The sequence below is a fragment of the Limosilactobacillus kribbianus genome (assembly GCF_026413145.1).
Classification (GTDB): Bacteria; Bacillota; Bacilli; order Lactobacillales; family Lactobacillaceae; genus Limosilactobacillus; species Limosilactobacillus kribbianus.
The window spans coordinates 1-57671 of the sequence record NZ_JAOVYZ010000002.1 but is presented as its reverse complement, the minus strand read 5'-3'; the positions used below and the strand labels follow the sequence as shown (position 1 = coordinate 57671).

Genomic DNA, 57671 nt, shown 5'->3' with positions numbered 1-57671 from the left:
AGACACGGGAGCTAAACGAGCAGATCAAGACGATCGTCAAGCAGTACAACGAGGACCAGCAGGCGATTAAAAATAACGAAGCGGTCTACAGTCAGATTCTGGAACGGCAGAAGGAGAATCGCCAGAGCCTGATCGACATTGAAAAGGAGCAGGGCGAGATCAATGACGAGGTAGCCAAGCTCCAGACCGATGAGCAGCGGGCCAAGCAGATGCTCCAGCACTATTCCGTCCAGATTCGGACGATTCGGCGCCAGGTTGAGCAGATGAACCTACCGGGGATTTCCCAGGATTACATGGACTACTTCTTCGGTGTCAGCGATGAGATCAAAAAGCTGGCCGCCGAACTTAGTGAGTACAAGGTCAACATGGACAACGTCACCAAGCAACTGCTGATGGTGGAGACAGACCTAGAACGCCTGCAGGACAAGACCAACGACCTGCGGGACAGCGCCGAGCTGACTGAGCGACTCCAACAGTATGCCAACCGTTTTGCCGACAACGAAAAGGTCGTCAAGGCGGCCCAGAAGTCGCAGGAGTTGTACAACCAATACAACTACGCGGGCAGCCTAGAGACGATTGCCACGGCCCTGGAAGAGGTCGAACCGGGCAGCTACAAACGAATTGAAGACAGCTACTACCAGGAAATCAATGAGGAGTAGCGATGAGTGCATCACCAGCCAATTCGGGTTGGTGGTGCTTTTTATTTTCTGGATTTCAAAATAGGCTGGTTTACCAATGGCAGGAGTAAAAATTAAAAAAGTTTCGTGCAATTGGGCAATTCTTACGTCTTTATATATTAGGGGGACAAAGCGTCCGCCGAATAGATAAATGGAGGGTCTGCAATGGCACAATCAACGAGTTGGGAAGCGCAACTCCAAGCCGCTTCGACCAAATGGGAACACCTCACCCTAGCCGATGATCGGATGTTTGGGATGGTGATGGAGGACAATCAGATCTGTCTGGAAGTGTTGCGACGGATTTTCCCGCAGCTAAATATCCAACACGTCCAACAGGTTGAGACGCAAAAGCAAGTTAATACTATGCTGGGGGTGAAGGCGCCGCGCTTTGATGTTTATGTTCGCGACGATCAGAAGCGGACTTATATTTTGGAAATGCAGGTGAAGAACAATCACAACCTGGTCAGCCGGGCGCGCCATTACCTGGACCAGGCTGATTTTGAGCTCCTCAAACCGGGCGACGACTACAAGCAATTTAACGACTTGCCAGTCTACGTGGTTTTCTTCTGTGATTTTGATTACTATGGCCTCGATTTTCCAGATTATTCCTTTGACGAACGCTGTTTGCGGCAACTGTCGCTGTCGTCGGCGCCGGGGCGCTACAAGCTCTTCTTTAATGCCAAAACATCTGATTTTCGTGATAAGATAGGGCTAAAGGGATTCCTCCGGCTGATGTACAACGAGCGGACGCCGGGAGATGAATTAGCGGAACGAATTTACGAGAAAATGGAGCGGATCAAGCGTGATCCAGAAAGGCGGCGGATCTTTATGAAGTATGAAATGGATTTAATCGATGCCAAAGATGAAGGTGTGGCAATTGGAGTGAAGAAGGGCCTTAAAAATGGTGAGGCGATCGGCTTGAAGAAGGGCCGCAAACAAGGAATCAAAGAGGGACGTAAACAAGCAATCAGTTCAGCAACTAAAATGTTAATTAGTCTGAAATTAGATAATGAGACGATTGTCCACCAATTGATGGATACTTATCAGCTCTCTTATGATGAGGCTCAGCATTATGTAAACCAAGTACGATAAGGAAGTGAAGCGGTCATGAAGGATTTTTCTCCATGGCTGCTTTGCTCTTTTATGCTATGCTAATTTTAGCAGAGCGGAGAGCGGATCAAGCGTGATCCAGAAAGGCGGCGGATCTTTATGAAGTACGAGATGGATTTAATCGATGCTAAAGATGAAGGCGTGGCAATTGGAGTGAAGAAGGGACAAAACCAAGGGCTTGGGCAAGGAATTGCAGGAACAGCCAAAGCACTAGCGACCCTTAAGCTTGATGATGAAAAGATTGTCCACAAACTGATAGAGATTTACCATCTTTCCTATGAAGATGCCCAGCATTATGTAGAACAAGTCCGCTAAAGCAGTCATAAAGGCTTTTTAAGTAGTCGGAAATATGTTGCATCGTTTTAAGCCGCGCTGGCCAGTATTTTGGCGAGCGCGGCTTTTTGAACGTTATCATATGAAAGAAGTTCCATATTGCACGAAACTAATTCAACACTTCCCGTGGTTCAGTTAATTTGCGGCCGCTGCGTAAAAGACGCTCCCCAGCGCGAATTGATCGTAAATCGCAAATCTTAGCATCGATTCTATTATAAATTTAGTGATGAAAAAACTTGCTATTTTTTCTAAAATGGACTTGAAAACTATGAATTTAATTATATTAGGTTTGTGGTCAAATATTAGTGATAACTGAAATTCTCGAGGGGAGTTGAGAATATGGTTTCGAAAAATAACACATATTTGAGGGAAGTTATGCACTCGCACCGGGTGCCGCACTATGGCTTGCGGAAGCTGGGGATTGGCGTAACTTCCGTTTTATTAGGAACAACCTTGTATTTTGGCGCCAACACGCCGGTCGCTAACGCTGATCAGGTGAATACTAATAATGCGAATAGCGATCAGACCAATCAGGTGACGCCAGCAAATAGCGCTGAAGTAGGGAATACCGTGGCGTTGCGGACAACTGCTCCGACTTCAACGACACCACAGCAAGCAGCAACCAATGCTTCTTCTTCAAATTCCGGCCAAGCAAGTGCCACATCGGCTCAAAGCAGTCAGTCGCAAGCGACGAGTGCAGTTGCAATTGATCATAGTGCTTTGAGCAATGCTGTTAGTGATGCAACGCAAGCAGGCTGGCAGCCGACTCAAGAAGCTACTTCTACAAGCACTGTGGCGTATTCTGCTGCTTCAGCGGCGAAAACCCAGCTTGAGCAGAATGAACAGTCGCAGGCCCAAAACATTCAAGGTCTGACCAAAAACTACACCAGTGCGGTGGCAAGTGCTAATGTAGCAAAGTCGGCCGCTGCGGATCATACCGCAATTGACAGTGCGGTTAATGCCGCATTGAATAATCCCTTTATTGCGGTTACGAAAGATGCGGATCAAACGGTAGCAGATCCTGCTACGGATTATAAGAACCAAGTTGATCAGATTAACACAACGGCTAAGAATGCTGATCAGCAATACAACGACTGGAAGAGCAAAAACTATAATACCGATGGCTTATATGCTAGAACCGCGGATCAACACTTATTTATTGATAATAATGCTTCAAATGTTAAATGTGATGTAAAATTTGCTTTGGATTTAGAAAAATATCGAAGTAAAGATACTACAATTGTAACCTTGGAATTACCCTTTAATGATTATGTTAAAAAAACTTATAAGGGAATTATAGCAGAAGCTACATATAGCAATCTTGGCTCTAATTCTTATGTCATCGATAGTACTGGAAGAAAGCAGCATATTGGATTTATAAGACGGACGTTATCTAATGTACATTTTGCAAATACATCACCTAATGGTCTTATATGGCTAGACTTTAGAGGAACCCCAATTAATGGGATAGACATTGGGGGGATTTCGCAATTAGATGTGACAGATACATTCTATAATGATCAAGGACAATTAATATCGCTTAGTCCTAATTCGTACTATGCTTTAGGATCGCAAAATGCCGAATATGTTGATCAAAATGGTAATTATATTATGGACGGTACCAAAGGACAGCCGGCAACTGTTCAATGGGTTAAAGGAATTAATGGTACAAAAACTGTTCAGCTAGCAGGGTCAGTTGTTACGATTTATAAAGATGGACGAGCTTACAGTGACTATACAACAGACCTTGCAAATGGCGGTATTCCACAAAAAGCCTCTAAATGGGCAGAATTTGCCACAAAAAATGGTTTAACTTTAACTGATACATCGCAATGGGATAACACAAATAGCGCATATCAATATTTTGGAGCCGCTTTAATTCAAGGAGCTAATAATTCTCTTAGTGCTACTGTTGGTGTCAAAACTGGAAACTTATATAAGGGCGCTTGGGGCGATATGGCTTGGATTACCTTTAGTACTGTTATTCCAAACAATTCACCAATCAACCTCCATTACCACTATGACAATGTCAAAACACCTGAAAAACCGGTAGCAAGTTATCATTACAATGCTCTAAATGTTAACTATGCCCTAGATACGTTAACCGTTAAGTACGTTGATCCAAATGGTGAAAATTTGCTTTCACCTGTCACGACAACTGATCATGCTCAGGGCAGTCAGTTTGATAATCACGACCAAGTAAAGGTAATTCCTGGTTATGTCTTAATTAAGTCCGAGAATGTGCAAGGAACATTTAGCGATCAAAATGAGACAACCACTTTCACTTATGAACGGGTGGGTAACATTGTTCCAGTTGATCAGGATGGTAATAAGATCGGTGGTGTCACTCCTTATCAAAATGATGATAAGAATCCTGCCAAGGTGAAGGATAATGAACCGGTACCCGATGTTCCAGGCTATACCCCAACGATAACAACAGTAACTCCAGAAAACCCTAGCAAAGATACGCCGGTAGTCTACGTTCAAAATCAACAAAATGCCGAGGTCATTTTCCGGGATCTTGATGACAACAATGCCCAATTAGCTAGTTCTGGTGTGCTTAGTGGTAAGGCTGGCGATACGATTAACTATAATGCTCAAGATGAGATTACAGCGTTGACCAACCAGGGTTACGTCCTCGCCAACAATGGCTTCCCAGCTGCAGCAGTTTACGACAATAACGTAAAGACGACGCAGAAGTTTTATATTGACTTCCACCATGGCACGACGACGGTTACACCAACGAAACCAGGCAATCCTGGGACACCGATTAACCCGAATGATCCAGATGGCCCGAAGTACCCAACTGGAACGGATGCCAAGAGTTTAACCAGCACTAGCATTCAGAAGGTTCAATATACCGGTGCTGGTGACCAAACGCCAAAGGACAATGTAACAACGTTGACCTACACCCGGACCAAGACAATCGACAAGGTCACGGGGAAAGTGGTCGACAGCACGGATTGGACGCCAAGCACCCAGAACTTCCAGGTTATCGGCACGCCGCAGATTAAGGGTTACACCCCGGATTATCAATATGTCGGTGGTGACGCGGTTGGACCAAATTCAACGAAGAACTACACAGTCACCTACACTAAGGACACCACGCCGACGGTCAATGATCAGCACGCCCAGGTTCGCTACCTGGATCAGGACAACGGCAACAGCGAAATTGCCGGAACTAATTCTGGTGATTTAACGGGCAAGCCAGGGACGGCCATTAATTACAGCACGGCCGACACGCTGACTAAGTTGACGAAGCAAGGCTATGTCCTGGTTAACAACGGCTTTGACTACGGTGGCCAGGTCGAATACTTCGATAACAATGATAGCACTAATCAGGTCTTCATTGTGACCTTAAAGCACGGCACGCAGACTATTACGCCGTCGACCCCAGGCGATCCTGGTCAGCCGATTAACCCAAGCGATCCGCAGAGCCCGAAGTACCCAAGCGGGACCGATAAGCAGAGCTTAATCGCCCATGGCACCCAGACAGTTCACTACGTTGGGGCCGGCGATCAAACCCCAAAGGACAGTGTTACGACGGTCGACTTCGGGCATGAACTGGTTCTCGATAAGGTAACGGGCCAGATCGTTCAAGATAACGGTTGGAAGCCATTGACGCAGAACTATCAAGTCATTGATACCCCAGTGATTGATGGCTATACGCCTGACCACCAATACGTCGGTGGCGGCACGGTCTCCGTTGAGAATCCGAACCGGGTTTACACGGTTACCTATACAAAGAACGGTCAAGGTAGCCAGCCAAGTCAGGGCTCGCAGAGTCAGGGCAGTCAAACGAGCGAAGGCTCGCAAGGCAGTCAGCCAAGTCAGGGCTCGCAGAGTCAAGGCAGTCAAACGAGCGAAGGTTCACAAGGCAGCCAGCCAAGTCAGGGCTCGCAGAGTCAGGGCAGTCAAACAAGTGAAAGCTCACAAGGTAGTCAGCCAAGTCAAGGCTCGCAGAGCCAGGGCAGTCAAACGAGCGAAGGTTCGCAAGGTAGCCAGCCAAGTCAAGGCTCGCAGAGTCAGGGCAGCCAAACGAGTGAGGGTTCGCAAGGTAGCCAGCCAAGCCAGGGTTCGCAGAGTCAGGGTAGCCAAACGAGCGAAGGTTCGCAAGGTAGCCAGCCAAGTCAAGGCTCGCAGAGTCAGGGCAGCCAGACCAGTGAGGGCTCGCAAGGCAGTCAGCCGAGTCAGGGCTCGCAGAGTCAGGGCAGCCAAACCAGTGAAGGTTCGCAAGGTAGTCAACCAAGTCAGGGCTCGCAGAGTCAAGGCAGTCAACCAAGTCAAGGTTCCCAGAGTCAAGGCAGCCAACCAAGCCAAGGTTCCCAGAGTCAGGGCAGCCAAACGAGCGAAGGCTCGCAAAGCCAGGGCAGTCAACCGAGTGAAGGTTCGCAAGGTAGTCAGGCAAGTCAGGGCTCCCAGAGTCAAGGCAGCCAAACGAGCGAAGGTTCGCAAGGTAGTCAGCCAAGCCAAGGCTCCCAAAGTCAGGGCAGCCAAACGAGCGAAGGTTCGCAAGGCAGTCAGCCAAATCAGGGCAGTCAAACGAGCGAAGGCTCACAAGGCAGTCAGCCGAGTCAAGGTTCAGAAAATCAAGGTAGCCAAAGCTCGCAAACTCCAGCTACTGACACTGAAAAGGTAGTTATCAAGTACGTTGACCCAGACGGCAACCCAATTACGACTGACACGGTTACTGGCGAGGGTGGCCAGCCAATCAACTACGACCAAACTAAGACGATCACCGAACTGGAGAACAAGGGTTACGATGTTACGACTATTACCAACCCAACGACCGGCCAGAACTTTGATAACAACCCATCCGTTGACCAAACCTACACTGTCACGGTCAAGCACGGCACGGCCCAACTCGGCCCGAATGATCCACATGAATCTGGTACACCAATTAACTCGAACGATCCAAACGGTCCTAAGTGGCCTGCCAAGGATACCTACAGCAAGGACTACACCTACACGGTTCACTTTGTCGGGCCAAACGGCGAAACCTTAACTGGCGACAACGTTCAGACCTCAACCTGGACACGGACCGTCACGGTTGACAAGGTTACTGGAAAGGTCATCAGTAGCACGGACTGGACACCGAGTCAAAAGAAGTACAGCGATATCCAAGTGCCAGTTGTCGATGGTTACTACACCACCCAAAAGACAATCACCGGACAACCGGTCGTTCAGAAGAACATCTCGACGACCGTTTCCTACCAGAAGCTGGGTCAGATTATTCCGGTTGATCAAAACGGTAAGCAGATTGGCACTGGCCAGACCTACCAGAATGATCCAAACGATCCAACTAAGGTTGCTGAAAACCAGACTGTGCCATCAGTTGATGGCTACACTCCAACGACCAGCACGGTTACGCCAACCGATCCGGGCGAGAACACGACGGTCACCTACACGAAGAACGGTGATAATGGTTCGACGACCAACGGTGGCAATACGACGAATACTGGTCAGAACACTAATAATGGCCAGAATAGTAACGGGAACACTAATGGTGGTCAAAGCACTAACAGTACTACCAATGGTTCGTCAACCACTAATGACGATCAAATTGCTAATGGTAATACGAGTTCTAGTCAGACCACGGCCGAACAAGGTACCAATAGCGGCACTCTCAATGGTAATGGCACTTACAACGATAACGCTACTGACAATGGGCAACTGAGCACTGGTACTAGCACGACCGGTCAGACTGGCAACGGCGAAACTGTTGTTAGCGGGCTCCAAAGTCAGGCCACCAGCGCAATCAGTGGCATCAACAACGCTACTTCCGGCAATAGCAACACCATCACGTTGCCACAGACGGGCAACGATGCCGACACCAGCGCCATCCTGGCTGCTGCCGGGATTGAATTGGCCGGTGCACTCGGCCTGGCCGGGCTCGCCGCCAAGAAGAAGCGCGAAAACTAAATATGCATTGCTCGCAATAGGGTTCACCCAAAGTAAATAACCTCCCCAAATTTATTTATTTTCACTTTGTAACCAGGTGGATGGTTGCGGGCAATGAAGGGGCACCGGAGCATTCAAGCTGCCGGTGCTCCTTTTTTGGTTGCATCTACCGAAATCAGTGTCGTTCTAGGGATTTTCTGTTATAATAGGAAGTCGTTTTAAGAAGCGTCGAACCTTTCAATACGCAACTCACCAAGTTTTCGGCCCTGGCGACGGCTCATTTGTCGGTGCCCGGCCAATAATTGGAGGAAGGAATTACTAGAACATGATCTATTTTGATAATAGTGCAACGACAAAGGTGGCACCGGAAGTTCTGCAAACTTACGATACCGTCAGTCAAAAGATCTGGGGGAACCCAAGCAGTCTTCACAACTTCGGGGAAAACGCCTGGAATCTGCTTGAACAGGCCCGCCAGCAGATTGCCAAGCTCTTAGGCGTTAAGCCAAGCGAGATCATCTTCACCAGCGGCGGCTCCGAGGGTGACAACTGGGTCATCAAGGGGACCGCGATGGCCAAGCACCGGTTCGGCAAGCACATCATCACCACCAGCGTAGAGCACGCGGCGGTTCACAATCCGCTGGAGCAGCTCAAGGACCTCGGCTTTGACATCACTTATCTGCCGGTTGACGACCAGGGCCGGATCAATCCGGCGGACGTCAAGGCGGCTATTCGCCCTGACACGATCCTGGTTTCCATCATGGCGGTCAACAACGAGATTGGGACCATCCAGCCGATCAAAGAGGTTGGCGAGATCCTGAAGGACTACCCGAACATCCACTACATGGTCGACGCCGTTCAGGCCATCGGTAAGGAAATCGACGACCTGGTCTTCTCCGACCGGGTCGATTTCGCCACCTTCTCTGGCCACAAGTTCCACGCACCACGCGGGACTGGCTTCGTCTACGTCAAGAGCGGCCGCAAGATTGCTCCGCTGGTTGCTGGTGGTGGTCAGGAACGGACATTACGTTCCGGGACCGAAAATACCCCGGGTGATGTCGCCATGGCCCGGGCCATTCGCCTGGTCAAGGAAAACGAGGACGAGACGGTCAAGCGTGAGCAGGCGATCAAGGATCGGATCTACGACCACCTGAAGCAGTTCGACCACGTGAAAATTATTTCCGGCCGGGACAAGGGCTTTGCGCCGCACATCCTCTGTTTTGCCATTGTTGGCGTCCGGGGCGAGACGACCGTTCACGCCTTTGAGGACCAGGGGATCTACATTTCGACCACTAGTGCCTGCTCATCAAAGAAGCGCTCCGAGGCGGGGACCCTGGCGGCAATGAAGGTGCCAGAAGAGATCGCCACCAGTGCGGTTCGGATCAGCCTGGGGGACCAAAACACCCTGGAAGAGGCCGACCAGTTCAACAAGACCTTCGACCAGCTCTACGCCGGCTTCAAGAAGATTATCGACTAAGATTAAATTTTAATTTGAAAGGAGGAATTGCGCGTGCAATATACCGAAATTATGGTCCGTTATGGTGAATTGTCCACCAAGGGCCACAACAAGAAGTCCTTCATCGACCGTCTCGGTGCCAATGTTCGCCACGCCCTGCACAGCTTTGACCAGGTCAAGGTTCACGCCCAGCGGGACCGGCTACACGTTCAGCTCAACGGGGCCGACTACGACCAGGTCATGGACCGGTTAAAACTGGTCTTCGGGATTCAGAACTTCTCCCCGTCGATTCGGGTTGAAAAGTCCTTTGAGGCCACCAAGCAGGCAGCTGCCCAGATGGTCGAAGAGCAGGTTGACCACCCGATGACCTTTAAGATCGAGACGCGGCGGGCCGATCATCATTTTGAAATGGATACCTTTGAGATGAACAATCAGTTGGGGGGCTACCTGTTGAACAAGTTCCCCGACAAACTCAAGGTGGACGTTCACCATCCCGACCTGACCATCCGGGTGGAGATCCGGCTCAACGGGATCTTCCTCTCCAGCGAAACCATCAAGGGTGCTGGGGGCCTGCCCGTCGGCACTGCCGGCAAGGGCATGATGATGATGTCCGGCGGGATTGACTCGCCGGTGGCTGCCTACCTGGGGATGAAGCGGGGTGTTTCCATGGAAATGGTTCACTTCTTCAGTCCGCCGTACACCAGTCCTCAGGCGCTGGCTAAGGCCAAGCAGCTGACCGAAAAACTGGCCAAGTACAGCGGCAGCATTCGTTTCATTCAGGTGCCGTTTGCTGAAATTCAGGAAACGGTCAAGGAGAAGGTGCCGGAGGGCTATCTGATGACCGTTCAGCGGCGGATGATGCTCCGCCTCGCCGCCGCCCTGATGGTCAAGCGTCACGGCCTGGCGATCTTCAACGGGGAATCACTTGGCCAGGTGGCTTCCCAGACGATGGAGAGTATGCTGGCAATCAACGACGTCACCTCCTTCCCAGTCCTGCGACCGGTGCTGTCCTACGACAAGACCGAGATCATCAAGATTGCCGAAGAGATCGGTACTTACGACCTTTCGATCCTGCCTTACGAGGACTGCTGCACCGTCTTCACGCCACCGTCGCCAAAGACCCGGCCGCGACTTGACCGGGCGCGCGAATACGAGCAGCGTCTGGACATCGAGGGCCTGATGAAGCGTTCGCTGGACAACATCAAGATTACCGAGATTCATCCCGGTGAGGACTTCCTCAACCAAAATGAGGATGTTTTTGCCGAATTACTCTAATCAGCGCTTGACGCTGGCAGATTATTTAGCTATCATACAAGCATAAATAAGCATTGACCGAAAGAGTAACGAAGAGTGCGGATCCACCAGAGAGGGCCCGGTGCTGAGAGGGCCTGGATCAGCTTCGCGAAGGTAGTTCGGGAGCAGAGCGGCTGAATTCAGTAGGCCGGTCCGGTTCATTGACCGTTATTAAATGAGCGAGGGGAGCGGGAGACCGCTCAATATAGGTGGTACCGCGAGCAAATCGTCCTATCAATAGTGATAGGGCGATTTTTATTTTGCCAGTGCTTAATTAATTAGTGTTAACCATGAATTTTTGAAAGGAGCGATTATACAATGGCAACCGAAAAGGAAATGTCAACCAAGTATGATCCAACAGCTGTCGAAGCTGGTCGCTACCAATGGTGGATCGACCAGGGTCTCTTCAAGCCTAGCGGCGACAAGAAGGCCCACCCGTATTCAATTGTGATTCCGCCGCCGAACGTTACCGGGAAGTTGCACCTGGGCCACGCCTGGGACACCACCCTGCAGGATATGCTGATCCGGCAGAAGCGGATGCAGGGCTACGACGTTCTCTGGTTGCCGGGGATGGACCACGCCGGGATTGCTACCCAGGCGAAGGTCGAGGCCCGTTTGCGCAAGCAGGGGATTTCCCGCTACGACTTGGGTCGGGAAAAGTTCGTTCAACAGGTCTGGGACTGGAAGGACGAGTACGCCGACATCATCCACAAGCAGTGGGCCAAGCTCGGGATTTCCGTTGACTACGACCGCGAGCGCTTCACCCTGGATGAGGGACTGAACAGGGCCGTTCGCAAGGTCTTCGTCGACCTCTACAACAAGGGCCTGATTTATCGGGGAACCTACATCATCAACTGGGACCCGCAAGCCCGGACGGCCCTGTCCGACATCGAGGTAATCCACAAGGACGACAAGGGTGCCTTCTACCACGTTAAGTACCCATTCACCGACGGCACCACCTTCAACGGCAAGGACTACATCGAAATCGCGACGACTCGGCCGGAAACCATGTTTGGTGACGAGGCTGTTGCCGTTAACCCGAACGATGAACGCTACAAGGACCTGGTCGGCAAGCACGTTATGGTCCCGCTGGTCAATCGGGAGATCGAAATCATCGCCGACGACTATGTTACCCCTGACTTCGGGACCGGGATGGTGAAGATCACGCCAGCCCACGATCCGAACGACTTCAAGGTTGGTAAGCGCCACAACCTGCCGGAACTAAACACCATGAACGAGGATGCCTCGATGAACGAAAATGCCGGCAAGTACGAGGGAATGGACCGGTTCGAAGCCCGCAAGGCCATGGTCAAAGACTTAGAGGACCAGGGTTACATGCTCAAGGTTGTCCCAATCGTTCACTCCGTTGGTCACTCCGAGCGGACCGGTGTCCAGGTTGAAGCTCGGCTGTCGACCCAGTGGTTCGTCAAGATGAAGCCGCTGGCCGAACAAGCCCTGGCCAACCAGAAGACCGACGACAAGGTTAACTTCATTCCGGAACGGTTCGAACACACCTTCACCCAGTGGATGGAAAACGTTCACGACTGGGTCATCTCCCGACAGCTCTGGTGGGGGCACCGGATTCCGGCCTGGTACAAGAAGGGCACCGGCGAGGTTTACGTCGGCATGGAAGCACCAAAGGACGAGGAAAACTGGACCCGCGACACGGACGTCCTGGATACCTGGTTCAGTAGTGCCCTCTGGCCATTCTCCACGATGGGCTGGCCAAACACCGACTCGCCGGACTTCAAGCGCTACTTCCCAACCAGCACCCTGGTTACCGGTTACGACATCATCTTCTTCTGGGTTTCCCGGATGATCTTCCAATCCCTGGAATTCACCGGCAAGGCGCCGTTTAGAAACGTTCTGCTCCACGGGTTGATTCGTGACGAACAGGGCCGCAAGATGTCCAAGTCCCTGGGGAACGGGATTGACCCGATGGACGTGATCGCCAAGTACGGGGTCGACGCCCTGCGGTGGTTCCTGGTTACCGGCTCCACTCCTGGTCAGGATATCCGGTTCTCCTACACCAAGATGGACGCGGCCTGGAACTTCATCAACAAGATCTGGAACGCCTCCCGTTACGTAATCATGAACCTCGGCGAGATGCCGGCGCCGGTTCTGCCGGACAAGTCCAAGTGGGACCTGGCCGACCGCTGGATCCTGAGCCGGCTGAACGCCACGGTTAAGCAGGTCAACGAGCAATTCGACAAGTTTGAATTCGGTGAGGCTGGCCGGGCACTCTACAACTTCATCTGGAACGACTTCTGTGACTGGTACATCGAAATGACCAAGGAGAAGCTCAACAACGGGACTGTCGAAGAAAAGCAGGACACTAAGAATATCCTGGGCTACGTCCTCGACCAGACCTTGAAGCTGATGCACCCGATCATGCCATTCGTTACCGAAAAGCTCTGGCAGTCGATGCCACACGACGGTAAGTCCATCATGGTGGCCGACTACCCAGTTGCCCACGACGAACTGGACGATGCCGACGCTACCGACCAAATGAGCAACCTGATCGAAATGATCAAGGCAGTCCGGAACATCCGGAACGAAGCCAACGCTCCAATGTCCAAGCCGGTTGACATCCTGGTCAAGGTCGACAACCAGCACCTGGGCGACATGCTCAACGCCAACCGGGACTACATCGACCGCTTCTGCCACCCCGCAGAACTGACGATCAGCACCGACGTTAAGGCACCAAAGCTGGCCATGACTGGCATCCTGGCCGGGGCCGAAGTCTACATCCCGATGGCCGAACTGGTCAACCTGGATGAAGAACGGGCCAAGATGCAAAAGGAAATCGCCAAGCTGGAAAAGGAAGTTCAACGTTCACAAAAGAAGCTGGGCAACGAGAAGTTCGTTGCCAACGCTCCTGAAAAGGTCGTTGAAGCCGAAAAGCAAAAGGCGGTTGAATGGCAACAGAAGCTGGACTCCGCTAAGGAACGTCTGGCCTCGCTTCAAGAAGCCTAGTGAAATAGTAAAGGATTGTGGTACGATGATTTTGGTATCACAATCTTTTTTTATTTGAGGAAGGACTAATTTGATGATTAACACCTATGAAGACGCCCTAAATTTCATCCACGGGCGGTCAAAGTTTAAGAAGGTACCGACCCTAAAGCGGATGCGCCGCTTTCTGCAAGAACTCGGCAATCCCCAGGAGGGGCAGCATTACATCCACGTCACGGGGACCAACGGGAAGGGGTCGGTAGTGGCGCTGCTGCGCTCGATGCTGCTCGAAAGTGGCCTGACCGTCGGCAGCTTCACCTCCCCATTCATCACTCGCTTTAACGAGCGGATCGAATACAACGCCCAGCAGATTCCCGACGCCGACCTGGTTCGACTGACCCAGCGGCTGGAACCGGTGGTGGCCAAGCTCGACGCTGAGCTGGAAAACGGGGGACCGACCGAATTTGAGATCGACACTGCGCTGATGTTTTGCTATATGGAGGAAAAACAGCCCGACGTCGTTCTGCTTGAGGTCGGCATTGGGGGCCTCTATGACTCGACAAACGTGATCGCCCCGGACGTCAGCGTGATCACCACGGTTGGTTGGGACCACATGAAATACCTGGGCAACACCCTGGCGGCGATCGCTAGTCAGAAGGCGGGAATTATCAAGCCGGAGGTCCCGGTCGTGATCGGTAAGCTGCCTGAATCTGCCCGCCAGGTGGTCGGTGACACTGCCCATGCCAAACAGTCCCAACTCTATGAACTGGGGCGTGACTACCAGGGAATCAAGCTCAATGGTCATGGTCTCTACGCTAAGCTCTTGTACGATGGGCTCGACATTCACCACGGAACCTTTCAGCTTGGGTTAGCCGGCGATTATCAGGTTGACAACGCCGCCATCGCCCTGACCGCTGCCCAGCTTTTTCTGAAGCAGCACCAGCTTCCTCTAGATCAAAGCGCCCTGCGGAAGGGATTGGCGGCGAGTCGCTGGCCCGGACGGATGGAAGTTGTCAGTTCCGAACCGCTGGTCTTATTGGACGGTGCCCACAATCTGCCGGGGATGCAGGCCCTGGTCAAGTCGATCAAAGACGACCTGGCTGACCGGGACGTCTACATCCTGGTTGCCATCCTGGCCGACAAACAATACGACTTGATGCTGGGCGAGCTTGCTAGCCTGGGCAATGTTCACCTGACCGTCACTAACTTTGCCGGACCAGGTCCCAAGCGGCCGAGCGCTGACTTGGGAACGGTTGCTGCCCAGATTCCGAGCCGCTACCCGATCCAGGTGGCCGAAAACTGGCAGACCGGTTTTACCCAGCTGGCCCGGCAATTGGGCAGTGATGATGCTTTGATCGTCACCGGTTCGCTCTACTTCATCTCCGACGTTCGGCATTTTTTTGAAGATTAAACAATTAATTTAATATCATTGCCGTTTTTTTCCGTATTGATATAGTGAAGGACCAATACGAAAGGAAGATTGAAAATGGCAAAGAAAATCCGTGATGAATATGAACGTCTGGTCGCAAAAAGTGTCCGGGGGATGACGGTTGATGGTGAGGATGCGGCCAAATACCTCCTGTACTACCATCCGACTCCCGAAAGCTTCAAGCAAATGACCCGGGTCGAGAAGAAACGGCTGGCCTTTTCCAGTATGCGGCTGGATCGTTTCTTAGCGGCTGTTGAGCTTGGTCAGCTGGTAGCGCGCAGCTACCCGCCAGTGCTTGGTCATGCCTATTCAAGCGTTGAATTAGGGGCGGCGATGATCGAGCACTTTACCGGCAGCGAAAACGAACAAGTTGCCGTGGCCTATACCGACGTGCACAACGAAATTGTCGCCTTAAAGACACTTTTTCTCGGGGGAAGAAGCGAGTGTTCCCTTTATCCTGACCAGATCTTTAAAGAGGCCCTGCTGAATTCGGCCAGCGGGCTGGTGCTGATCCACAATCACCCCTCAGGTCAAGTGCAGCCTTCCAAGCAGGACCTGGCTTTTGCCAAACGCTTGGAGCGCGGGGGACGAATCCTCGGAATTGCGGTTCTTGACTTCTTAATTGTGGGCCGCAAGCACTATTACAGCTGGCGTGAGCAACAAGTTTCTCCTGAAAAGTAAAGAAAAACTTAATTTCTGGGTCAATCTTATTTCTTCACGGCATGATAATGTATATTAGTGTTCGTATGTAGCCGGTGGCTATGGTATAATATCCACGATATTAATTTGAAATTATTAATTAGAAAACGAAGGGAAGAAGTAGATTGCTAGGAATTGGAACCAAGAATCTAGGAATCGACCTGGGGACCGCGAACACGATCGTCTACCTTGAAGGTAAGGGAATCGTGCTTCGGGAACCATCGGTCGTTGCGCGCAACACGAAGACCAATGAAGTTATCTCCGTCGGTTCAGACGCTCGTGACATGATTGGGCGGACGCCAGAAAGCATTGTTGCCATCCGGCCAATGAAGGACGGGGTCATCGCCGATTACGACACGACCGTTGCCATGATGAAGTATTACATGGAAAAGGCCCTGGGCAATAGCAACAGCAAGCCATACGTGATGGTCTGCGTCCCAAGTGGCATTACCGAAGTTGAGAAGCGGGCAGTTATCGACGCGACCCGGGTTGCCGGGGCACGGGATGCCTATGTGATCGAAGAACCATTTGCCGCAGCGATCGGTGCTGGTCTGCCAGTGATGGATCCAACCGGGAGCATGGTTGTTGATATTGGTGGTGGGACCACCGATGTTGCTACCATCTCACTGGGTGGGATCGTGTCGAGCCGGTCGATCCGGATGGCTGGTGACAAGATGAATGACGCTATCGCCCAATACGTTCGGCAAAACAAGAACCTCTTGATCGGTGAACGGACCGCCGAAAAGTTGAAGTGGGACATAGGTTCGGCTTCCGTTGAGGCTTCCGAAGAGATGGGTACCACCGAAGTGCGGGGCCGGGATCTCGTTACCGGTCTGCCAAAGACGATTGAAGTTTCTGCTAAGGATGTTTCGACCGCTCTCCAGGATGTGGTAGAAAACATCATCGACGCAATCAAGGGGACCCTGGAAGAAACCTCCCCTGAAATTGCCGCGGACGTCATCGACCACGGGATTGTTCTGACCGGTGGTGGCGCTCTGCTGAAGCATCTGCCAGATGTGATTGCTGACGCTACCAAGGTGCCAGTGTTCATCGCCAACGATCCGCTCGACTGTGTGGCCATCGGTACTGGTGAGTCCCTCAAGAGCATTGACGTGATGAAGAAGAAATAAAGTTATTCGATTCGAATATCTAAAATGGGCGGGGCTGGTCGCAAAACGATTTGTTTTGTCTAGCCCCGCTTTTACTATTTTGTAATTTGCATTTGGAGGATTATCATGCGCAAGTTCTTTTCCAATCGACGGTTGGTTATTATTGTGGTAATTCTGGTAGTTTGCTTCGGCCTGATGGCGGGGTCGGTCTCGTTGCGCAATCGGCGGAACACGCCTCCGCTGGTCCAACAGTTTGGCAATGACATTGTTGGCTTTGCGGACAGCGCGGTGGCCCTGCCAGTCAACTGGCTCCAGACGAGTTTTAGCTCCGTCAACGATTTGATGAGCACCTACTCGGAAAACCGGGAGCTGAAGCAGCAAGTCACCGAGCTTGCCCAGACAAAGGTGCGCGACCAGACCCTGGCCCACGAAAACAAGCAGTTAAAGCAGGAATTAAAGCTGAAGAGCTCAATGACGGATTATGATACCGTTTCGGCGGCCGTACTGATGCGGACGCCATCTGCTTGGCAGCAGCAACTGGTGATCAATAAGGGTCAGTCCAGCGGCATCAAGAAGAATATGCCGGTCATGAGTGACGGGGGCCTGATTGGTCGGGTGACAGAAGTCAACAAGACCAATAGTAAGGTCGAACTACTCAGTGATACCGGCGAGTCCTCGAACCGGTTTGCGATCTCAATTAATGGAAGCAACGGGGTCGTTAACGGTATCATCACGGGTTACAATGCCTCACGCAACGAATTGATCATGGGGCAGGTTAGCTCCAAAGCCAAGATTAAGAAGGGCACCCGGGTGACTACCAGCGGAATGGGTGGCATTACCCCCAAGGGCCTGTACGTGGGGAAGGTTTCGCGGATTGGCAAGGATGACTATGGCTTGGCCCAGAAGGTCTACATCAAGCCAGCCGCTGACTTCAATGACATCAATATCGTGACGGTTGCAGAATCCGCATCTCAGGAGTGATGAAGTATGTATCGGTTATCACGATTAAAGTATGTTTTTCCCATTGGACTCTTTGTCAGCCTTTTTTTGGATGGTGCGTTGAGCCACGTCTGGGCACCATTGTTCTTTAGCTACCCGTATTCGATGGCTAGTGAGCTGGTCTTATTATGGCTAGTGTTGTCCTACTTTTTTGAAAACGGGATTGAGATTCCCCTCATCCCATGGTCGATTGCGGCCGGGGTGGTCACGGACCTGTACACGTCCGGGATTCTGGGCCTCTGCATGGTGCTTTTTCCATGCATTGTCGGCCTGACGCAGCTGCTGTCGAAGTACTTTAGCTCGTCTTTTTTATCGATGATCATGATCTTCTTCATCGATATCGTTGTCTTTGAGACGCTCAATTACTGGGCCTACTCGCTGATCAACATTACGACGACACCCTTTGGGGATTACCTGATTTACGTCCTGGCACCGACCTTGGCCCTCAACTTGGTATATTTTGTTGCCCTCTACTGGCCACTGCGGTCACTCTTCAACTGGGCGACGACCGAAAAAAATGCTTAGTGGGCCTTGACAAATGCTAGTGGCCAGTGTAGGATACTAAACAATCAATAGATCGAACGACAATGAACAGACTAGTAGAATGATTTTAGTTGCCAAGCGAGTCCCGGGAGATGGGAAGGGACCTTCTAAGTCATTTGAATCACATCTGTGAGTTGGCCCTCTGAAGACAGTAGGAGAGCCCGGGGAAGCCCGTTACAGCGCGGAGTTTAATCATTGAACTCGCTAAGGTTGATTTCCGTGAGGGATCAACAAGATGAGGTGGAACCGCGGAAACGCCCTCGTAGCCAGTTGGCTCGAGGACGTTTTTTGTTTACCGGTTTCGGATTGAACTCACTGAGGCGGCTGTCGCAAGGCAGCTGCAAACATGAGGTGGTACCACGATTGATTCGTCCTCTAGGGCAATGGCTCTAGGGGGCTTTTTGTTTACCGCCGTTCGATGCACAGATGAAGGAGGAATTGAGATGCACTACGTTACTGAAATTTTACCATCACTATTACAAGGGGCGGGCTTGACCCTGCAGATCTTTTTCTGGACCCTGATCCTCTCGCTTCCACTGGGAATTCTCGTTAGCCTGGGCCTGATGTCCAAAATTCGTCCATTAAAGTGGGTTCTGGAAATCTACGTTTGGCTGATGCGGGGGACGCCATTATTACTGCAATTAATTTTCGTTTTCTATGGTCTGCCGATCGTCGGAATTGTTTTCCAGCGTTACGACGCCGCCCTGGTAGCCTTCGTTCTCAATTACGCAGCCTATTTCGCTGAAATCTTCCGTGGTGGCTTTCAAGCCATTGATGAGGGGCAGTTCGAAGCGGCAAGGGTTTTGCGGCTGAGCTATTGGCAAACCTTACGCAAGATCGTGATTCCACAAGTGGTCAAGATCGTGATTCCATCAATTGGGAACGAAGTCATCAACCTGGTGAAGGATTCGTCCTTGGTTTACGTCATCGGACTCGGCGACCTGCTGCGGGCCGGCAACGTGGCCACCTCACGGGATGTCACCTTGGTACCGCTGCTCCTGGTTGCCCTGATCTACCTGATCTTGGTTGGGATCTGCACCCTGGTACTGCGGAAAGTTGAACAGCGTTACTCATACTTCAAATAGGAGGTCTGGCCAATGTTAGAAGTAAAGAATTTATCGAAAAGTTTTGGCGAACGGGTCATTTTAGACAAGGTCAACTTGACGGTTAAGGATGGCGAGATCCTCAGTATCGTTGGTCCATCTGGTGCCGGGAAGACGACACTGTTGCGCTGCATCACCGGTTTGGAAACGGCCGACGCTGGTCAGTTCCTGATTGACGGGCAGCCCTTCGATCCCCAGGGGACGGCCGAATCGGACCGGGTGATCGGGGTCGTCTTTCAGGACTACAACCTCTTTCCGAACCTGTCCGTGATGGAAAATATTACCCTAGCACCGATTATGGTTCTCAAAAAGAGCAAGGATCAGGCCGAGCGCGACGCCCGGGGGCTGCTGGACGAATTAGGACTGAGCACGAAGGGAGACCTTTACCCATGGCAACTTTCCGGTGGGCAAAAGCAGCGGGTCGCAATTGCCCGGGCCCTGGCGATGAACCCGAAGATCCTTTGCTATGATGAACCGACCTCCGCCCTGGACCCGGCGATGCGAAAGGAAGTGGCCCGGATCATCCTTGACCTGAAGAAGGAGGGGATGACCCAGCTGGTGGTTACCCACGACTTTGACTTTGCTGACGAGATCGCCGACGACATCCTGCGAGTCAAGGCGATCGACCAACCACAAGACGTTGCCGCAGAGGAGTAAGAGAGGGAGCATAGCCTATGAAAAGATTCAAAGCAATTTGGTTATTATTGTTGCTTTTGATCCCAACCTTCCTTTTGAGCGGTTGCGAGAGTGTTACCACCCGGGCCAACACCCAGGATACCTGGTCACGGATTGAGCGACGTAAAAAGGTGATCGTCGGCCTGGACGACAGCTTTGTGCCGATGGGCTTTCGGCAGAAGAACGGGAAGCTGGTCGGCTATGACGTCGACTTGGCCCGGGCGGTCTTCAAGCAGTACGGGATCAAGGTTGACTTCCAGCCGATCGACTGGTCAATGAAGGAAACCGAGTTAAAGAACGGGACGATCGACCTGCTGTGGAACGGTTACTCGGTCAACCCGAGCCGGCTCAAGAAGGTGGCTTTCAGCCGGGACTACCTGGCCAACCGCCAAGTCCTGGTGACCTTAAAGAAGAGCCACATCAACAACCTGAATGACATGACCGGCAAGTCGCTCGGGGTCCAGACCGGATCGACCGGGGACACGGTCTTAAATTCTAAGCCAAAGCTGCTTAAGGATAAGATCAAGAACAAGCAGGCGATCATGTACGATACCTTCCCGAACGCCTTCATCGACCTCAACGCCAACCGGATTCAGGGAATCCTAATGGACGAGGTTTACGCCAACTACTACGTTAAGCACCAAAAGAACAGCAGTGCCTACCGGGTCTACAAGACCAAGGAACTGCCGGTCGAATACTTCGGTGTCGGGATGCGGAAGGGGGACAAGACCCTTAAGCGTAAAGTCAATGCCGGATTGAACCGCCTGCAGAAGAACGGTCAACTGGAGAAGATCAACGAGAAATGGTTCGGGACCAAGAGCAGCTTCTTGGGACCTTACAATAATTAATAGGTAAGAGGTCGGCACGACACCGCGTGGCCGACCTTTTTTGCTGACAAAATTTGGCAAAATTGGGGGATTGGTTTGTAATTTAAGACCAGATAACGTATGATTATCCAGTGTGACAATTTTTCGGTAGAAAACTAAACGCTTGCCTAATTTACAAACGTTTGAACAATTCTTGAAAGGAGCACGAAGACCGTGCATTTTAATCTTGCTCGTGGTGTGGACCTGGATGTGCTGCCCACCAAACAATTTAAGATGAATCACGTCCTAATTAATTTTACGACACCGCAAACGCGGACAAATGCCACCGCGCGGAACCTCCTTGCCAACCTGCTCGAGACCAGCACCCATCGCTATCCGACACAGACTGCCTTGGCCCGTCAGCTGGCAAAACTCTACGGGGCCTATGTTGGCATGGGCGTTGGCCGGGTCGGCCAGCTGCACACGGTTCGTCTACGGGCCACCTTTGTCAATGATCAGATCGCGGATACCAATCTCTTCGACCAGGTGGTGGACCTGATCAATGAAATCCTTTTCCACCCGCTGATTGACCAAAACGAGTTTGACGGGCCGACCTTTCGAATCCAGGCCAACAACCTGAAGAGTTCGATCATGTCCCTCTACGATGACAAGCAGTTTTATGCTAATCGTCAGCTAATGAAGCTTTACTATCCCGAAGACTCCGCGATGAGAATTCCGAGCTTTGGCCAGGTCAGTGATCTTGCGGGGCTCACGGCTCAAAATCTGGTGCCGGTTTATCAGCAGATGATTGAAAACGATAAGGTCAACATTTTAGTGCTGGGGGATGTGGATCCCGAGAAGATCCGGGCCACCTTTGCCCAGCTGCCATTTGATGGCCGCTCGGTTGCCCCGCTGGTGCCGTATTATCGCCAGTCCCTTTACCAGGATGTGCAACGCGCCACGGAGCACCAGTCCGTTGTTCAAGCCAAGTTGAACCTCGGCTATCGGCTGCCGGTTTATTATCATGACCGGAACTATTACGCGGGCCTGGTCTTCAATGGTCTCTTTGGTGGGACGCCTTACTCCAAGCTCTTCACTAATGTCCGAGAAAAGGCTAGCCTAGCCTACTATGCCACCAGCCGCTTGTTGCCCTTTAGCGGTTTTCTAGGCATTCAGACAGGGATCCGCGCCCAGGATGCGGCCAAGGTGGAAGAGCTGATTGGTCAGCAGCTGGCGGATCTTGTCGCGGGGAAGTTCTCCTTTCAAGAACTTTCCGAAGTGCAGGACAGCCTGATTAACCAATACCGTGCTAGCCACGACTACGCCAATAATATCCTCGGTCGTCAGTTGCTGACGACCCTGCTGGACTTGCCGGAAGACAGGGACGTGGCAGCCAAGATTAATGCGGTGACGGCCGCCGATGTGCAACGGGTGGCCGCCGAATTAAAGCTGCAGGCGACATATTTATTGAGTGGTGAAAAATAAGCAAATGGATCAGTATACTTACCAAGAATTTAACCGGACAATCTATCGGCAACGGCTTGCCAACGGCCTGTTGGTGCAATTGCTGCCGATGCCGGGCTTTCATAAGACCTACGCGACCTTTTCAACCGATTTTGGTTCCATTGATAATCAGTTCATTCCCTACCACGAGGAGGGCGCGGTAACGGTGCCGGACGGGGTGGCTCATTTTCTCGAACACAAGATGTTTGAAAAGGCCGATCACGACGCCTTTGACCTCTTCGGCAAGCTCGGCGCGGACTCCAATGCCTACACCAGCTTCACCCAGACCAGCTATCTCTTTTCGACCACCAGCCATCTCCGGGAAAACCTGGACGTTCTGCTTGATTTTGTTCAGGATCCCTACTTCACGGACAAGACGGTGGCCAAGGAACAGGGGATCATCGGTCAGGAAATCCAGATGTACGATGACGATGCCGACTGGCGGCTCTACCTGGGCCTGATCGGCAACCTCTATCCCCACGACCCGATGCGGATCGATATCGCGGGAACGGTCGATTCAATCAGCAAGATCACTCCCCAGATCCTGATGCAAAGCTACCGGACCTTCTACCAGCCAAGCAACATGAACCTCTTCTTGGTTGGCAATCTTGATCCGGCAGAGACGATGGAGTGGGTAATTGACAATCAGAACGGGAAGGACTTCCCGACTCCGGAAACGCCACGGCGCTTGACCAAGCTTAACGACCCAACCGCCCACGACGTCATTCCGTTCCGTTCGCTGACGATGAACATCGCCCGGCCAAAGGTAATGGTGGGCCTGCGGGGCATCAAGCAGTTTGAAGATGGTCGGGAACGGCTGCGCTACAAGCTGGCTGTTGATCTGCTTTTAGATGTGCTCTTTGACGACACCTCCGACAACTACCTGCGGCTCTACAACAATGAGGTACTGGACGATTCCTTTGGCTATAACTTTGAAATGCAACGGGGCTTCCACTTTGCCTACTTCAGTTCGAATACTGACCAGATGGAACGCTTTGCCGACGAAATTGTTGCCATCCTGGAAAGTGCCGATAAGCAGATTGACGCGGCTCGGACGCGTTTTGCTGGGATCAAGAATGCGGAGCTCGGACGGCTGATTGGCTTGTTGGACTCGCCGGAAGCCATTGCCAATCGTTACGCTGACAAGCTTTTTGACGGGGCCAACCTGATGGACGAAATTCGGCTGCTCAAAGAGATTTCAATTGAGGACCTCTACCGAGTAGCCAAGGAATTCATCACCCCCCAGGGGATTTCCGTCTACCAAGTAGTTCCCCACCATCAATAAACGCTACCTTTTCTTAACTGTTGTCCGTTCAAGAACATGATATAATGTGCAAGGATAAGTGAAATCATATAAATGGAGTGTAAGCTAAATGAGCGAAAACAATAGCGAACAAAAACACCTGGAGATTGGTAAGAAGCTGCAGGAAGCGCGCCAGGAGAAGGGTTATACCTTAGACGACCTTCAGCAGATTACCAAGATCCAAAAGCGGTATTTGATTGCAATTGAAGACGAAAAGTTCGATGAATTGCCCGGTGATTTTTATATCCGGGCTTTTGTCAAGCAGTATGCCAATACGGTTGGCCTCGATGGCGACGAACTGCTGAAGGAGTATGATGACGACCTGCCAAAGGCCAAAACGGCGGAGTATTCTGAGCACATCACTCAGGCCGTGGAATCTCGGACTAGCCAGCACAAGACGTTGGGGACTCAGGTTTCCAAGAGTCGGCGCTACCTACCAACGGTGATCATTGCTTGCGTGATTATTCTGGTTCTTGGCGCAATTTGGTTTACGGCGATTGCCCGTAACCATCGTGATTCATCGACCAAGATCGATAATAGCTCAGTTTCGGTTTCCGGTGAGAGCCGGAAGAAGGCTTCTTCATCCAGCAAGAAAACTACTAAGAAGGCGGCTACTAAGGCCACCCAGCTCAAGCAGAGCAGCCGGAATTCCACTAGTGTGACCTACACTGCCGATAAACTGACTAAGGACACCACCCTGCAGATTAATCCAAGCTCACGGGCATGGATGCAGGTTCGGGCCAACAACAGCACCGATCTCTTGAACAAGACCTTAAACGCCAACCAAAAGACCAGTGTGAAGGTCGGTAAGGACACGACGACGCTGGTAATCACGGTCGGCAATGCTCAGTCAACCACCCTGAAGATCGGTGGCAAGAAGATCGACTTTACCAATAACGGAAGCTATAACAACACCCGGACCGTTACGATCAACTTTGGCAGCCAGTCGTCCTCATCTTCATCCTCGAGTTCAACTAGCAGTACGAGTTCATCCAACACCAGCACGCGGACAAGTTCGACTAGTTCAACAACCAGCCAGACGAGTCAAACGACAACGGCTAACAGCACGAGTCGGCAGACGACGGCAACGTCCAGTGCATCGACTACGCAGACAAGATAATAGGGGGACTAGACCGTGAACTTACCTAACAAATTAACCGTCGTCCGGTTAATTATTATTCCATTTTTCCTGATTTTGATGGTAGTGCCGTTTTCTTGGGGGAGCGTCACTTTCTGGGGGGCCACGATTCCGGTTGCCCAATTGATTGCGGCGATCCTGTTTATTGCGGCGACGATCACCGATAATCTGGACGGTCGGATCGCCCGGAAGAATCACCTGGTGACCAACTTCGGGAAGTTTACCGATCCGCTGGCGGACAAACTGCTGGTTATGACGGCTTTCATCGTCCTGACTGGGAATCAGGTTGTTCCTGCCTGGGTAACCTCAATTATCATCTGGCGTGAATTAGCCGTTACCGGACTGCGGCTTTTGCTGGTTGAGCAGAGCGGGATTGTGCTCGCGGCTAAGATGCCGGGGAAGATTAAGACGACGACCCAGTTCATCGCCATCATCTTCCTACTGATGAACAACGTCATCTTTGCCATTTGGAATATTCCGTTTGGTCAAATCATGCTCTACATTTGCCTGTTCTTCACCATTTACTCCGGTGTGGACTACTTCATTCAGGGCCGGGGCGTCTTTTCCGACGGCTTCAAATAAAATTAATCCAAGAGTGGCTGAATCTAAAATGGATTCGGGCCACTCTTTTTTAGTGCGATGAGCTATAATTTACGTATTATCTATATAGGGGTGAAATTTAAATGGAAGCAGAAATCATTTCAGTCGGTACTGAGATCATCTTAGGGCAGATCGTCAACACGAACGCGCCCTTCTTGTCCCAACAGCTCGGCAAACTTGACATTACGGCCGCTCGGCAACTGACGGTACCCGATCAGCTCGATCTTCTGGAGACCGCCGTTCGGACGGCCTGGCAGAATGCGGACCTGGTCTTTGTTTGCGGTGGCCTGGGTCCAACGGCGGACGACGTTACTCTGCGCGGGGTGGCCGCTGCCCTGGGTGTACGCTTGACGCGTGACGAGGATCACTGGGCTTGGATTCGTGAGAGCTTTCGACAGCGTCAGGAGCCAATGATGCCGGAAAACGTTCAGCAGGCCATGTACCTGAGCGGGGGAACGACATTGGCCAATCCGGTCGGGCTTGCGCTGGGCAGCTGGTACGAGCGTGACGGACGGCGGCTAATCGTCCTGCCGGGACCGCCGCGCGAATTTACGGCGATGGTTAACCAGGAGGTCCTGCCACGGCTGAAAAAAATTGTCGAAGGTGAACGGCAGATTGTCAGCCGGACCCTCAACTTCTTCGGCCGGCCGGAATCCCTGTTGATGGACGAAATCGCGGAGGCGACGGGCGACCTGCACCAGGTGGTCATCACTTCCTATGTCCAGCCGGATGCTATCCAGGTCCGGATGACTGTTCATGACCTGCCCGAGGCAACCGCCACGGCGTTATTGGACCGGGCCCAGGCGGCGATCGTTGCCAAGGAAGAAGCTTACTTCTTCGGCGTCGGCGATGATTGCTCGCTGGCAGCCCAAGTTGTGGAACTGCTCAAGCAGCGGCACTTGAAGGTGACGGCGGCCGAGAGCCTGACCGGGGGGATGTTCCAGAGCACCATCTGCTCGGTTCCCGGGGCCTCGAATGTCTTTGACGGTGGCTTCGTGACCTACGCCGCTAGCGCCAAGGAACGCCTGCTGGGGATTGATCCACAGCTGATTGAGCGTTACGGGGTTGTCAGCTCCCAGACGGCTGCTCAGATGGCCGAGAAGAGTCGTCAGCGCCTTGGGGTTGCGGTCGGGATCGGTTTTACCGGGGTTGCCGGTCCTGATTCGCTGGAAGGCCAGCCAGCTGGAACAGTCTGGGTTGGGCTCTCAATCCAGGGACAGGCGACAATGACCCGTCAGCTGCACCTGGGAGCCTACGTTGGTCGCCAACAGATCCGCCGGCAGAGTGTCCAGCACGGACTGCAAATGATTTATCACGCCCTGCAAAAATAATCGAACCATTGTTCGCATTTTTCTTGTTTTTTTGTGGAAAACTGTTATGATTAATTCACGGATATTTCGATACAAAGGAGGAAATCTAATTGGCTGATCAGCGAAAAGCTGCACTTGATGTTGCAATTAGAAAGATTGAAAAGAACTTTGGTAAGGGTTCAATCATGCGGATGGGTGACGCAGCCGACATGAAGATCGCCACCGTCTCCAGCGGCTCGCTGGCAATTGACAAGGCCCTCGGTGTCGGCGGCTATCCTCGTGGCCGGATCGTTGAAATCTACGGACCCGAAAGTTCTGGGAAGACAACGGTGGCCCTGCACGCAGTTGCCGAAGTACAGCGCCAGGGTGGTACGGCGGCCTATATTGACGCCGAAAACGCCCTTGATCCGCAGTATGCGGCTGCCCTGGGAGTCGACGTCGACAACCTCCTGCTTTCCCAGCCGGACACCGGTGAGGAAGGTCTGGAAATTGCTGACGCTCTGATCTCCAGTGGTGCTGTTGACCTGGTGGTTGTGGACTCAGTGGCAGCCCTGGTTCCCCGGGCCGAAATCGAAGGTGAGATGGGGGATGCCCACGTCGGCTTGCAAGCCCGGCTGATGTCTCAGGCTCTGCGGAAGCTTTCCGGTGAGATCAACAAGACCAAGACCATCGCCATCTTCATCAACCAGATTCGTGAAAAGGTCGGGGTGATGTTCGGGAACCCTGAGACGACGACTGGTGGTCGGGCCCTGAAGTTCTACGCCACGATTCGGATGGAGATTCGGCGGGCCGAACAGATCAAGAGCGGGACCGACGTCATCGGTAACCGGGCCAAGGTCAAGATCGTTAAGAACAAGGTGGCGCCACCGTTCAAGCGTTGTGAAGTTGACATCATGTACGGGGAAGGGATTTCCAAGACCGGGGAGCTTCTCGACATGGCGGTTGAAAAGGACCTGGTCAACAAGAGCGGCGCTTGGTACTCTTACGGATCGGACCGGATCGGTCAGGGACGTGAGAATGCCAAGAAGTGGTTGGCCGATCATCCTGACCAGATGGCCGAACTGATGAACAAAGTCCGGGTTGCCTACGGAATGGATCCACTGAGTCCAAGCGAGGGTGAACAAGACTCACCCGCAGCTAAGGAAGCGGATCAGGATCAGGCAAATACGGAAGAATAATTGCTTAACAAGGCATGAATCCAATCGGGGGTCAGTCCAGGAAATATCTGGACTGGGCCCTTTTCCTTTCAATTGTGAAATTCAATGGTTGACACCCCACTTGGGCAAGCTTAAAATTTACTTTGTGTGATGTTTTTTACATGACACGGTGAAATTAATTTTATTAACCAACAACAAAATAGTTGAAGCGGAGGTGAAATGATGAAATTAATAATTTTCGCCGCGCTTGCTATGGTTGTCGGGATTATTATCGGCTATGCCGTTCGCAAATCCTCCTATGAAAAACGGGTTGCAGAGGCCCACAAGGATGCTGAGGGGATCATTGCGGACGCCAAGAACCAAGCGGCAACGGCGAAAAAAGAGGCCATCCTGGAAGCCAAGGAAGACAGTCACCGCTACCGTGAGCAGGTCGAAGCCGAGCTTAAGCAGCGGCGCAGCGAAATCCAGCGCCAGGAAGACCGGCTCTTGCAGCGGGAGACGTCGCTCGACCACAAGGACAACGCCTTGGAAAAACGTGAAAACACGGTCGGGGTACGCGAACACAAGCTGGATCAGCAGACGGAACGACTTCATCAATCACAGAAAAAGGCAGCGGCCTTAGTGGAGCAGCGGCAAGCAGAACTTGAAAAGGTTGCCGAGATGACCCACGAGGATGCCAAACAACAGTTATTGAGTGAAATGAAAGACCAACTGAAGACCGAACGGGAGGTCCTGATCCGTGACAGCGAGCAGGAGGCGGAATTGACTGCTGATCGCAACGCCAAGAAGCTGATCGTCGAAGCTATTCAGCGCAGTGCCGCGGACGTTGTCTCCGAGGCGACGGTTTCAGTTGTTACTCTGCCAAATGACGATATGAAGGGCCGGATCATCGGTCGAGAGGGGCGGAACATCCGGACCCTGGAAACCTTGACCGGGATCGACCTGATTATCGACGACACGCCGGAAGCAGTCGTTTTAAGCGGCTTTGATCCGGTGCGGCGGGAAATTGCTAAGATTGCTCTGGAGAAGCTGATTCAGGACGGCCGGATCCATCCAGCTCGGATTGAAGAAGCCGTTGAAAAGGCCCGCAAGGAAATGGATAACCAGCTGCGGGAGACCGGTGAGCAGGCCCTCTTTGACCTGGGCATTCACTCCATGCACCCGGACCTGATCAAGACGGTTGGGCGGATGAAGTACCGGACCAGCTACGGGCAAAATGTGCTCGACCACTCGATCGAAGTTGCCAAACTGGCCGGAATTATGGCCAGTGAATTGGGCGAGGATGTCGCCTTAGCCAAGCGGGCCGGGCTGCTGCATGATATCGGCAAGGCGGTTGACCACGAGGTTGATGGCTCCCATGTTGAACTAGGGGTTGAACTGACCCGCAAGTACAAGGAAAACAAGGTCGTCATCAACACGATTGCCTCTCACCACGGCGACGTGGCCCCGACCTCAGTAATTGCCGTTCTGGTCCAGGCCGCCGATGCCATTTCCGGTGCCCGTCCTGGTGCACGAAGCGAGTCGCTTGAACAGTACATTCAGCGCTTAAAGAAGCTCGAAAGCATAGCAAATAATTACGATGGTGTTGACCATAGTTACGCAATTCAGGCTGGTCGTGAACTGCGGGTCATCGTCAAGCCAAAGAAGATTTCTGATCTGGAAGCCACCACACTGGCTCATGATATCAAGCAGCAAATTGAAGAGCAGCTTGAATATCCGGGCCATATCAAAGTGACCGTGATTCGTGAAGTTCGCGCCGTCGATTACGCCAAATAAGGCGCGATAGCATTTACAGCTAGATAACAGCAAAAAGGCCGGGTTAGCTCCCAGCCTTTTTTGTTCGGTGCGCGTTTCTCTTGCGCCGCTCCTGGGCAGAAAATATAATAAATGATGTGTTTAAAACGATTCAATGGCGCGAACAATGATTGATATTTAGAAAAATTTCATGAGGTGAAGTGAATTGACAAAGAAATTGACGCCGATGATGGAGCAGTACCAACAGGTCAAGGACCAATATCCAGACGCCTTCCTGTTCTACCGCCTTGGGGACTTTTACGAGCTCTTTAATGATGATGCGATCAAGGGAGCCCAGCTGCTGGAACTGACCCTGACGACCCGCAACCACAGCGCCAAAAATCCGATCCCGATGTGTGGGGTGCCACATCGGGCGGTGAATAACTACGTCGATATTTTAATTGATAAGGGCTACAAGGTGGCCATTTGCGAGCAGATGGAGGATCCCAAGAAGGCCAAGGGAATGGTCAAGCGGGCCGTCACTCGCCTGATCACGCCCGGGACGAAGATGGACCTCACCGGGGATGCGGCCCGGCAAAATAACTACCTGACGGCCATCAGCGCGGCGGGCAAGTTCAGCCTGGCCTACACCGACTTGTCGACCGGGGAGCTGAAGACGACCACCCTCGACAGTGTGGGAGCGATTGTCAACGAACTGGTCAACCTGCAGAGCAAGGAAACGGTGGTTGACGGTGAGCTGCCGACGGAACTGACCACCCAGCTCAAACAACGCAACATCCTTCAGTCGCACCAGCCACAGATCCTGAAGAACGCCGAGGTTTCCTATTTGACCCAGGACCTGGAGGATGAGCAGCAAAAGCACGTGGTAGCCCTGCTGGTTTCCTATTTACTGACGACTCAGAAGCGTTCCTTGGCCCACATGCAGCGGGCGATTGCCTACTTACCGAGCTCTTTTATGAAGATTGATCACTACTCCAAGACCAACCTGGAGCTGACGACCAACATGCGCAGTGGCAAGCGTCAGGGGACCCTCGCCTGGCTTTTGGATGAGACCAAAACCGCGATGGGGAGTCGGCTCTTGAAACGCTGGCTAGACCGGCCACTGATTGATCCCGATCAAATTAGTGCGCGTCAGGATAAGGTTCAGGAACTGCTCGACCACTACTTTGAGCGCAGCAATATTCAAGATGAGCTGATCAAGGTTTACGACCTGGAGCGTCTCGCAGGGCGGGTCGCTTACGGGAGTGTTAACGGCCGGGACCTGATCCAGCTAAAGACCTCCTTGCTTCAGGTGCCTAAGATCAAGTACGTCCTGGAAACGCTGGATTCGCCCGTCTTTGCCGACCTGGAAAAACGCCTGGATCCGCTCAGTGACATTGCCGACCTGATCGATCGGGCAATTATCGCGGACCCACCGATCTCCGTTACCGATGGTGGGGTAATCAAGGACGGCTATAACAAGCAACTCGACCAGTACCGGGACGCGATGAACAACGGCAAGCGCTGGATCGCCGACCTGCAGAGTCACGAGCGGGAGGTCACCGGGATTGGCAACCTCAAGATTGGCTACAACCATGTCTTTGGCTACTACATTGAAGTCACCAAGGTCAACCTGAGCAAGATTCCCAAAGATCGTTACGAGCGCAAGCAGACCCTGGTCAATGCCGAGCGCTTCTCCACACCAGAATTAAAGGAAAAGGAAGCCCTGATCATGGAGGCTCAGGAGCGGTCGACCGCATTGGAATACGATCTCTTCGCTGCCGTCCGGGAACAGGTAAAAAAGCAGATCAAGCGGCTACAGTCACTGGCTGCCGCCCTGTCGGAACTAGACGTTTTGCAGAGCTTTGCCGTGGTCAGCGAGGATTACCACTTCGTCCGGCCGCAGATGAACACCGGCCACAAGCTGATGATTAAAGACGGCCGCCACCCGGTCGTGGAAAAGTTCATGGGCCACCAGGAGTACGTGCCCAACGACGTCTTGATGGATGATCAGACCGATATTCTCCTGATCACGGGGCCTAACATGTCGGGGAAGAGTACCTACATGCGGCAGCTGGCTCTGACGGCGGTGATGGCGCAGATGGGCTGCTTCGTGCCCGCTAAGTCGGCTGAACTGCCGATCTTTGACCAGATTTTCACCCGGATTGGGGCCGCCGACGACCTGATTTCCGGGGAGAGTACCTTCATGGTGGAAATGATGGAGGCCAACAACGCCCTAAAGCATGCCACCGACCATAGTCTGATCCTCTTTGACGAGATCGGGCGGGGAACGGCGACCTATGACGGGATGGCCCTGGCTCAGGCGATCATTGAGTACGTTCATGAACACGTCCGCGCCAAGACCCTCTTCTCGACCCACTACCACGAACTGACCGACCTGGAAAAGACCCTGCCGCGCCTAAAGAACGTTCACGTCGGGGCCACCGAAAAGAACGGCGAGCTGGTCTTCCTGCACAAGGTCAGCGCGGGTCCTGCTGACAAGTCCTACGGGATCCACGTGGCCAAGCTGGCCGGGATGCCGGATTCACTGCTCAAGCGGGCTGACCAGATCTTAGGCGAGCTGGAGGAAAAGGCGGTTACCCTGCCATTAAACGAAAAGAAGACGGCGGTGACCTACCATCAGCCAGCCAGTGCCGACCGGGTGGAAGAAACTTCAGCGACGGAAGAATCCACGGCCCCAAGCGCTCAGCCGTCTGAGCCAGCAACATCGGCGATGGATGCCAACGGTCAGATGGAGCTCTTTGCGCCGGCCCCGCAGAAAGCCAAGTCTACCAAGGGCGAGAAGATTCTGCACCAGTTAAAAGAACTCAATCTGATGGGAATGACGCCGATGGAGGTCATGAACCAGATCTATCAATGGCAACAAAAATTAAAGTGAGGCGATACGTGTGGGAAAGATTCATGAACTAGATACGGTCTTAGCCGATCAGATTGCGGCCGGGGAGGTGATTGAACGGCCCGCCTCGATCGTCAAGGAACTGGTTGAAAACTCACTGGATGCTCATAGTCACCGGATCGACGTGATCGTTGAAAACGCCGGCCTGGACAGCATCCGGGTGATCGACGACGGGGATGGGATTGAACAAGACGACGTGGAACTGGCCTTTCAGCGCCACGCCACCAGCAAGATTGCCAACCGCCGGGATCTCTTTCGCGTGCAGACGATGGGTTTTCGTGGTGAAGCCCTGCCCAGTATCGCCTCGGTAGCGGACGTCTTGATGATTACCGCCCAACGTGATCAACTAGCTGGCACCCAGATCCATCTCCGCGGTGGGCAGGTGGTAGAAAAGAAACCGGCGGCCGCCCGCCAGGGAACGGATGTCCAGGTGCGCGACCTCTTCTTCAACACGCCAGCTCGGCTGAAATACCTGAAGTCACCCCATACCGAGCTGACCCGGATCACCGATATTATTAACCGCCTGGCCCTGGCCAACCCGGCCGTTGCTTTTAGCTTCACCCACAATGGCAAGGAGATCTTTCGCTCTGCCGGCAACGGCAATCTCCAGCAGGTGGTAGCTGCGATTTACGGAATTGCGGCCGGTCGCAAGATGCTGGAGATCCATGGCCAGGATGATGATTTTCAGGTCAGCGGCTTTGTTTCACTGCCGGAATTGACCCGGGCCTCGCGCCAGTACATCACGATCACGATTAACCATCGTTATATTCGCAATTTTGAACTAACCAAGGCCATCATCCAGGGCTATGAGTCCAAGCTGATGGTGGGGCGTTACCCGATCGCGGTCGTCAATATCGATCTCGATCCGGTCCTGGTCGACGTTAATGTTCATCCGGCCAAGCGCGAGGTTCGTTTGAGCAAGGAAGATCAGCTGACCAAGCTGATCGCTGCGACAATTCGGCGGCGGATTGCGACTGAAAATCTGATTCCAGATGTTAACCCGACCGGCTTCGGGCCCAGCGCGGCTGACGTTGCCAAACTCGACCAGCGTTTAAAAGAGGCGGCGCAAACCTACCAGGTCAGCCCCGCCGATCCCAATGAAGAGGCGCCCGCCAGTCAAGCTCCGGCTAGTGAAACTGTGGCAGGGCCAGCGAGCGCGGAGGGAAGCGACAGCGAGCTGCTTGCTCCGGTGATTATTCACCGGGCCGCTGAACTGGCAAGCCCGACAATGCAGGCCTTTGATCAGCGTTACCAAAACGAGGGTGCTGTGGGACCGTTTGGCACCCCGACGTCAGCTGAAACGATTCCGGCGCATTCAGCGACCCGCTCAAGCAAAAATTTGGAGCTCGACGTGCACGACAAGTCCGATCAGCAGCAGAAGCGCTTTCCGGACCTTCAATACATTGGCCAGCTGCAGGGAACCTTCTTGCTTGCCCAGGCTGGGGATGGCCTCTACATCGTCGACCAGCATGCTGCCCAGGAACGAATCAACTATGAGCGCTTCCGCAAGGAGATCGGTCAGGTCAGTCCGGACCAGCAGGCCTTCTTGGTACCGTTGGTGCTAAACTACTCCACGGTTGACGCGATGACGATCAATGCCCACCTGGACACCCTGGCAAGCGTCGGGCTAAACTTGGAGGCCTTCGGGCAAAACAGCTTTATTCTCCGCTCTCACCCAACCTGGTTTAAGGAGGGCCAAGAGGAGGACACGGCCAAAGAGATGATCGAGTGGCTGATCAAAGACGGTAAGATTAGCGTTCGCGACTTCCGGATGAAGACTGCCATCATGATGAGTTGCAAACGGGCCATCAAGGCCAACCACCACCTCGACTCACGAGAAGCCCGGGCCCTCTTACACCGGCTGTCTTTGTGTGAGAACCCCTTCAACTGTCCGCACGGCCGGCCGGTTACGGTCCATTTCAATGACCAAGACCTCGAAAAGATGTTTAAGCGAATCCAGGACAGCCACGTCCCGTTCGCCGATGAATTTGATGATCACGAATTTTAAGAAAAGTAGGGATGAACTGTGTATGAATACATCACGGGGCTCGTTACCATTGTGACGCCCCAGTACGTTGTCGTGGAGGCGGGCGGCGTCGGCTACCAGCTGCTGGTGGCCAACCCGTACCGCTACCAGGTGGACGAAACGCAACGGGTCCGCATCTATGTCTACCAGGCCGTGCGCGACGATTCGATCACGCTCTTTGGCTTCGTCGATCAAGCGGAAAAGCGGCTCTTCTTGCAGCTGATCAACGTTTCTGGGATTGGTCCCAAGAGCGCCCTGGCAATCCTGGCCAACCCGGACCACCAGGGCTTGATTGACGCCATTGCCAATAACAATGTTGGCTACCTGACCAAGTTCCCAGGAATCGGCAAGAAGACAGCTTCCCAGATTGTGCTGGATCTCAAGGACAAGATTGCGGACCAGGCAACGGGCAGCCTGTTGACAGCAGACCAGTCGGCAACTGCGACGGCCAACCCGGCCTTAGACGATGCCCTGGCGGCCCTGAGCGCCCTGGGTTATCGGGAACGGGAGATCAAGAAGATCAAAAAGGAGCTGCTTGAAGCTGAAGCCACGACCACCGATGAGTACCTGCGGCTAGCACTACGACTGATTAATTAGTGAGGAGGGATTAGATGGCTGACCAAGACCATGGAATCATGTCTGATCAATCGCAAAACCAGGAAGAGGAGCAATTGGAACTTACCCTGCGTCCCCAGCGCTTGGCTGACTACATTGGCCAGGCGAAGATCAAGCACGAATTAAATGTCTACATCCAGGCGGCCCAGGCCCGGGAAGAGGCGCTTGACCACGTCCTGCTCTATGGGCCACCGGGACTGGGGAAGACGACCCTGGCGATGGTGATTGCCCATGAGATGGCCGTCAACATCAAGACCACCAGCGGGCCGGCGATCGAAAAGCCGGGGGACCTGGTGGCATTGTTGAATGAACTCAAGCCCGGCGACGTGCTATTCATCGACGAGATTCACCGCCTGCCAAAGGTGGTCGAGGAAATGCTCTATTCGGCAATGGAAGACTACTATATCGATATTGTGGTCGGCGAGGGGCCGACCGCCCATCCGGTCCACTTCCCGTTGCCGCCCTTCACCTTAATTGGCGCGACGACGCGGGCGGGAATGCTCTCGGCACCGCTGCGGGACCGGTTTGGGATCGTGGAGCATATGAACTACTACAACCAGGAAGAGCTGACGCAGATTATCTTCCGCTCGGCCAAGATCTTTAACACTAAGATTGAGGACGAGGGAGCCCACGAATTGGCACTACGGTCGCGGGGAACGCCGCGGATTGCTAACCGGCTGCTGAAGCGGGTTCGCGACTTTGCCCAGGTTGCCGGCAAACCCAGCATCGATTCGGCGACCGTCAAACGCGCCCTGGACCTCCTTCAGGTGGATAACCGGGGACTCGACGAAATCGACCGCAAGATGTTGCTGACGATGATTAAGTTCTATAATGGTGGCCCGGTCGGTTTGAAGACGATCGCCGCTAACATCGGTGAAGAAACCAACACGATCGAAGAAATGTACGAACCCTACCTGCTGCAGATCGGCTTTATCAGCCGGACGCCCCGGGGCCGTTTGGTGACCCCGGCGGCCTACCAGCACCTGGGAATCGAGTACTCGACCGGGAAATGAGGTTAAAATGACAGCACAGATTAATTTTCAAGTCCAGTACCAAAAAAGCGGTGCAGCCCGGACTGGTAATTTGACGGTTAATAGCCGTCAGGCACTGACCCCGGCCATCGTACAAACGGGGAGTGCCACCACCACCCTGACATCCACGGAGCTGCACCAATGTGGGACCCAGCTTATCAAATGTGACGTCCTGGATTCCTGGCGGCAGTTTAAGGACCACCTGACCGAATTGCCGGACCTGCACACGCTAACGCACTGGGATGGCCTGATCATCACCGACTCGGGGGCCGAGCAAGCCTACGCCTGGGCCAAGCCCCGGGGCCGCAAGCCGGCTGGAGTCAATTTCCATGATCCGCAAACGGGGGCAATGCATTTCTATACCCCAGCAGATGCACTAGCTGTCCAGCAGGCACTTGGGGCAGATTTACGGCAAAGCTTTGCCCGGATGGCGGACTATTATGCTCCGGTGGACGACTTGAATGCGGCGGTGGAACAGACTGCCGCCTGGCTCCAAAGCGAACCGCTGCCAGAAAATTGTCTGGCAACAGTCGTCGGCGGGGGACTGAAGCGGGCGCGCCGGGCCAACGTAAATGCCGTGCCTGCCAGTGCAGCCGGTTACAGCATCGCCGGCGTGGATGCTGCGGTGCCGACCGAAGAACAAGTCCGACTGGTCAAGGAAGTTATTACCATGCTGCCGGCACTTAAGCTACGTTACCTGCCGACCAGTGGTGATCTCCGGCAGCTCCTGCTCCTGGCCAGCAATGGGGTTGACCTGATCGACAGTGACCTGGCCGGCCGAGAAGCCAGCATGGGGAATGCCCTGGTGGGGGCCCGGCGATTGCACCTGGATCGGGATCACATGGCGCTGGATCAACGGGTCCTGGTTCCAGGATGCAGTTGTCCGGTCTGCCAGGCGGGAATTTCCCGCGCCTGGATCCACCGGCTCCTGGTCCGCCGCCAGCCGCTGGGGGAACGTTATTTACTTTTGCACAATCTCTTTACGGTCAACCAGGCCCTAGCCAAACTACGGGCGGCCATTGCTGCCAATAGTGTGGCTGACTGCCTGGCAGAATTTAACCTGGATCCGGCGGAGATGTAGCTTTTTATAACGATTTTTGTTACAGTTATTGTTGAACATTTTTGAAGGGATGGATATTACTGTGAATAGTTTAACTTTTGGAATTTTAGGTGCCTCTAGTGCCGGGGCCAGCAGTTACTCAGGCATCATCTTAATCCTGTTGATGATTGCTCTGATGTACTTCTTCATGATCCGGCCACAACAAAAGCAACGTAAGCAGCACCAGGACATGATGAACGGTTTGCACAAGGGTGACGAAGTTGTTACGATTGGTCGCCTGCACGGGAAGATTGACTCCATCAACAAGCAGGACCGGACCGTTACGCTGGACTGCGAAGGTATTTACCTGACCTTTGACATGGTTGCAATTGCCCGGGTCGTTAAGCCACAAACTGCTGATCAAAGTGCTCAGCAATCAGCTGAAACTACTGAAGAAAAGCAGGGTGATGAAACCAAGCAAGACGACGAAGCCAAGAAGGAAGCAGCCGCTCCTGCTCCAGAAAAAGACGCTGATGATCAAAAGGCCGATTCAGCAGCCCCGGAAGATAATCAAGAAAAGTAATTGACTAATCTTTCAAAACGTGGGAAACTTTTATCGGACGTTTGATTAAAGCTTGTTTTCACAAGCTAATCAAACATGACGTTTAGGCGTCTTACTCCTCGTTTGGGTCGCATTGCCCGACGAGACGTAAATACAGGAGGGAAAAATCTAATGCAAATCGGATTGATTGGTTTAGGTAAGATGGGTATCCACCTTTGCCAAAACATGTTGCGTAACGACAACCAAGTCGTAGCCTTTGACCTTGACAAGAAGCTGGTTGATGAAGCTGCTTCTTACGGTGCTGAAGCTGCATACAGCCTGGAAGAAATGGTTAAGAAGCTTAACCCATCCCGGACTGTTTGGGTCATGGTACCAGCCGGCAAGCCAACTGATGCCACGATGGATCAACTGGCAGAACTGCTGGACTCTGACGACACTGTTATCGATGGTGGGAACACTTTCTGGAAGGACTCCATGCGTCACAACCGCATGTTCACCGAAAAGGGTATTCACTACTTCGACTGCGGTTCCTCCGGTGGTTGGAAGGGTGCCCTCAAGGACGGTAACTTCATGATCGGTGGGGACGAAGAAGACGTCTTCAACGAACGGATTGCCCCACTGTTTGACGGCATTGCTCAAAAGGATGGCTACCTTTACACTGGTAAGGCTGGTTCCGGTCACTACCTGAAGATGGTTCACAACGCCATCGAATACGGGATGATGGAAGCCATGGGTGAAGGTTTCGAAGTTCTGGAAGCTTCTGACTTTGACTATGACAACGCTGCCGTTGCCAAGATGTGGAACCACGGTTCTGTTATCCGTTCATGGCTGATGGAACTGGCTCAAGAAGCCTTTGAAAAGGACCCACACCTGGACAAGATCGCCGGCCGGATGCACAGTTCTGGTGAAGCTCACTGGACTTTGATGGATGCAATGGACAAGCAAGTTCCTACTCCGGTTATCTACGAAGCCCTGAGTCAACGGTTCCGTTCAATGCAGGATGATTCCTTCGATGGTAAGGTTGTTTCCGCACTGCGGAACGGCTTTGGTGGCCACGCAATGGACGCTGCTAAGAAGTAATCCAAAATTAATTAAAAGTCATGCGCAAACTAGCGCGTGACTTTTTTAGTTTAAACTTTGCTGGTATACTGAATTGTTAGAATATTTTTTAAGTAAGGGGCTAGTACCATGGCTGATCAATTAGCAGCAATTTTCCAACAGATTAAAAAATACAATAAGATCATCATTCACCGTCACCAGCGCCCCGATCCGGATGCCATTGGCTCCCAGGTCGGTTTGGCCGAAATCCTCAAGGCGTCCTTCCCGTACAAGCAGATCTACGTGGTCGGCAAGCACATTCCAGGCTTTGATTGGATCGGCACGATGGATGAAATTGACAACCAAACTTTTGACGATGCCCTGGTAATCGTCACCGACACGGCCAATGCGCCGCGGATTGACGACCGGCGTTTTAATAACGGAGATGAGTTGATCAAGATCGACCACCACCCGAACGACGAACCGTTCGGTGACTTGATGTGGGTTCTACCGGAAGCCTCCAGTTGTTCCGAGATGATTTACGACTTCTACCAGCGCTTCGCAAAGGAACTGACTCTGCCAAAGGAGGCGGCCAGTGCCCTCTACGCCGGGATCATCGGTGATACCGGACGCTTCCTCTATCCGGCAACCTCACCGCGGACACTGCTTGTGGCCGGTGCGTTGATGGCTGCCGGTGCTGATGCCGCGGCCATTAGTCGGCGGGAAAACGAAATTACCCTGCCGCTGGCTCGACTGTCGGCCTACGTTTATGAGCACCTGACGATCCTCGATCACGGGGCCGCTTACGTCGTTTTGACTAACGATTTGCTGAAGAAGTTTGGCCTGACCGAGGCGGGGACTTCGGCGGTGGTTTCGCTGCCGGGGCGGATCAAAGACGTCAAGGCCTGGGCAATCTTTGTGGAACAAGAGGACGGTCACTACCGGATCCGCCTGCGTTCCAAGGGCCCGGCAATCAACGAACTGGCTAAGCACCACGATGGCGGTGGCCATGAACTGGCCAGCGGCGCCAAGGCAAAGGACCAGGACGAGATCAAGCAGGTCGTTGCTGAGCTTGACCAATTAACGACGGCCGATGCCCAGGACTAAGTGAAAGGAAAATGCAATGAGTAAAAAAACGTTTCAGGACTTTAAGCTGCCACCGTACCTGATCAAGGCGGTCCAGGCGATTAACTTCCATCAACCAACGGCCATTCAGGAACGGGTGATCCCGGATATCCTAAACGGGCAGAGCGTGGTTGGCCAATCCGCCACCGGGAGCGGGAAGACCCACGCCTTCTTGTTGCCGATCTTTGCCAAGATCGACCCGGAGAACCAGAGCGTTCAGGCGGTCATCACCACCCCGAGCCGGGAGCTGGCCTACCAGATCTACGCGGCCGCTAAGCAGTTGAACAAGTTTGCCCCCACGCCCTTGACCATTCATAACTACGTCGGCGGGACGGACAAGCAGCACCAGGTCGACCAACTGGCCCGCAAGCAGCCCCAACTAGTGATCGGGACGCCGGGCCGGGTTTTGGACCTGGTCAAGAGCCAGGCACTGGACATCCATACCGCGACGATGTTTGTGGTTGATGAGGCCGACATGACCCTCGACATGGGCTTCTTGGCCCCGGTTGATCAAATTGCCAGCAACTTCCCCGACGATTTGCAGATGATGGTCTTCTCGGCCACCATTCCGCAAAAGCTGCGGCCGTTTTTGAAGAAGTACATGGCTAATCCGTTAGTCGAAGAGATCCCGACCCAGGCGGTCATCAATCCAGACGTGGAGAACTGGCTGCTGTCGACCAAGGGTCAGGACAAGAATCAACTGATCTACCGCCTGCTGACGATGGGGGAACCCTATCTAGCGCTGGTCTTTGCTAACACCAAGGAGCGGGTGGAAGAACTGACCCACTACCTGGAGAAACAGGGGTTAAAGGTCGCCATGATTCACGGGGGCTTGGAAGCCCGGCAGCGCAAGCGCACGATGCGCCAGATCCGCAACCTGGAGTACCAGTACGTCGTGGCCACCGACCTGGCCGCCCGGGGAATCGACATCGACGGCGTTTCCCTGGTCATCAACGACGATATCCCGACCGACCTGGAATACTTCGTGCACCGGGTTGGCCGGACCGGACGCAACGGGATGTCGGGAACCGCGATTACCCTGTACGCGCCAGCCGAGGACGAATTGATCGCTAAACTGGAGGAGCGGGGGATCAAGTTCATCCCGAAGGAACTAAAACACGGTCGGCTGGTGACCACTCACGACCGGAACCGGCGGCAAAATTATCGGCGCAAGCAGGAGGCCCTGGACCCAACGATGAAGGGCTTTGTTAAGAAGACCAAGAAGACGGTCAAGCCGGGCTACAAGAAGCGGATTAAACGGGCCATCAAGGAGGACGAACAGCAAAAACGTCGTCTGGAAGTGCGGCACAAGATCCGCAAGGCCAAGCGGGCCCGTCAACGCCAACACCGGCGGGAACGAAATGGGCGTTGATTTTACCGGCGGAGTCCGCTATAATATGACTCGTTTGGGATATGCCCACTGGGATTGATTTTCAGCGACGGCCGGGATGGTGAAACGGTCGATGAGATCCCCCTGGGTGCTCCCCATTCAGACAATTTGATATTCAACTCGGCAACTGTCGAGAATAAAGAGGTAAACGAAATCCATCGTTGCAAGCAGAGTGGTACCGCGTCGTCCGGCGTCTCTGATCGCAAGGATGGATTTTGTTTTTTTGAAAGGGAGATATCATGAAGAAGCTAAAGAAGCTGAACAGTGCTCAGGTTCGGCGGATGTACTTAAAGTTCTTTGAGGAACACGGCCACAAGATCATGCCGAGTGCCTCACTGGTGCCGGTCAACGACCCAACGCTGCTCTGGATCAACTCCGGGGTGGCCACGATGAAGAAGTACTTTGACGGGAAGGTCGTTCCGGAAAACCCGCGGATGACCTCATCCCAGAAGAGTATTCGGACCAACGATATTGAAAACGTCGGCAAGACCGCTCGTCACCACACCATGTTTGAAATGCTGGGGAACTTCTCCGTTGGTGACTACTTCAAGAACGAGGTCATTCCTTGGGCCTGGGAGCTGCTGACGTCCGACAAGTGGTTTGGCTTTGACCCCGAGCGGCTCTACATCACCTACTACCCAAAGGACCACGATGCCTACAACAAGTGGCGTGAAGTCGGCGTGGCCAAGGATCACCTGATTCCGGACGAAGACAACTTCTGGGATATTGGTCAGGGTCCATCCGGCCCGGACACGGAAATCTTCTACGACCGGGGACAGGAATTCAATAACCTGGCTGACGACGATCCCGAGAACTACCCGGGTGGGGAAAACGAACGCTACCTGGAAATCTGGAACATCGTCTTCTCCCAGTTCAACCACACGCCGGAAGACACCTACGAACCATTACCGCATAAGAACATCGATACCGGGATGGGCCTGGAACGGGTGGTTTCCATCTTTGAAAACGCCCCAACCAACTTCGAGACCGACCTCTTCATGCCACTGATCAAGCAGACTGAAGGCTTCAGCGACAGCAAGCAGTACGGCCAAGATAAGGACGACGACGTTCAGTTCAAGATCATCGCCGACCACATCCGGACGATCACCTTTGCCATCGGCGACGGTGCCCTGCCTTCCAACATGGGCCGGGGTTACGTCATCCGGCGTCTGCTGCGGCGGGCCGTAGTTGCCGGCAAGAAACTGGGGATTGATAAGCCATTCCTTTACCAGATGGTTCCAACCGTTGGTAAGATCATGAAGGACTACTACCCAGAGGTTCTGAAGAACGCTGACTACATTGCTTCAGTTGTCAAGTCCGAAGAAGAACGGTTCAGCGCAACCCTGAACGGCGGACTGAACCTCTTGAACAACGTGATCGAAAAGTCCAAGCAGGACGGCACCAAGCAGATCGACGGCAAGACGGCCTTCAAGCTTTATGATACCTATGGCTTCCCAATCGAACTGACCAAGGAATACGCCAGTGACGAGGGCCTGACGGTTGATCAACAAGGCTTTGAAGCGGCGATGACCGAGCAGCAGAACCGGGCCCGCAACGCCCGTGACATGGACAACGGGATGGGGGTTCAGGCCGACCTCTGGACCGACTTCAAGGATGAGAGCAAGTACGTCGGCTACACCGACCTGGTTGTCGACAATGCCAAGGTGATCGGCCTGGCCCACGACGGCAAGCAGGCTGACAGTGCCACTGCCGGCGACAAGGACATCGAGGTCATCTTTGACACGACGCCGTTCTATGCCGAGATGGGTGGTCAGGTTGCCGACACCGGTGACATCATTGACAACTATGGCAAGACGGTCGGCCGCGTGGTGGATGTCCAGCACGCACCAAACCAGCAGAACCTGCACCGGGTTGAGCTGACGGCCCCAATCAAGAAGGGTGCCCGCTACAAGTTGGTTGTTGACCGGATGCGCCACCTCAAGATCGAAAAGAACCACACCGCCACCCACCTGCTCGACCAGGCTCTGCGGAACGTCCTGGGTGGTCACACCCAACAGGCTGGTTCCCTGGTTGAGGAACACTACCTGCGGTTCGACTTCAACCACTTCGGTCAGGTGACTGCCAAGGACCTGAAGGCGGTTGAAAAGATGGTCAACGAACAGATCTGGAAGGAAATTCCGGTCAAGACCGTTGAAACCGACATCGATTCTGCTAAGGAGATGGGTGCGATCGCCCTCTTCTCCGACAAGTATGGTGACAAGGTCCGGGTCGTTAAGATCGGCGACTTCAACACCGAATTCTGTGGTGGGGACCACGTCAAGAATACCAACGAACTGGGTCTCTTCAAGATCGTTTCCGAAGGGGGCGTTGGTGCCGGGGTTCGGCGGATCGAAGCCGTTACCTCTAGCGATGCTTACGAATTCCTTCAAGGTCGTGACGACCTGCTGAACGAGACGGCGGCTGAACTGAAGACCGCCCAAGTCAAGGAGGTTCCTCACCAGGTGGCTGCACTGCAAGCTGAACTCAAGGAAGCTCAGAAGAAGAGTGCGGCACTGGAGGCTAAGATTGCGGCCCAACAGGCTAACAACGTCTTTGAAAACGTCCAGGACACCAAGGGCGGCAGCCTGATTGCCGCCGAAGTCAAGGTCGCCGGGATGGGTCAGCTGCGGCAGCTGGCTGATACTTGGCGGGCGAAGGGCCTCTCCGACGTGCTGGTTCTTGGGACAGCCAACGACGGCAAGGCCAACCTGCTCGTGGCCGTGAGCGATGACAAGGTCAAGACCGGCTTAAAGGCTGGTGACTTGATCAAGGCGATTGCCAGTGCCATCAAAGGTGGCGGTGGCGGTCGGCCAAACCTCGCCCAGGCCGGTGGGAAGAACCCAGCCGGAATTCAGGACGCACTGAAGCTGGCGGCCGAATACCTGAATAAGTAAAGTTTAAAAGTGAGTGGAAATAACCATCAAGTGGGGCGTATGGCTAGCCTAGGGCGGGAGTCGGCGCTGAAGGCGTCGGCTTTCGTCCGTAGCTAGACACTAGCCCCACGGTTATTTCCACGTTATCTTTTCAGTTTTCACAAAAGAGGTTGGAAGAAAGTGTACTCCCAACCTCTTTTGTATATAATCGACCAAGATGAGAGCAGAACATGACCGCTTTAATTGTGCTTTAATCTTACTTATAGTAAAATATATAACTAAGAGACTAATCGGAGGTGACGATTAATGACTACTAATAATGATGAGACGATGTTCTATGACTTCGGCCAGGAACGCAAAAAGAATATCAAGGAAACCCTGAAGACGGTTTACGAATCGCTGGAGGAAAAGGGCTACAACCCAATCAACCAGATCGTGGGTTACCTGCTCTCCGGTGATCCGGCCTACATTCCGCGTCTAAACAACGCCCGGAACCTGATTCGGCAGCACGAACGAGACGAGATTATTGAGGAATTAGTTGTGTCGTACCTGAAGAATAATGGTGAGACTAAATGAGGTTAATGGGCTTAGACGTCGGTTCCAAGACGGTTGGCATTGCGGTCAGTGATCCCCTGGGGTGGACGGCTCAATCGGTTGAGATCATTCCTATTAATGAGGATGAAGAAGTCTTTGGCATTGATCGGGTCGCGGAGTTGGTTGCAAAAGAACAGGTAGGTGGCTTTGTGCTGGGCCTGCCGAAGAACATGAACAACACTGAAGGCCCCCGGGTCGATGCCGCCAAACACTACGGCGAATTGCTTCAGGAACGCTTTCCCGAGATCCCGATTGATTTTCAAGACGAACGGTTAACGACCGTCGAGGCTCACCGGATGCTCGTCGAGGAGGCCGACATCTCCCGCGCCAAGCAAAAAAAGGTGATTGATTCGGTCGCCGCAACCTTTATTCTGCAGAGCTATCTGGATCGTCATGGCCGCTTAGTTTCGAAACTGAAATAAGGATGAATTGATATGAGCAAACAACAATCTAACAACGACGAAAACTTAATTACCCTGATCGATGAGGACGGGAATGAACAGCTCTTCAAGGAACTGTTTACCTTTGACTCTGATGATTACGGCAAGTCCTACATCTTCATTTATCCCGCCGAGCAGGAAAATGACGATTCCGTTGATATTCAGGCCTATATTGTGACCGATAACGCGGATGGCGACGGGCAGGACCTGGTGCCAATCGAGGATGACAAGGAATGGGACATGGTCGAACAAGTCTTAAACACTTTCCTCGATGATGATGGCAATTTTAATGCTTAATACGGGGGTAATTGGGAAGCGGTAGCCGGCTGGTTATCACTTCCCTTTTCTATCGTTTAAAGCGGGGGAACAATGATACTTACTACCTTTATAATCCTGGTTTTGATTGGCTGCTTTATTAACGGACGGCGCCGGGGCCTGTTGATGATGGCCTTGTACGCCGGCACCTACCTGGTCAGTTGGCTGGTGGCCCGCTGGGGGGCAACGGCTTTAGGAACCGGCTTGGGCCATCTCCTGCCGGACGTTAGTCAGAGTGCCACCTATTCGAACGCAATCCTCAAGACCGTTAACAACAACGATTTCTTTTACCGGGGGATTGCCTTCATGATCATTTTTACCCTGGTGGCCTGGCTTTGTCACTGGGCGATCGGGAAGCTACGCTGGATCAAGCGCTTACCGGTAATCGGAACTTTCGATGCGCTAGCGGGAGGCTTGCTTTCACTGGCGATCGGTTACATCATTTTATACGTTGCCCTGGTAATCCTTCAGCTCTGGCCGGCTGGTTGGTGGCAATTGCAGCTTGCCAACTCGGGCCTGGCCCAGTTTATGATCAATCAAACCCCGGGTCTAGCGCAGATTGTATTAGATACGTTGAAATAATAGAGGAAGAAATCAAGAATGAATCATAAAATTACACAGACATTGGAATTTGACCGCATCAAGGGGATGCTGGCCACACGCCTGGTGTCGGCTGCGGGACACCACGAGCTGGAAAAAATGGCACCGCAGAGTGATTTTGACCGGGTCCAGCGCTACCTGACGGAAACGACCGATGGCGCTGATATTTTACGTTTAGAGGGGGGAATCCCAATCCCTAAGCTGGCGGACATTCAGCCCCAGATGAAACGACTTAAGATCGGTGCCAACCTGAACGGAACCGAATTGGCCCAGGTCACTAAAGTTCTGCAGACCAGCATGAGCGTTCGCAACTTCTTTGAACAAATGCGGGAGAAGAAGATCAAGCTGCGCGTTCTCGACCAGCTGGTGGACCGACTGGTGACGATCCCGTCGATTACCCAGCGCCTGGTCCGGTCGGTAGATCCGGATGGCCGGCTCAACGACGAAGCTTCGACCAAATTACATGGAATTCGGCAGCTGATCGTGAAGACGGAAAATGACATTCACCAACAGATGGAGCACTACACCCGTGGCAAGGGTGCTAAATACCTGAGCGAGCCGGTCATCACGATCAGAAACGACCGCTACGTTGTTCCCGCCCTGGCCCGCTACCGCAACAAGCTCGGTGGGGTGGTCCACGACCAGAGTGCCAGTGGGCAGACCCTCTACATCGAGCCGGCCGGGGTGGTCGAGTTCAACAACCGTCTTCGTCAAGCCCAGATTGAAGAGCAGCAGGAGATACGGCGGATCCTGGCAGAACTGTCGGCCCTGATCGCACCCTACCGCCACGATATTCAAAACAACGAGCGGGTCCTTGGTCAGCTAGACTTCATCAATGCCAAGGCCGCCTTGGCCCACGACATGAAGGCCAGCCTGCCGCTTTTAAGCCGGGAGAACCATGTTAATCTTCGTCACGCCCGCCACCCTTTGATTGATCCCAAGAAGGTTGTCGACAATGACATTAAAATTGGGGAAGATTACCAGGCGATCGTGATCACCGGGCCGAACACCGGTGGGAAGACGATTACCTTAAAGACCCTGGGCCTGATCCAACTGATGGGCCAATCCGGGCTCTTCATTCCTGCCGAAGAGGGGAGCACGATCGGCGTCTTCGACAACATCTTCGCCGACATCGGGGATGAACAATCGCTGGAGCAGAACCTCAGCACCTTCTCTGGTCACATGGACAACGTCAAGGCCATTCTGGACCAAATTACCGCTCGCTCCCTGGTATTGCTCGATGAATTAGGAGCCGGGACCGACCCGAAGGAAGGGGCCGCGTTAGCGATGGCCATTCTGGACAACATTGGCAGCAAGGGCAGTATGGTAGTCATCACCACCCACTACCCAGAGTTAAAGGTTTACGGCTATGATCGGGCCAAGACAATTAACGCCAGCATGGAATTCGATGCCAAGACCCTGCGGCCAACTTACCGGCTTCTGCTCGGCATCCCCGGGCGGTCTAACGGGTTGGAGATTGCCCAGCGGCTCGGCATTGACACGAGCATCATCGACGAGGCCCGCTCGCTGGTCAGCGACGATAGCCAGGACCTTAACCAGATGATCGGTGACCTGGTCGAGCAGCGTAAGCAGGCCCGCGAGGAGAATGAGCGGCTGACCAAGCTGGTCGCTGCCAATGAAAAGACCCAGCACGACTTAGATGAGCGGCTGAGTCGCTTCAACGAGCAGCGGGACAAGCTCTTTGACCAGGCCCGCTCCCAGGCTAATCACCAGGTTTCGCTGGCCAAGCGCAAAGCCAACAGCATCATCCACCACCTGCGTCAGCTGGAGGTTCAGCAGGGCGCTAACGTTAAGGAGAACCAGCTGATCGATGCCCAGGGGGCGTTGAATGCCCTCCATCAGGACGATCCGCGCTTGAAGAACAACACCGTTCTTAAGCGAGCCAAGGCGCGTCACGACCTGCATCCGGGCGACGCGGTCCTGGTCAAGTCCTATGGCCAGTACGGTGAGCTCATGTCCAAGCGGGGCAACCACAAGTGGGAGGTTCAGATCGGAATCCTTAAGATGGAAATCGACGAGCGGGACCTTGAGAAGGTCGCTAAAAAGGACCTGCCAAAGGAAAAGACGACTCAGCGAGCTCGCAGTGCGGTTCATACCACCCAGACCCGCAAGACCTCGGCCCGGCTGGATCTGCGGGGTCACCGCTACGAGCAGGCGATGAGCGAGCTGAGCGACTTCATCGACCACGCCCTCTTGAATAACCTTTCCTCGGTCACGATCATCCACGGGAAGGGAACCGGGGCCCTGCGGAAGGGAACCCAGCAGTATCTGCAGAGTAACCCGCGGGTCAAGTCCTTTGGCTATGCGGCACCGAATAATGGTGGCGATGGGGCGACGATCGTCAATTTATAATTTCTAACAAAAAGTAAGCAAGACTCGTGACAAGGATGATTTCCTTTGCTAGAATAATGTTAATTAATCTAAAGGAGGAAAGTACGATGGCAGTAAACGTAACAACTGACCAGAGCTTTGAACAAGACACCGCTAAGGGCGTGGCTTTAATTGACTTTTGGGCAACCTGGTGTGGCCCGTGTCGGATGCAGTCCCCAGTAGTGGAGGCCCTGTCTGATGAAATGGCTGATGTTCACTTCTTCAAGCTGGACGTGGATCAAAACCCGGCGACGGCCCAGCAGTTCCGAATCATGAGCATTCCAACGATGATGATCAAGAAGGACGGCCAGGTGGTCGACCAGATCGTGGGTTACCATTCTAAGGAACAGCTCCAACAGATCCTGCAACAATACACGGCCTAAAGAAAAAGCATTGGTAAATTAGATTTGCCAATGCTTTTTTACTTTTTAGTGTTTTTCTTTTTCTTCAAGTGCGGCCGCTTCTTCTTCTGGTCAGTTTCTTTTTGGCCCGGTGTGGCTACCTGAATAAAGGTGACCAGCTCGCTTCGCTCATTGTCGGCATCCGTCGTTGGATCATTTTGCACCATGATGTCAACACTGTCATGGTGCCGGTCGTTGATTCGTGCCTCGGCGACCGTTCCCAGCTGAAATTCGATTTGCTGGGCTAAGAAGCCGCACTCCAAGCCAAAGGAGGTTTGCTCCTTATCGCGCTGGATCCGTTCGTTGACGATCGGGCCCGCCAGCCGCCACACCTGACTGACCTTATCGTGACGCTGCAGGGTCAGGTCGCCCAGCCCCAACTGGTGAGTCAAAACGACCAGGTCCTCATGCGTTGCCACCGGGTATTGACGGGCGAGGTCCTTGCCAATCCAGTAGAGCATGTCGTCGGTCTCCTTACCGAGAATGGCTGGCAAAATGACGTCGCGAAGGGTCCCATTAACCAGGCCCTGGTGACTGTGCAACAATTGATCATAGCGTTCTTGACTCATTGTATTTAATCGCTCCTCTTTGTAACAATCATTCTTATTATACTTAAAATTGCCAAATATAATAGTAAAAGTTTCTTAAAACTTGCAAATTTTGCCGACGAAAACGATAATATAGTTTCAGGTATTTTTCTACGGAAAACAAAGTTAAAATTTTATGAGGTGAATGACATGGATAATCGTCCGATTGGTTTAATGGATTCTGGACTTGGGGGCCTTTCGGTAATGCGGGTGCTTCACAAGCAGCTGCCCACGGAATCACTGATCTTCATCGGCGACCAGGGTCACTTTCCCTACGGCACGAAGAGTCAGGAAGAATTGCAGCGCCTGGTGATGAACATCGGCGACTTTCTCCTGGCCCACGACGTCAAGATGATGATCGTGGCCTGCAATACAGCCACGGCGGCCGCCCTACCACTCTTGCAGGAAAAGCTGCCGATTCCGGTAATCGGGGTAATTGAACCAGGCGCCCGGGCGGCAGTAGCCCATCATCCCCAAACCGTGGGGGTAATCGGCACCGAGTCAACGATCAAGAAGGGGGCCTATGACCAAACCCTCCACCGTTTGGACAACCAACTGACGGTCTACAGCCATGCTGCTCAACCGCTTGTCTCGATCGTCGAACACGGTCAGACGGGGACCCCGGCGGCCCAGGCGGCGGTTGACCGCGAGCTGACCTATTTTGACAACCACCCGGTTCAGACCTTGATTCTGGGCTGCACCCACTTCCCGTTTTTGGCACCAGAGATCCAGCAGAAGATGGGGCCGGATGTCTTGCTGATTGATCCGGCCTTTGAGACCATCAAGCAGGCGGCCGCCACGCTGACCAAGCAGAATTTGCTGGCTGACCAGGAGACGGGCACGATCAAGCTCTATACCACCGGTGACCGGGCCGACCTGGTCGCTGGGGCCCAGCAGTGGCTGGCGGGTCAGTTCGATAGTTGTGAGCACACAGATTTATAAGACGAAGGGATGATAGGATGACCACCTTAGTAATTGCCACCAAGAATGCCGGCAAGGCGCGCGAATACCAGAAAATGCTGGCCCCGCACGGAATTGAAGTCAAGACGCTCGCGGATTTTCCGCCGATTTCAATTAATGAGAACGGTCAGAGCTTTGAGGAAAATGCGACCATTAAGGCCCAGACGGTGATGGAAGCCCTGAACCTGCCCGTGATGGCTGACGATTCCGGCCTGGTCGTCGATGCCTTAAATGGCGAACCGGGGATTCACTCGGCCCGTTACGCCGGTGACCACGACGATGCCGCTAACAATGCCAAGCTCCTGGCCGCCCTAAAGGATGTTCCGTATGAGGAGCGGACGGCCCATTTCCACACGACGATTGTGGCCCTCAAGCCGGACGGCACCAAGCTGATTGCCAACGGTCGGGTGGATGGTCAAATCCTGCGGGAGCGCCGCGGGGAGAATGGTTTTGGCTACGATCCGCTCTTCTACCTTCCGGCTTATAAGAAGACGATGGCCCAGCTGACAGCGGATCAGAAGAACGCGGTCAGCCACCGTGGCCGGGCGCTGCGCGAATTCATGCAGGACTTTCCGGAATGGTGGCGAGCATAGTGAAGGTTTTAATCATCAGTGACAATCACCGGGAAGAAAATATCTTGACGCAAGTCGGTCAGCGCTGGATTGGCCAGGTCGATCTGATGATCCACTGCGGCGACTCGGAGTTGGCACCCACCCAGCCATCCATGAAGCAGTTTGACCTGGCAGTGGCGGGCAACAACGACTGGGGCCTGGATTATCCGAATGACGGTCTGCTGACGGCAGATGGAGTGCGAATCTTTGCCACCCACGGTCATCGCTACGGGGTTAACTCCTCTTTGACACGCTTGATGCTTAAAGGTGAAGAGGAGCGGGCGGATATCGTCTGTTACGGTCACACCCATCAGTTGGCGGTGACCAGCGAGAAGGGGATGTTGATGATCAATCCTGGCAGTATTTCTCTGCCGCGAGGACAATTTGCCCGTCTCGGTGGCACCTTCGCCGTGGTGGATGCGCAGCCAACTAAGTTTGTCGTGGACTATTACGATCGCCAGTCGCAGCCGGTCGAGCAGCTGCACTTTGAATTCAAGAGATAAGCAAAAGACGAGCTCCGTAATTGGGGCTCGTTTTTTGCATGCTATCGCAAAGTAATTTAGAAAGATTTAATTAGCGATTGTCTCTCAAAAGATGTTCGATCGTCTTGAGAACGCCGTCGTGGTTGTTGTCAAGCGTGGTGACGTGGGCCGCTTGAAGCTTGATCACCGGGTTGGCATTTTGCATGGCATAACTCTGAGCAGTCATTGCTAGCATGCCGAGGTCATTTTCGTTATCGCCAAAGGTAACGATCTCGTCATCACTGAGGCCGAAGCGGTCCTGGAGGCGGGCGAGGGCATTGCGTTTGGTCGCCTTGGCATTGCCAATCTGGTCGGTATTAAAGCCGGAATTTTCGACAATCAGCGATGGCGGCAGATAGCCGTCCATGATCGCGGCTACCTTGTTGAGGTCGATGTGGGGCGCAAAGTTCACCGAAATCTTGGTAAACTGCTCATCCGGAAATTGGCTGAAGACCTGGCGGATGTCAGGCACCCGGGTGACGTCCTCGTAGAAGATTTTGATGACGTTGAAATTGTGCTCGTCCATTTTTTGGTCGACGTAGGACTTCGTCGGCCCCGAGACCACCAACTGATTGATGTCTGCGGGCCCGTAGAAACGGTCTAAAATGTGCATAACCCGGCGAAGGGCTGTCACTTGGATGGGGTAAGCCTGGACAAATTCGTGGCCCCGGTGGATGACGGAACCGTTTTGGGAGATGAAGTCCATCGAATCGACGTAGGGAGCAAACTCGCGGGCCAGGCGCGGGAAACTGGAGCCACTGGCCGCCACAAAGCGGATTCCGCGGCGCTGCAGCTGACGAAAGATACGCTTGAAGAGGTGGTGGTTGTAGGAATGATCGTCGCGTAAAAAGGTGCCATCCATGTCGGTGGCGATTAGTTTAATGCTCATGGTGATTGGTTCCCTCCCAGGATAGTGGAATGTTTTTGGCGTGCAGGGCCTGCAGGTAGGCGGCCAGGAACTGGCTGCTCAGGCGCGACTGACTGCCGTTGGCGACGGTAATCGTCACTCGAAAGACTAGCTGGCTGCCGACCGTGACCGGGCCGACGATGACCGGATCTTCCCGCAACTCTGGCGTCTTGGCGATCAGCTGGCGATTGACCTCCTCGACGACGGCGCGAACTTCTGATAAGACCGCGTTGGGTGCAATGTGGATGTCGACATTAGCCACCATGTTATTGCGCGAAAAGTTGCGGACAACGGTGATATTGCGGTTGGGGATGTAGTTGAGGGTCCCGTCGGCGCTGGTGATCTGGGTTGTTCGGATTCCCAGTGCAGTGACGGTCCCCTTGATCTGGTTGACCTCGACCACGTCCCCGACGTCCAGCTGCTGCTCCAAGAGGATGAAGAAGCCGTTGACCACGTCGCTGACGAAGCCCTGGGCCCCCAGCCCGAGGGCGATGCTGAAGATTCCGGCCCCAGCGATCAGGGTCCCCACCGGAACGCCAATTTCCGAAAGCAAGGCGTAGAGGAAGAAGAAGTAGCAGGTGTAACGATAGATATTTAAGGTCAAGGCGCGGATCGTGGCGACCCGATTGCTGCCCTTTAAGAACTTATACTTATTTGATTCCTGAAACAGGTGGTTGATAATTAGCCGCCCTAGCCACAGGATGAGAACGAAGAGCAGGGCGGTGATGATGATCAGCAGCAGCTTGTTTAAGAACTGCTGGAGGATTTGATGCCAGGAAAGGTCGGTGAAGGCCCGGCGCACCTGTTCAATTTGCTTGTTGAGTTGGGCATTGCTTGCCGCGATGACCATGGGGATGCCTCCTTGATTGAATGCTGAATTAATTGTAACCACGAACACCGGAAATTGTCGATAGGTCAATTGTTGTTTTTACCCAATCTGTGCTATCCTTGTTCTGAGTATAGATAAAATTAACCGTTAAAAGGAGGGAATCTTGATGACTTATGGACAATTAGCGGGCCTGATCGCGGCAATTGCCTTTTTGATTCTCGTTGTTTTTGCCTGCGTCGTACTGAATCAAGTAACCAAAACAATGAAGGAAACCAACAAGAGCATTACGACCCTGACCCGTGACGTGGATAACCTCAGCAAGGAAGTCGAGGACGTGCTTAGCAATACCAATGCACTCCTGACCGATATTAATAAGAAGTCCAGCCAGCTCGATCCGGCCGTCAAGGCGGTCGCCGACGTCAGCCAGAGCGTGATCGACATTAATGACCACGTTCATGAACTGACGGCCAAGGTTAGTGTCGGGCGCGAAAAGAGTCAGTTCGGTCTGGGACTATTGAAGACCGCCGGCAAGGCCGCGGTGGTAAATTCTTTTAGCAAGCTTAGAAAACGGCGCGCGGCAAGGAAAGGGGCAAATGATTATGAGTAAAAAGTTGTTTTTCGGTGCACTGTTAGGAAGCGCAATGACGGGGGCGGCTTGGCTGTCACTGCCTGATAAGAAGAAGAAAGACTTAAAGACGCAGCTTCGCCAACGGACCGGTGCAGTTATGGACGCTGCGACCGACTACGCTTTGGATGCTTTAGACATTGTCGATGCCAAGCTGGCGGAGAGCGAAATGGATGATAAGTTTAACCGCTTTACCGACGGGGCTAAGAAGGTCAAGAAGGCCGCTACGGAAAAGGCCGGTCAGGTTGCCGATCACCTGACCAACGACGATTTTGATGAGCAAACCGCCGACATCCGGGCTGAATTGGCCGCTGCCAATCACCCGGATGACAACGATGACCCGGTGGTGGATGACGATATCGTCATTGATACTACTACGGACGATGACTCCGAAGATCAGCATTCGGACGAAAAATAAACTAACTCAAATAAGACGAAAAATGGCAAAATTGCGTTCAACGCAATTTTGCCATTTTTTTTGGCTGAAAACGTTTGCCATTTGACCCACGATCTGCTATATTAGTTAAGTTATGAAAACCAATGAAAACGGTCAATACCAATAATGAAAGGGCTATCTTTATGGAAAAACAATCAGTAACAATTTACACCGTTGCGCGTGAAGCACGGGTCTCGATGGCAACTGTTTCCCGGGTTGTAAATGGGAACCCGAACGTCAAGCCGGCAACGCGACAGAAGGTCTTAGACGTGATTAAGCGTCTCAACTACCGTCCAAACGCGGTGGCGCGGGGCCTCGCCTCCAAGAAAACAACTACGGTCGGCGTAATCATTCCTCGGGTTACCAACCCTTACTTTGCCGATCTGGCGCTGGGAATCGATGATATCGCTACGATGTACAAGTACAACATCATTTTGACGAACTCGGACAACGAGGATGACCGCATCTTAACGGTAGTCCGTAACCTGCTGGCCAAGCAGGTCGATGGGGTCATTTTCATGGGTTACAACCTGCCGGATGCAGTTAAGGACGAGCTGAAGGGGAGCAACACTCCAGTTGTCGTTGCCGGTTCCGTCGTTGAGGATCCCGAGATTGCTACGGTCCGGATCGATTATGAGGAAGCAGCTAAGGAAGCCACGGCTAAGTTGCTGGAGAGCGTCCATGACCATGTTGCTTTCGTTACCGGTCCCCTGGAGTACGCCATCAACGGGACCACTCGTCTGGCCGGTTACCGGGCGGCATTAAAGGCTGCCGGAGTGGACTATGACGAGTCACTGGTTTTTGAAACCGATGGCAGCTACCAAGCCAGCTACGACAAGGCCAAGACGCTGCTCGACAAGGATGTGAAGGCGGCCTATGTCAGTGACGATACTCTGGCGGTCGGCCTGTTGAACGCTCTGACCGACGCCGGGGTCAAGGTGCCGGATGACTTTGCAATTATCTCGTCCAACGACACGACCTATACCAAGATTGCCCGGCCAACGATTTCGTCCATTACCCAGCCCCTCTACGACCTCGGTGCCGTGGCGATGCGGCTGCTGACCAAGCTGATGGACGGTGAAGAGGCCGCTCCTGAGGAAAAGGACGTTATCTTAGAGCACGGTTTTGCCCAGCGTCAATCCACGAAGCAGTAATAAGATGACTACACGCAGTGAATTGCGGGCTCAGCAGCGGGCAGCGGAAGAAGAAACTGCTCCAGAGAAGGAGGAAAAGGCGGTGACTGCGCCTAAGCGCCACCACCACTTCTTCAACTTTTGGGGCACCATTTTGCTAGTGCTTTTCCTCCTCAGCCTGATTGTTAACGCTACCTTCCTGAACCGCAGCTTTGTCCTTCATGAAATCAAGGGCTCGGTGGTGGAGACAACCATCACCGACCAGGTCAACGCCGGCCTAGAGCAATACGGAATTTCCGGTTCGGTACTGACGGATAAGGAAACCGACCAATTGCTCACCCAGGCGGTCAATCAAGTTTATGCCGGTAAGAAAATCAGCTTGGATCTGTCGAGAGTCACGGCCAAAGTTGGCTCCAGCGTCGATAGTGAGCTGTCCCAGTATGGCCTGGCGGGTGTTGGCAGTACGGCCACGGCCGCGATCAGTCAAAACGTGAACGCGGCGGTTAACTCCCAGGTTAACAACTCAACGGTGGCCAGCTTTACCCGGGGCGTTCAGGTGGCCCGGGCGGTGACCAACGCAATCATGATTGGTTCGGGACTGCTCCTGGTGGCCCTGATTATCATTGCCCTTTTGCGTCGCCACCTGCTCGAGAGTTTGAGCCACATTTGTATTGGAGCCGCGATTATTGACGGACTGGTGGTTTTGCTAGTTGCCAAACTGGGGCCGCAATTGGCCGCCGATTCGCCAGATTACGTTTCTTTTGTGGCCCAGCTGGCGACGGACTTTAGTCACCGGGCCCTGGGGATGGTTAGCTTGGTTCTGATTGTCGGGCTCGGTCTCTTGGCAATCCGAATTGTCAAGTGGGGCTGGGGAAGTCGGCATTGACCTTGAATTAATCCCCAAACTTTGCTAAACTTTATCTGTTTATCACATTAATTAAGAAAAGAGGAGTCAGTAATGTCAGGACATTCAAAATGGCATAACATTCAAGGGCGGAAGAACGCCCAGGATGCTAAGCGTGGTAAGATTTTCCAAAAGATCTCACGTGATTTGTACCAAGCAGCTAAAGCAGGTGATCCTGATCCAGCGAACAACGCCCAATTACGGTTGGTAATTGACAAGGCGCACGCAGCGAACATGCCAAAGAAGAACATCGACCGTGCCATTGCTAAGGCTTCTGGTGCTGGCGGTGCCAAGTTCGAAGAAGTTACCTACGAAGGTTACGCACCAGGTGGTGTGGCCGTGATGGTCATGGCCCTGACTGATAACAAGAACCGGACCGCTTCTGCCGTTCGTTCTGCCTTCAGTCACTCCGGTGGTTCCCTGGGTGCCAGTGGTTCCGTTTCCTACATGTTTGACCGCAAGGGTCTGATCGAAATCCTGCGTGACGGTCTCGACAAGAGCGAAGACGACATGCTGATGGACGCGCTGGATGCCGGTGCTGATGATATGCAGGCTACCGACGAAAAGTTCCAGATTTTCACCGACCCAAGCAGCATGACGAGCGTTCGTGATGCACTGCAGGACAAGGGCTACGAACTGGACACGGCTGAAGTTACCATGATCCCACAAAACCGGACCGCGGTTCCAGCCGATAAGGCTAAGCAGTACCGTCACCTGATCGACGAATTGACTGCCAACGATGATGTTGCCGACATCTACGAAACCGGGATTCTGCCCGACGACGCTGATGACGACGAAGAATAATTGACTAAGAAAGTCACCGAGAAAAATTCTCGGTGACTTTTTTAGTTGGCAGATTGTAAAATTTAAGTTGAACATTTAAGTGGACAGAAAAACCCATCAAGGTCTTTAATGGTGTTACCGTACAATCCATTAGAAAGAAGGACCTTGATGAGCACCACTATTTTATCATT

The 57671-nt window shown here is 53.1% G+C and carries 49 protein-coding genes, 1 pseudogene and 2 other annotated features (1 of these 52 running past the window's edge); of the genes and pseudogenes, 47 read left to right on the top strand and 3 right to left on the bottom strand.

The window, feature by feature from the left end; all coding sequences use genetic code 11:
* The 39 genes and pseudogenes from ezrA to trxA form a co-directional block, all read left to right on the top strand.
* Positions 1-659 carry the 3' end of a septation ring formation regulator EzrA gene (gene ezrA, locus OCT58_RS00915; protein WP_267200947.1) on the top strand. 1042 nt of this gene lie to the left of the window's left edge, so 659 of the gene's 1701 nt are visible here — the last part of the coding sequence; its start codon lies off the left edge, out of view; it ends in the stop codon at positions 657-659.
* A gap of 183 nt (positions 660-842) precedes the next feature.
* Positions 843-1769: an Rpn family recombination-promoting nuclease/putative transposase gene (locus tag OCT58_RS00910; RefSeq protein WP_267200946.1), complete on the top strand. Its 927-nt coding sequence runs from the start codon at positions 843-845 to the stop codon at positions 1767-1769.
* A 117-nt stretch (positions 1770-1886) separates the two neighbouring features.
* Positions 1887-2102: a hypothetical protein gene (locus OCT58_RS00905; RefSeq protein WP_267200945.1), complete on the top strand. Its 216-nt coding sequence runs from the start codon at positions 1887-1889 to the stop codon at positions 2100-2102.
* Between the two features lie 357 nt (positions 2103-2459).
* A pseudogene (locus tag OCT58_RS10450) lies at positions 2460-2576 on the top strand (YSIRK-type signal peptide-containing protein); the annotation flags it as partial.
* A gap of 1500 nt (positions 2577-4076) precedes the next feature.
* On the top strand, positions 4077-8042 hold the full coding sequence (locus tag OCT58_RS00900; protein ID WP_267200944.1) for a mucin-binding protein: 3966 nt from the start codon (positions 4077-4079) through the stop codon (positions 8040-8042).
* Between the two features lie 304 nt (positions 8043-8346).
* Complete coding sequence (locus OCT58_RS00895) at positions 8347-9495, top strand: cysteine desulfurase family protein (RefSeq protein WP_267200942.1); 1149 nt, start codon at positions 8347-8349, stop codon at positions 9493-9495.
* Between the two features lie 33 nt (positions 9496-9528).
* Positions 9529-10749 (top strand): tRNA uracil 4-sulfurtransferase ThiI, encoded by a 1221-nt coding sequence (gene thiI, locus OCT58_RS00890; protein ID WP_267200941.1) that lies wholly within the window; start codon positions 9529-9531, stop codon positions 10747-10749.
* Between the two features lie 44 nt (positions 10750-10793).
* Positions 10794-11004 (top strand) — a binding site (T-box leader).
* A gap of 81 nt (positions 11005-11085) precedes the next feature.
* Positions 11086-13743: a valine--tRNA ligase gene (locus OCT58_RS00885; RefSeq protein ID WP_267200940.1), complete on the top strand. Its 2658-nt coding sequence runs from the start codon at positions 11086-11088 to the stop codon at positions 13741-13743.
* Between the two features lie 73 nt (positions 13744-13816).
* Positions 13817-15130, top strand: coding sequence for a bifunctional folylpolyglutamate synthase/dihydrofolate synthase (locus OCT58_RS00880; RefSeq protein WP_267200939.1), 1314 nt, complete (start codon positions 13817-13819; stop codon positions 15128-15130).
* Between the two features lie 75 nt (positions 15131-15205).
* Entirely contained in the window at positions 15206-15829 is a 624-nt protein-coding gene (locus OCT58_RS00875) for a JAB domain-containing protein (RefSeq protein WP_267200938.1), read from the top strand.
* A gap of 143 nt (positions 15830-15972) precedes the next feature.
* A complete protein-coding gene (locus tag OCT58_RS00870) occupies positions 15973-16977 on the top strand; it encodes a rod shape-determining protein (protein WP_267200937.1) in 1005 nt (334 codons plus the stop codon).
* Positions 16978-17082: 105 nt separating this feature from the next.
* A complete protein-coding gene (gene mreC, locus OCT58_RS00865) occupies positions 17083-17937 on the top strand; it encodes a rod shape-determining protein MreC (protein ID WP_267200936.1) in 855 nt (284 codons plus the stop codon).
* Between the two features lie 6 nt (positions 17938-17943).
* A complete protein-coding gene (gene mreD / locus OCT58_RS00860) occupies positions 17944-18480 on the top strand; it encodes a rod shape-determining protein MreD (RefSeq protein ID WP_267200934.1) in 537 nt (178 codons plus the stop codon).
* A gap of 53 nt (positions 18481-18533) precedes the next feature.
* Positions 18534-18877 (top strand) — a binding site (T-box leader).
* A 64-nt stretch (positions 18878-18941) separates the two neighbouring features.
* Positions 18942-19583, top strand: a complete 642-nt coding sequence (locus tag OCT58_RS00855) for an amino acid ABC transporter permease (protein WP_267200933.1) — start codon at positions 18942-18944, stop codon at positions 19581-19583.
* A 12-nt stretch (positions 19584-19595) separates the two neighbouring features.
* Complete coding sequence (locus tag OCT58_RS00850) at positions 19596-20258, top strand: amino acid ABC transporter ATP-binding protein (RefSeq protein ID WP_267200932.1); 663 nt, start codon at positions 19596-19598, stop codon at positions 20256-20258.
* Between the two features lie 17 nt (positions 20259-20275).
* On the top strand, positions 20276-21124 hold the full coding sequence (locus OCT58_RS00845; RefSeq protein WP_267200930.1) for an amino acid ABC transporter substrate-binding protein: 849 nt from the start codon (positions 20276-20278) through the stop codon (positions 21122-21124).
* 192 nt (positions 21125-21316) lie between these two features.
* A complete protein-coding gene (yfmF, locus tag OCT58_RS00840; RefSeq protein ID WP_267200929.1) occupies positions 21317-22567 on the top strand; it encodes an EF-P 5-aminopentanol modification-associated protein YfmF in 1251 nt (416 codons plus the stop codon).
* A 4-nt stretch (positions 22568-22571) separates the two neighbouring features.
* On the top strand, positions 22572-23870 hold the full coding sequence (gene yfmH, locus OCT58_RS00835) for an EF-P 5-aminopentanol modification-associated protein YfmH (RefSeq protein WP_267200928.1): 1299 nt from the start codon (positions 22572-22574) through the stop codon (positions 23868-23870).
* 88 nt (positions 23871-23958) lie between these two features.
* Complete coding sequence (locus OCT58_RS00830) at positions 23959-25008, top strand: helix-turn-helix domain-containing protein (protein ID WP_267200927.1); 1050 nt, start codon at positions 23959-23961, stop codon at positions 25006-25008.
* A 15-nt stretch (positions 25009-25023) separates the two neighbouring features.
* Entirely contained in the window at positions 25024-25608 is a 585-nt protein-coding gene (gene pgsA / locus OCT58_RS00825; RefSeq protein ID WP_267200925.1) for a CDP-diacylglycerol--glycerol-3-phosphate 3-phosphatidyltransferase, read from the top strand.
* Between the two features lie 101 nt (positions 25609-25709).
* Positions 25710-26957, top strand: a complete 1248-nt coding sequence (locus OCT58_RS00820) for a competence/damage-inducible protein A (protein ID WP_267200923.1) — start codon at positions 25710-25712, stop codon at positions 26955-26957.
* Between the two features lie 89 nt (positions 26958-27046).
* The gene (gene recA / locus OCT58_RS00815) at positions 27047-28114 is read left to right on the top strand and encodes a recombinase RecA (protein ID WP_267200922.1); all 1068 of its coding nucleotides are present in this window, start codon (positions 27047-27049) and stop codon (positions 28112-28114) included.
* A 201-nt stretch (positions 28115-28315) separates the two neighbouring features.
* Positions 28316-29869 (top strand): ribonuclease Y, encoded by a 1554-nt coding sequence (rny, locus tag OCT58_RS00810; RefSeq protein ID WP_267200921.1) that lies wholly within the window; start codon positions 28316-28318, stop codon positions 29867-29869.
* 184 nt (positions 29870-30053) lie between these two features.
* Complete coding sequence (mutS, locus tag OCT58_RS00805; protein WP_267200920.1) at positions 30054-32726, top strand: DNA mismatch repair protein MutS; 2673 nt, start codon at positions 30054-30056, stop codon at positions 32724-32726.
* A gap of 10 nt (positions 32727-32736) precedes the next feature.
* On the top strand, positions 32737-34752 hold the full coding sequence (mutL, locus tag OCT58_RS00800; RefSeq protein ID WP_267200919.1) for a DNA mismatch repair endonuclease MutL: 2016 nt from the start codon (positions 32737-32739) through the stop codon (positions 34750-34752).
* A gap of 18 nt (positions 34753-34770) precedes the next feature.
* A complete protein-coding gene (gene ruvA, locus OCT58_RS00795; protein ID WP_267200918.1) occupies positions 34771-35367 on the top strand; it encodes a Holliday junction branch migration protein RuvA in 597 nt (198 codons plus the stop codon).
* A 14-nt stretch (positions 35368-35381) separates the two neighbouring features.
* Entirely contained in the window at positions 35382-36398 is a 1017-nt protein-coding gene (gene ruvB / locus OCT58_RS00790; RefSeq protein WP_267200917.1) for a Holliday junction branch migration DNA helicase RuvB, read from the top strand.
* A gap of 7 nt (positions 36399-36405) precedes the next feature.
* Positions 36406-37497, top strand: coding sequence for a tRNA-ribosyltransferase family protein (locus OCT58_RS00785; RefSeq protein WP_267200916.1), 1092 nt, complete (start codon positions 36406-36408; stop codon positions 37495-37497).
* Between the two features lie 61 nt (positions 37498-37558).
* Positions 37559-38038 carry a preprotein translocase subunit YajC gene (yajC, locus tag OCT58_RS00780; protein ID WP_267200915.1) on the top strand — a complete coding sequence of 160 codons (480 nt, stop codon included), beginning with the start codon at positions 37559-37561 and terminating at the stop codon, positions 38036-38038.
* Positions 38039-38188: 150 nt separating this feature from the next.
* Positions 38189-39097, top strand: coding sequence for a phosphogluconate dehydrogenase (NAD(+)-dependent, decarboxylating) (gnd, locus tag OCT58_RS00775; RefSeq protein WP_267200914.1), 909 nt, complete (start codon positions 38189-38191; stop codon positions 39095-39097).
* 108 nt (positions 39098-39205) lie between these two features.
* The gene (locus OCT58_RS00770; protein ID WP_267200913.1) at positions 39206-40162 is read left to right on the top strand and encodes a DHH family phosphoesterase; all 957 of its coding nucleotides are present in this window, start codon (positions 39206-39208) and stop codon (positions 40160-40162) included.
* Between the two features lie 16 nt (positions 40163-40178).
* Positions 40179-41552 carry a DEAD/DEAH box helicase gene (locus tag OCT58_RS00765; protein WP_267200912.1) on the top strand — a complete coding sequence of 458 codons (1374 nt, stop codon included), beginning with the start codon at positions 40179-40181 and terminating at the stop codon, positions 41550-41552.
* Positions 41553-41809: 257 nt separating this feature from the next.
* On the top strand, positions 41810-44464 hold the full coding sequence (gene alaS / locus OCT58_RS00760; protein ID WP_267200911.1) for an alanine--tRNA ligase: 2655 nt from the start codon (positions 41810-41812) through the stop codon (positions 44462-44464).
* A gap of 285 nt (positions 44465-44749) precedes the next feature.
* Positions 44750-45019, top strand: coding sequence for an IreB family regulatory phosphoprotein (locus OCT58_RS00755; RefSeq protein ID WP_267200910.1), 270 nt, complete (start codon positions 44750-44752; stop codon positions 45017-45019).
* Complete coding sequence (ruvX, locus tag OCT58_RS00750; RefSeq protein ID WP_267200909.1) at positions 45016-45459, top strand: Holliday junction resolvase RuvX; 444 nt, start codon at positions 45016-45018, stop codon at positions 45457-45459. Before OCT58_RS00755 ends, ruvX begins: the two co-directional genes overlap by 4 nt.
* A gap of 12 nt (positions 45460-45471) precedes the next feature.
* The gene (locus OCT58_RS00745; protein WP_267200908.1) at positions 45472-45774 is read left to right on the top strand and encodes a DUF1292 domain-containing protein; all 303 of its coding nucleotides are present in this window, start codon (positions 45472-45474) and stop codon (positions 45772-45774) included.
* A 72-nt stretch (positions 45775-45846) separates the two neighbouring features.
* Complete coding sequence (locus tag OCT58_RS00740) at positions 45847-46374, top strand: CvpA family protein (protein ID WP_267200907.1); 528 nt, start codon at positions 45847-45849, stop codon at positions 46372-46374.
* 18 nt (positions 46375-46392) lie between these two features.
* Complete coding sequence (locus tag OCT58_RS00735) at positions 46393-48765, top strand: endonuclease MutS2 (protein WP_267200906.1); 2373 nt, start codon at positions 46393-46395, stop codon at positions 48763-48765.
* Positions 48766-48851: 86 nt separating this feature from the next.
* Positions 48852-49166: a thioredoxin gene (gene trxA, locus OCT58_RS00730; RefSeq protein ID WP_267200905.1), complete on the top strand. Its 315-nt coding sequence runs from the start codon at positions 48852-48854 to the stop codon at positions 49164-49166.
* A gap of 38 nt (positions 49167-49204) precedes the next feature.
* On the opposite strand, the gene OCT58_RS00725 is transcribed toward trxA, so the two are convergent.
* Entirely contained in the window at positions 49205-49753 is a 549-nt protein-coding gene (locus OCT58_RS00725) for a YslB family protein (protein WP_267200904.1), read from the bottom strand.
* 168 nt (positions 49754-49921) lie between these two features.
* Between OCT58_RS00725 and murI the strand changes: the two genes are divergently transcribed.
* Genes murI through OCT58_RS00710 form a run of 3 tightly spaced genes read left to right on the top strand, consistent with a single transcriptional unit; the run spans position 49922 to position 51845 of the window.
* On the top strand, positions 49922-50713 hold the full coding sequence (gene murI / locus OCT58_RS00720; protein ID WP_267200903.1) for a glutamate racemase: 792 nt from the start codon (positions 49922-49924) through the stop codon (positions 50711-50713).
* Positions 50714-50730: 17 nt separating this feature from the next.
* Positions 50731-51324 (top strand): XTP/dITP diphosphatase, encoded by a 594-nt coding sequence (locus OCT58_RS00715; protein ID WP_267200902.1) that lies wholly within the window; start codon positions 50731-50733, stop codon positions 51322-51324.
* Positions 51324-51845: a metallophosphoesterase gene (locus OCT58_RS00710; RefSeq protein WP_267200901.1), complete on the top strand. Its 522-nt coding sequence runs from the start codon at positions 51324-51326 to the stop codon at positions 51843-51845. The genes OCT58_RS00715 and OCT58_RS00710 overlap by 1 nt, the downstream gene beginning before the upstream one ends.
* Before the next feature lie 70 nt (positions 51846-51915).
* Here OCT58_RS00710 and OCT58_RS00705 read toward each other — a convergent pair whose 3' ends face one another.
* Together OCT58_RS00705 and OCT58_RS00700 are read right to left on the bottom strand one after the other, a co-directional pair.
* Positions 51916-52752, bottom strand: coding sequence for an HAD-IIB family hydrolase (locus OCT58_RS00705; protein WP_267200900.1), 837 nt, complete (start codon positions 52750-52752; stop codon positions 51916-51918).
* A complete protein-coding gene (locus OCT58_RS00700; RefSeq protein WP_267200899.1) occupies positions 52742-53620 on the bottom strand; it encodes a mechanosensitive ion channel family protein in 879 nt (292 codons plus the stop codon). The genes OCT58_RS00705 and OCT58_RS00700 overlap by 11 nt, the downstream gene beginning before the upstream one ends.
* Positions 53621-53765: 145 nt before the next feature.
* Between OCT58_RS00700 and OCT58_RS00695 the strand changes: the two genes are divergently transcribed.
* The 5 genes from OCT58_RS00695 (at position 53766) to OCT58_RS00675 (ending at position 57501) form a co-directional block, all read left to right on the top strand.
* A complete protein-coding gene (locus tag OCT58_RS00695; RefSeq protein WP_267200898.1) occupies positions 53766-54206 on the top strand; it encodes a DUF948 domain-containing protein in 441 nt (146 codons plus the stop codon).
* On the top strand, positions 54199-54642 hold the full coding sequence (locus OCT58_RS00690) for a hypothetical protein (protein WP_267200897.1): 444 nt from the start codon (positions 54199-54201) through the stop codon (positions 54640-54642). Before OCT58_RS00695 ends, OCT58_RS00690 begins: the two co-directional genes overlap by 8 nt.
* Positions 54643-54803: 161 nt before the next feature.
* Positions 54804-55814 carry a catabolite control protein A gene (gene ccpA, locus OCT58_RS00685; protein ID WP_267200896.1) on the top strand — a complete coding sequence of 337 codons (1011 nt, stop codon included), beginning with the start codon at positions 54804-54806 and terminating at the stop codon, positions 55812-55814.
* A 4-nt stretch (positions 55815-55818) separates the two neighbouring features.
* Complete coding sequence (locus tag OCT58_RS00680) at positions 55819-56679, top strand: hypothetical protein (RefSeq protein WP_267200895.1); 861 nt, start codon at positions 55819-55821, stop codon at positions 56677-56679.
* A 72-nt stretch (positions 56680-56751) separates the two neighbouring features.
* Complete coding sequence (locus OCT58_RS00675; protein ID WP_267200894.1) at positions 56752-57501, top strand: YebC/PmpR family DNA-binding transcriptional regulator; 750 nt, start codon at positions 56752-56754, stop codon at positions 57499-57501.
* The last annotated feature ends 170 nt before the right edge of the window (positions 57502-57671 follow it).

Coding starts and splice junctions, on each gene's coding strand:
- ruvB (WP_267200917.1), top strand. CDS start 35,382: ATGGCTGACCAAGACCATGGAATCATGTCTGATCAATCGCAAAACCAG.
- OCT58_RS00705 (WP_267200900.1), bottom strand. CDS start 52,752: ATGAGCATTAAACTAATCGCCACCGACATGGATGGCACCTTTTTACGC.
- OCT58_RS00820 (WP_267200923.1), top strand. CDS start 25,710: ATGGAAGCAGAAATCATTTCAGTCGGTACTGAGATCATCTTAGGGCAG.
- OCT58_RS00715 (WP_267200902.1), top strand. CDS start 50,731: ATGACCACCTTAGTAATTGCCACCAAGAATGCCGGCAAGGCGCGCGAA.
- OCT58_RS00765 (WP_267200912.1), top strand. CDS start 40,179: ATGAGTAAAAAAACGTTTCAGGACTTTAAGCTGCCACCGTACCTGATC.
- OCT58_RS00900 (WP_267200944.1), top strand. CDS start 4,077: ATGGCTTGGATTACCTTTAGTACTGTTATTCCAAACAATTCACCAATC.
- mreD (WP_267200934.1), top strand. CDS start 17,944: ATGTATCGGTTATCACGATTAAAGTATGTTTTTCCCATTGGACTCTTT.
- OCT58_RS00850 (WP_267200932.1), top strand. CDS start 19,596: ATGTTAGAAGTAAAGAATTTATCGAAAAGTTTTGGCGAACGGGTCATT.
- OCT58_RS00830 (WP_267200927.1), top strand. CDS start 23,959: ATGAGCGAAAACAATAGCGAACAAAAACACCTGGAGATTGGTAAGAAG.
- mreC (WP_267200936.1), top strand. CDS start 17,083: ATGCGCAAGTTCTTTTCCAATCGACGGTTGGTTATTATTGTGGTAATT.
- OCT58_RS00905 (WP_267200945.1), top strand. CDS start 1,887: ATGAAGTACGAGATGGATTTAATCGATGCTAAAGATGAAGGCGTGGCA.
- yfmH (WP_267200928.1), top strand. CDS start 22,572: ATGGATCAGTATACTTACCAAGAATTTAACCGGACAATCTATCGGCAA.
- OCT58_RS00885 (WP_267200940.1), top strand. CDS start 11,086: ATGGCAACCGAAAAGGAAATGTCAACCAAGTATGATCCAACAGCTGTC.
- OCT58_RS00845 (WP_267200930.1), top strand. CDS start 20,276: ATGAAAAGATTCAAAGCAATTTGGTTATTATTGTTGCTTTTGATCCCA.
- murI (WP_267200903.1), top strand. CDS start 49,922: ATGGATAATCGTCCGATTGGTTTAATGGATTCTGGACTTGGGGGCCTT.
- OCT58_RS00745 (WP_267200908.1), top strand. CDS start 45,472: ATGAGCAAACAACAATCTAACAACGACGAAAACTTAATTACCCTGATC.
- ruvX (WP_267200909.1), top strand. CDS start 45,016: ATGAGGTTAATGGGCTTAGACGTCGGTTCCAAGACGGTTGGCATTGCG.
- rny (WP_267200921.1), top strand. CDS start 28,316: ATGAAATTAATAATTTTCGCCGCGCTTGCTATGGTTGTCGGGATTATT.
- OCT58_RS00725 (WP_267200904.1), bottom strand. CDS start 49,753: ATGAGTCAAGAACGCTATGATCAATTGTTGCACAGTCACCAGGGCCTG.
- OCT58_RS00735 (WP_267200906.1), top strand. CDS start 46,393: ATGAATCATAAAATTACACAGACATTGGAATTTGACCGCATCAAGGGG.
- OCT58_RS00755 (WP_267200910.1), top strand. CDS start 44,750: ATGACTACTAATAATGATGAGACGATGTTCTATGACTTCGGCCAGGAA.
- ccpA (WP_267200896.1), top strand. CDS start 54,804: ATGGAAAAACAATCAGTAACAATTTACACCGTTGCGCGTGAAGCACGG.
- OCT58_RS00910 (WP_267200946.1), top strand. CDS start 843: ATGGCACAATCAACGAGTTGGGAAGCGCAACTCCAAGCCGCTTCGACC.
- OCT58_RS00680 (WP_267200895.1), top strand. CDS start 55,819: ATGACTACACGCAGTGAATTGCGGGCTCAGCAGCGGGCAGCGGAAGAA.
- OCT58_RS00675 (WP_267200894.1), top strand. CDS start 56,752: ATGTCAGGACATTCAAAATGGCATAACATTCAAGGGCGGAAGAACGCC.
- OCT58_RS00690 (WP_267200897.1), top strand. CDS start 54,199: ATGAGTAAAAAGTTGTTTTTCGGTGCACTGTTAGGAAGCGCAATGACG.
- OCT58_RS00875 (WP_267200938.1), top strand. CDS start 15,206: ATGGCAAAGAAAATCCGTGATGAATATGAACGTCTGGTCGCAAAAAGT.
- OCT58_RS00770 (WP_267200913.1), top strand. CDS start 39,206: ATGGCTGATCAATTAGCAGCAATTTTCCAACAGATTAAAAAATACAAT.
- OCT58_RS00700 (WP_267200899.1), bottom strand. CDS start 53,620: ATGGTCATCGCGGCAAGCAATGCCCAACTCAACAAGCAAATTGAACAG.
- alaS (WP_267200911.1), top strand. CDS start 41,810: ATGAAGAAGCTAAAGAAGCTGAACAGTGCTCAGGTTCGGCGGATGTAC.
- OCT58_RS00855 (WP_267200933.1), top strand. CDS start 18,942: ATGCACTACGTTACTGAAATTTTACCATCACTATTACAAGGGGCGGGC.
- OCT58_RS00895 (WP_267200942.1), top strand. CDS start 8,347: ATGATCTATTTTGATAATAGTGCAACGACAAAGGTGGCACCGGAAGTT.
- OCT58_RS00695 (WP_267200898.1), top strand. CDS start 53,766: ATGACTTATGGACAATTAGCGGGCCTGATCGCGGCAATTGCCTTTTTG.
- gnd (WP_267200914.1), top strand. CDS start 38,189: ATGCAAATCGGATTGATTGGTTTAGGTAAGATGGGTATCCACCTTTGC.
- OCT58_RS00740 (WP_267200907.1), top strand. CDS start 45,847: ATGATACTTACTACCTTTATAATCCTGGTTTTGATTGGCTGCTTTATT.
- OCT58_RS00880 (WP_267200939.1), top strand. CDS start 13,817: ATGATTAACACCTATGAAGACGCCCTAAATTTCATCCACGGGCGGTCA.
- trxA (WP_267200905.1), top strand. CDS start 48,852: ATGGCAGTAAACGTAACAACTGACCAGAGCTTTGAACAAGACACCGCT.
- OCT58_RS00785 (WP_267200916.1), top strand. CDS start 36,406: ATGACAGCACAGATTAATTTTCAAGTCCAGTACCAAAAAAGCGGTGCA.